The following is a 56572-nucleotide window of genomic DNA, read 5'->3' on the forward strand; positions in this document are numbered from 1 at the left end:
CACCCAGCCCCCACCCATGCTTGCGGGGTCGTCCGTCCGGCGTGGTTGTTTCTCCCGCCCGTCACGTGTGGTGGGTTGTCAGGCGCCGGGGCGGCGAGGACCGGTACGGCGGTTCCGGCGCCTTCGTACGGTGGGAAACCCGGGGGTCCCTCCTGGGACCGAGTGGTTCACTCGTATGGCCGGGTGGCCACGTGGCGGAGCCGGGTGATGCCTGGAACGGCCAGGCGGCCCGGCTCCCCGCCGTCGTGCCCCTCGCGGACGTCGAACCGCAGGACGCCGTCGGCGACCCCTACATAGAGACCGGCCTCGTCCGGGGTCACCGCGACGCCCATTGCGGGGCCTGGCAGCCGCCATTCGCGCCGCAGGGCGAGGGTGTAGGGGTCCAGGGAACGTACGGACGGACCGGCGGCGATGTAGAGGTGGTCACCCGCCGCCACGGCGGACGCGCCGCCGGAAGTCCCGCTGCCTGCGGAGGACGGGCTGGATGGCGTGCCGGGGGAGGACGGACTGGATGGCACGCCGGAGGAGGACGGGCTGGATGGCGTGCCGCTGGACGAAGTCCCTGTGGAGGAGGCGACGAGTGTGGTGGTGTCGAGGATGGTGAGTGACTCGGTGCTCGCGCGTATCAGGGTCCTGTGGTCGTCCTCGTACACGTACAGGGCGTCGGCGGAGACCGCGAGCGTGTGCCCTTCCGCGGGGCCTCTCCCGAAAGGTTCGGGGAGGTCGAGGCAGTAGGCCCACCGCTGGCCGAGGTCGAGCACGTGGACGAACGCGTGGACTCCCGTCGTCCTGCCGGCGACCAGGTCGCGGGTGTGCAGGTGGTCGGGCTGGTGGGTGTAGAGGGTGTAGAGCCGCTGGTGGCCGGGGTCCAGGACGGCGGCGCGCCCGTCGCCGCGCATGGTCTCCTCCGCCCCCTCGGGCACGGGCTGCTTGTCCCTGGTGAGCAGCGGCCACAGCTTGCCCTCCTCGAGGTCGTAGACCCTGACGCGGTAGCTGTCCGGGGCGGTCGCGGGCAGGTACTGCAGGACGTACAGGGCGTCCCCACCAGGGGAGAAGCCGTCGGGCTCGAAGTTGCCGTCCAGCCGCAGGGTCCTTGGCGCCGCCTGCCCGGACGGGTCGGCGACGACCATGGTGGTGGTACGGCGCCCGGGCTTGCCGTAGGGGGAGGCCGGAGGAGGGGCGGTGAGGGCCACCACGTTGCCCGACGAGGACACCACACGAGGAACCAGACCTGGTGGGATCGTCGTACGGAACAGCTCCGCGCCGGTACGAGCGTCCAGGGTCAGCAGCTCGCCCGCCGGGGACACGGTGTGGAGACGCTCCCAGCCGGCCGCCGGCACGGGCCGTGCCGGCGAGAACAGCGTGGCGCCGCTCTGGGCGTCGATGGCCGACACCTGCGCCGAGACGTCGGCGTACAGCAGCAGGCCCTCGGCCCGCGGTGTGCCGGCCGCCACAGGGCGTGCGGCGGCGGAGGGACGGGTGCCGCCCGGGCCGCTCGTGCACGATGTGAGCAGTGCCGCGCCGGCGACACCGCCCGTGAACCTGAAGAAGTCGCGTCGCTCCATGCCCTTCCTACCGCGGGAGCCGCCTGGAGGTTCCACCCACCATTCGCGGAGCCGCCTGGGGGTTCGACCCGGCGTCGCGAGGAACGCTTCCTCCCGCTGGAACCGTCCGGAGGCTCCACTCGGCGTCGCCGAGGATGGCCCGGAGGGCGGAAAGTGCCGAGGAATGGGCCATTTCTTGGCGGATGTCGCTGATTCGGGAGGCTGGAGGGGTTCAGTAAACACTGGAAGCATGCGCAGCGTCCGTATCGGCGTCGACACCGGGGGCACGTTCACCGACGTGGTCGCGGTGGACGAGCAGACCGGTGAGATCACCACGACCAAGACCCCTTCCACGCCCGGCGACCCGGCGGACGGGTTCATGAACGGCGTGCACAAGATCCTGGCCGGTCGTGACCTGTCCGAGGTCGCCGGCATCGTGCACGGCACCACCGTCGCCACCAACCAGCTCCTGGAGGACCGCCCCGTCGATCTGGGCTTCGTCACCACCGAGGGGTTCGAGTTCATCCTGGAGATCGCCCGGCAGAGTGTCCCGGACGGCTACGGCAACTCCTACTTCTGGGTGAAGCCGCCGCGCATCGTGCCCGTGCACCGGGTGAAGACGGTCGGCGGGCGGCTGGACCACCTGGGCGAGGAGGTTCGGCCGTTCGACGAGGAGCAGGCCATAGAGGTGGCACGGTGGTTCCGCGACCAGGGTGTCACGGCCGTCGGGGTGTGCTTCCTGCACTCCTACGCCAACCCGGCGCACGAGCGTCTCATGCGCGGCGTGCTCGAGCGCGAGCATCCCGGCGTGGTCGTGTCCCTGTCGAGTGACGTCCTGCGCGAGTACCGCGAGTACGAGCGCTCGGTGACGACCCTGGTCGACGCGGCCGTCAAGCCCACGATGCGTCGCTACATCGACGCACTGTCCTCGCGCCTCGGCATGCCGTTCTCGGTGATGAAGAGCAACGGCGGGGTGCTGTCGGCGGCCGAGGTGGTCCACCAGCCGATCGCGACGGTGCTGTCCGGCCCGGCCGCCGGCGCGCTGGGCGCCGCGCTCATCGCCGGCGGCGCGGGCCATCCGTCGGTCATCACGCTGGACGGCGGCGGCACCTCGACGGACGTCGCGGTCGTCGTCGACGGCGAGCCGTCCCTGACCACCGAGGGGTCCATCGGCCGCTACCCCTGCAAGATCCCGATGATCGACATCGTGACGGTCGGCGCGGGCGGCGGCTCGATCGCGTGGATCTCGCCGGAGGGCACGCTCAAGGTCGGGCCGAGGTCCGCCGGGGCCGACCCCGGGCCGATCTGCTACGGCAAGGGCGGAACCGAGGTGACGGTCACCGACGCCCATGTCTTCCTCGGCCGCGTGCCGCCGCACCTGCTCGGCGGCGAGATCCCCCTGGACACGGCGGCGGCGCGGTCCGGCATCGAGGCGCTGGCGGACAAGCTGGGGCTGTCCCCGGAGCGCACGGCGGTGGGCATCCTGGAGATCAGCGCCTTCAACCAGTCGAACGCCATCCGGCAGCTCACGGTCAAGCGCGGGCTCGACGTGCGCGACTTCCCGATGGTGGCCTTCGGTGGCTCGGGACCGCTCCTGGTCTGCCGCCTCATCGACATCCTGTCCGTCCCCGCGGTCGTCGTGCCCGCCAACCCGGGCAACGTCTCGGCGTTCGGGCTGCTCACGGTGGACGTGAAGAACGACTACGTGCGCACGCACGTGACCCGCGAGCTGTCGCTGGAGACGGCGGCCGCCATCCTCGGCGACCTGGAGGCGCAGGCGGCCGACGCCCTGGACCGCGAAGGCTTCCCGGCCGGGCGGCACGTCTACGCGCGCAGCGCCGACCTGCGCTACTACGGCCAGGCCTACGAGGTGCGGGTCCCCGCGCCGTCCGGCCCGCTCGACGAGGCGTGGCGTGCGGAGGTCCTCGACCGGTTCCACCAGGCCCACCACCGGCTCTACGGGTACGGCTACCGCGACGATCCCCGTCACGCCGTCGAATGGGTCAACCTGCGGGTGTCCGGCATCGGCCCGATCACCCGCCCGGTCGTCCCCGAACTGCCGCCCGCCGGGGACGGCCCGCCGCCGCCCCCGGACCACCGGCGGGTGTACTTCGACGAGGACCCCGCCTCGCCGCTCCAGGAGGACGGCTGGTGGACGGCGCCAGTCCACCGGCGCGCGGACCTGCGCCGCGGTGACGTCGTCACCGGCCCGGCGGTGATCGAGGAGTACGGTTCCACGCTTCCGTTGCACCCGGGATTCACCGCCGAGGTGGACGCCCACGGAAACCTCGTAGTGAAGGGAGCGGGCCGGTGACAGCGGTCGACCCGGTGCTGGTGGAGATCGTCGAGGGGACGCTCGCGTCGGTGGAGATGGAGGTCGAGACGGCCATCGCCCGCACGGCCCGCTCGCCGATGATCCGCGACGCGCACGACTTCCGCGCGGGGATCCACGACGTGCGGCTGCGCAAGCTGACCGGCCGCTCGTACTCGGCCCTCGTCCAGCCGATCGTGCGCGACTTCCCGGTCGCGGAGATGAACCCCGGGGACGTCTTCTTCCACAACGACGTCTACCTCTCCGAAGGCGGCATCGGCCACCTGCCCGACCTGTGCGTCACCGTCCCGGTGTTCCACGACGGCGAGGTGGTGGCGTTCGTGCAGGCGTTCGGGCACCATGACGACATCGGCGGGGCCGTCCCCGGCTCGATGCCCTCACGCGCGGTCAGCGCCTTCGAGGAAGGGCTGATGGTCCCGCCGATCAAGCTATGGGACCGGGGCGTCCCCAACAGGGCTGCCCTGACCATCATGACCAGGAACTCCCGGATGCCCGACTCGCTGGCCGGGGACCTGGACGCCGAGTGCTCCGCCTGTCTCATGGGCGCCCGCCGCCTCGGCGAGCTGTTCGACAGGTACGGCAGGGCCGCGGTCGAGGCGTGCTTCGACGCGATCATCTCCAAGACCACCGAGACCTTCCGGCGTGAGCTGCTGGCCAAGATCCCGGCGGGCGTGCACGTCTGGGAGGACTACGCCGAGCACGACGGCGTGGACGAGCCAAGGCTGCACGCCCAGCGCATCACGCTCACCGTCGACCATTCCGCCGACACGCCGCTGGTCATCGACTTCACCGGCACCTCGCCGCAGGCCAAGGGGCCCATCAACCACGCCGGCGACTACGCCGACGGGGTGTTCCTGAAGAAGTGGCTGGCGCCCATCCTGCGCAACCTGGCCGACACCCCGGAACGCATGGCCGAGCTGGACGTCAACGAGGGCGTGGTGCCGCTGATCGAGATGCGGTTCCCGGAGAAGGGCACGCTGCTCACCCCGATCTTCCCCGCGCCCACCAACGCCCGCACGTTCGTCATCCTGCGGCTGCTCGGCGTGCTCGCCGGGGTCCTCGCCAAGGCCACCGGAGGGCGGATGCCCGCCGACCAGGAGACCATCCGCTACACCGGCGTGTACGGGGACGACGACGAGGGCCGGCCGTACCTGATGAGAGAGGTCCTCGGCGGCGGCTCCGGCGGGCGCTGGTACGCCGACGGCGAGGACACCATCCACGTCGTCCCCGACTCGCGCAACATCCCCGTCGAGTTCGCCGAGTCGCGCTGGCCGTTCCGGGTGGAGCGCCTCGGCCTGGCCCGCGACTCCGGCGGTCCCGGTCTCTACCGGGGCGGCCTCGGGTACGACAAGCACATCCGGATGCTGCGCGACGCCTCGTTCATGTCCATCGCCGACCGCTCCATCCTGGCCTGCTGGGGAGTGAACGCCGGCCGGGCCGGGCGCCCTTTCCTGGTCACCGTCGGCGACCAGGAGATGGAGGGGCTCGTGGACGACTTCCCGGTGAAGGCGGGGGAGATCGTCCGGGTCAGGACCACCGGAGGCGGCGGCTGGGGCTCGCCCTACGACCGCGACCCCGAGCTGGTGGCCGCGGACGTCCGGGACGGCAAGGTCTCCGCCGAGGGCGCCCGCGACGACTACGGCGTCATCCTGTACGGCCCCGCCGACGAGCCGCGGGTCGCCGGCGCGGCCACCGAGGACCTGCGCGCCGCGCTCCGCGCCGCCCGGCCGGCGACCTTCTTCGACCGGGGCCCGGGCTACCCCCTGCTGTCGGGCGGCCGCCCGCACGCCGACGTGGACGTCATCGACGGCGGCGGCGGGGACGGCGCGGACGATGACCGCGCACGGTGACGGTGGCGGGTGGAGGACGGGGTGACGTGACGGCGGCTGATGGAGGACGGGCTCCTTCACCAGCCGCTCGCACCCGAAGAACAGGTCGGCGTGCTCCGGCCCGAAGGTCGCCGGCCCGAGGTAGGGCGCGGGAACGCATGAAAGAGTCTTTCCGGATCGCCGGAGCCATCCGACGGCCCATCATGACCCGAGGCTGAATCCCCGATCCCCTCGCTCGGGCGACCGCCGTTCCGGGTTCTCACGAGGACGCCGGCGTCGCATTCACTCGCGGTCTCGGATGGACGCCCAAGGCGAACCAGACCACGCAGCGCGGACGCTCCTCGATGAAGCCCCACTGATCGGACAGGGCGCGCAACAGGCGGATCCCCCTGCCGGACTCCGCCAGGTCGCCCCTGGCATGCCGGCAGACGCACGGCGAGGTCTCCGCTCCCTCGTCGACCACCTCGATCTGCACACGCTCCTGGCCGTCGAGGAGGACGACGACGCCGACCGCGGCCGACCGCGTGTGCACCACCGCGTTGGTGAAGGTCTCCGACAGCAGGAGCACGGCGTCGTCACGGCGCGGATGCCCGTCGAGGAGCTTGCCCACCCACCGCCGGGCCTCGCCCACCGCCGCCTCCCGGGCGGGGAAAGCCATCCTCTCCAGCAGGCCCGGATCCGGCATGGAACTCCTCGCGCCGCTCCGCGCCGCTCCGGTCGAGCCGACGTCCCCACCGTCTGCACCGGGCACGTGTCACCCACCTCCACTGCTCGCCTCTGGTGTTCCCGGGAGACGCTAGGAAGCGCGTACGGCTGCGAGCAGCACTCCGACGTGCCGTCGACGGTCGCCGAGCCGCCGGTCACGTGTCATCTCCGTGTCGTACGCGTCAAGACTTCCGCCAGGTGTCGACAGGTGAGCCGCCGCGTTCTCCATCGGTCCGGCGGTGCCGCACGGCGTTCCGCACGTATGCCGACACGCGGATCCGGGCGAAGTGAGGGTCCCGATGGTGAGGCACGCGGTCACGCTGCGAAAATTGCTGGTCATGAGGACCCTCTATCCACCTGTCGAGCCATACGACTCCGGGCGGCTCCACGTCGGCGACGACGACCAGATCTATTGGGAGGTCTGCGGCAACCCCGGCGGCAAGCCGGTGGTCATGGTGCATGGGGGGCCCGGTAGCGGATGCACTCCCGAACACCGTCGCCAGTTCGACCCCGAGGCGTACCGCATCGTGCTGTTCGACCAGCGCAACTGCGGGCGCAGCCTGCCGCATGCGAGCGATCCGGCCGTGTCGCTGGAGCACAACACGACATGGCAGCTCGTCGCCGACATGGAACGCCTGCGCGAGCACCTCGGCATCAAGCGCTGGCAGGTCTTCGGCGGCTCCTGGGGGAGCACGCTGTCGCTCGCGTACTCCCAGACGCACCCCGATCGGGTGACCGAACTGGTGATACGCGGCATCTTCCTGCTCCGGAACTTCGAGCTCCAGTGGTTCTACCAGGAAGGGGCGTCGCTGGTCTTCCCCGACCGGTGGGAGAGCTACGTCGCGCCGATCCCGGAGAACGAGCGCGGCGACCTGATCGCCGCCTTCCATGCCCGCCTCAACGACCCGGACCCGGCGGTACGGCTCCCGGCGGCACACGCGTGGAGCGCCTGGGAGGACTCCACGATCACCCTGCGGCCGGACCCGAAGACCGGCGCCACACACTCCGAGGACGCCGCCGCCGTCGCGTTCGCCCGCATCGAGAACCACTACTTCGTCAACAACGGCTTCTTCGATGACGACCAGCTCCTCCGCGACGTCGACAAGATCAGGCACATCCCCTGCGTCATCGTCCAAGGCCGATACGACATGTGCACCCCGGCCCAGACCGCTTGGGACCTGCACCGTGCCTGGCCCGAAGCCGACTTCCACATCATCGACGACGCCGGCCACGCCTACTCCGAGCCCGGCATCCTCAACCGCCTCATCGAAACCACCGACCGCTTCGCCCACCGCCCCAGCTGATCCGGCCCGCCGGTAAGGCACAGACGGCCAGAGGTGAGTCACTGGGCGCGAGGTCAACTGCTGGTGTCGGCCGCTCCCTGAACGGGTTGCGCTCCCGGGAAAACCCGGAAGGATACGCGGCATGGCGAAAGTCATGGTGACCGAGGGGTTGATCCGCCGTTGTGCGGACGGGCGCTCCTTCGAACGCGGTCGGGCGTACTTTGCTCAGGGGCGGGTGCGCAGACTGGCCGTCGACGGGACGATCGTGACGGCGACGGTGGACGGCCCGGGACCTACCGGGTACGGCTGCGCGTGACGGCCACTGAACTCGACGGGCAGTGCAGCTGCCCCTACGGCGCGGACGGCATGTTCTGCAAGCATTGCGTCGCGGTCGGGCTGGCTTGGCTGGCGCGGGGCGAGCCGATCGCCGAGCCGTCCGCTGTCCCGGAGAAGATCACCGATGAGAGGCTGCGCGGCTTCCTTCAGGCGCGGGACCCGCGGTGGCTGGCCGACGAACTGCTGCGCGCCGCGCAGGCCGATCCCCTGCTGCGGGCGCGGCTGGAGGTCGCGGCGGGTGCCGATGCCCGGCACGCCTTTGATGAGCGCAACCTGCGCACCCGCTTGGACGACGTGATCGAGCTCGACGATTATGTGTCCTACGGCGAGGCATACTCCCACTTCGGCCGAGTCGCCGACGTGTTGGGCGAGGTGGCGGAGCTGATCGGTGCGGGGTTCGCCGACAACGCCATCGAGCTGGCCGAATACGCGATGGAGCTGATCGAGGCCTCGGCAGGCGCTGTCGACGATTCCAACGGCGAGGTCGGCGGTGCGCTCGCCCTGGCGCAACAGATCCATCTGGACGCCTGTACGGCGGGCGGTCCCGACCCGGTCGCGCTCGCGGATCGGTTGGTGGACCGCGCTCTGTCCAGCGACTACGAGGTGTTCCTCGATGCGATGCCCGGTTACGCCGAGGTTCTCGGCGAGGCGGGGATGACCCGCTACCGGCAGCGGGTGGAGGCGGCCTGGCAAGCACTGCCCCCCAAGCAACCCGGCGTTTACGGCGACGGCCGGTTCACCGTCACCTACCTGATGGAGCGCCTGGCCGAATGTCAGGGCGGCACCGACGCGCTGATCGAGATCCTGGCGCATGATGTCACCTCCGGCTACGACGTGCTGCGGATCGCACAGAAGCTGGCCGATGACCACCGGGACGAGGAGGCGCTGGTGTGGATCCAGCGCGGCCTGGACGATTTCGGCGGCGCCGTACACGGAGACCGGCTTCGTAGCCTGGGTGCGGACTGCCTGCTGCGCCTGGGCCGCCGGGAGGAGGCCGCCCGGCACCTGTGGGCCAACTTCGAAGACAGCCCGTCGCTCGCGGACTACCAGGCGTTGCACGCGGCGGCGGGCGAGGACTTTCCCGTGTGGCGGGAGCGGGCGCTGACCCTGTTGCGTGCGCAGCCTGCGGCGGTCGAGCGCCACATGGGCGTCCGCTACGTCCAGAGCGCGGGGCGCTCGGTCCTGGTGGAGGTCCTGCTGTGGGAGGGGGACGTCGACCACGCGTGGCAGGCCGCGCAGCAGGGCGGGTGCCATCAGGATCTGTGGCTCCGGGTGGCCAGGGCACGCGCAGCCACCCACCCGGCCGACGCCCTACCCGTTCTGCGGCGGGCCGCAGAACGGCTGATCGAGCAGAAGAACCGCTCGTCCTACCAGCAGGCAGCCGAACTGCTGGCCGAGTCCGAGGCCCTGTCCATGAGGTGCGGGCAGAGCGAGGGGTTCCAGGCGTACATGGTCGGCCTGCGGGCGGCGAACAAGCCCAAGCGGGCCCTACGGGAGGAACTCGATCGGGCTCGCCTCCCCGGTGGGTAGGGGGGCGGATTCGAGACGTCACTCCGGCGCGATCAGCGTGACTCTCGGAAAGTAGGTGCGGTATCTGGCTGCATCTCGCGTGAGCAGCCGGTAGTGCTTCACGGCCGCGTGCGCCCCGATGTAGAAGTCGGGCAGCGGTGATGTCTTCCCCCCGCCCCTACGCCGGTATATCCCGTAGGCCTTGCCGACAAGGAAACCTGCTTCGTAGGGGAGCGGCTCGCGGCGGTAGTCCTCGGAAGGAAGGGCGTATTCGAGCTCCTCCATTGTCTCGATCCCCGCTGACAGCTCTGCGTAAATGATGGGATTGATCACAATTGGCCCTTCGTCCGCGGCTGCCGCCAGAGCCACGGACGACCACTTCTGCCACCTGGAGTCCTCGCCGATCACGTCGATCAGAACGCAGGAGTCGACAAGGGTCACAGGTGTCCGAATGACTGCCAGATCAGTCTTTTAACCACGTAGGAGCTCCATCAACTCATCTGTGCTCATTGTGAGCCGGGCACTGTTCTGCAGCCGCTTGACCATTCGCTGCCCCCGGGTCAGCCCCTCGTCCGTACGTACGATCCGTACGCTGCTGCCCTCAACGACGAAGTCGACCTCATCGCCTTCGTGAAGGTTCAGCTGCTGTCGGATTTCGGCCGGGATGGTGACCTGCCCCTTCGATGTGATCTTCATGAAAGCCTCCCTACGAAGTATTACCCGTAAGAGGTAGGAACACGTCCACCGTCTTCGAGGAGGTCTGGTCGCGGTCGTGGCGGTGCTTGTTCCGCCACGCGGGGGTGACCGTCGAGGATGTCGGGGATCCACCACCGCGCCTCGCCGACGGACCTCCTAGGCCGGGAACGTGGCCTTCAACCGCCTGATTCGCGAAGTTCCGTGATCGCACGCGCTCGTCGGGCGGCAATGCATGCTCGTAGCCCGCGAGGCAGGAGCAGTGCCGCGATGGTCCCCGTCGACGCGATGAGTGCGACGATCGTGACCACCTCGCCCGGGAGCATCGTTAACTCCACGCGGTCGTGGCCGCGCTGAAGTTCGGCCGCCGCGAAGTGAAGCCGGCCGAGCGAGGCCAGCGTGAGGCCGAGCGAGAGGAGAACCCAGGCGGCGACGAAGCGGTCCGGTTCGCTCGCGATGAGCAAGAGCAGAAGGCAGGACAAGATCAGCAGGGTCAGCGTGAGCTCGGCGGCGGACGTCACCTTGTCACCGGCGGACGCGTTCGCCAGATCCCACAGGGACAGACGCCTGATCGTGTCAGTCCCATCCCCGTAGTGGCGGTGGAAGCGCATCCAGGGCAGCGCACTGGCGATGAGGAGCAGGACGGAGAGGGTCGCTCCCCGTGCCGCGTGCGCGAGCCTGCGGCCGACGTCGGCAGACCACGGGGAGCCGGCGTGCCGTTCGCCTGGCCGCATAGCCATTTGCCGGACGGAATCGTTGCCGTCCGCGGTGTCGACCAGATCAGAGCAGGGCTGCTGGACATGTGAGTCAAATGTCACTTTCGAATCGGGTGAAGACGCTTCGAGGCACCGAGGTGGTTCGCTTTGGCGGGCGTCGTACTTGCCCGGCCCGGGCCCCCGACCGCCTGAGCTTCGTATCGGCTGGGGACGCTAAGCGGCTCCTGAGATCGCCGCCACGACCCGGCCGTGCCATGACGGGGCACAGAGGTGTCGTCCATGCGTCATTCAGGTGTCGTACCTGGCCAGATGCGGAAACGCCGGGAGATCTCGGCCGCAAGTGACTTAGTGTAATCACTCGAGAGCTTTACGTGTTCAAATTGGTTGTGGAAGGGGGGGCGCTCATGCCTGGTCGGCAGACCTTGCTCAAGGTGTTGCTGATGAAGCGTCATCAGGAGACGCATCGGGCGTTCTGCCTGGAGTACGACAAGGTGGCGCGCAGCATCGATCGCAACCTGATCGGCTCGTCGCCGAGTCGCGAGGCCTTCGGACGCTGGCTGAAGGGCCACCTGAAGACCAAACCGCACGCCGACCACTGCCGGGTGCTGGAGCGGATGTTCCCCGGCCACACGGTTGCGGAACTGCTCGCGCCGTATGACCCTGGAGCCAAGGATTCCGGCGTTCAGGAAACGCGCCCCGGCTCCCGGGAGGCGGACACGAACAGGCGAGAGGTATTCCAACTCGGCGCCACCACCATGGCCTTGGGCCTGGCGGAAAGCATCTGGCGCGGGCCTGACCTGTTCGAACAGGTTCTGGACTCGAACAATGTCGGTGAAGCCCGACTTCTTTACCTAGAAAACGAGGCCGACCAGCTCGGACAGAAGGTCCCGCCCGCAGAGCTGTTGCCCGATGCCCTGCTTCACCTTGTGAGCGTCCGGGAACTGCTCACGCACAGGCAGCCCGTAGAGGCCCAACGTCGACTCATCCGGGTCGGAGCCAAGCTCTCCATCGTGATCGGCGAGATCATGTTCTGCGCCAATCACTTCCCTCTGGCCAGGCGCTGGTACGCGGCGGCGGCTCGCGCGGCGGACGAGGCCGGGGACCGCCATCTCGCTGATCTCACTTTGGCCAGTTCGGCCCTCATGCCGACCTATTCCTCGGAACCGAGGGCGGTTCTTGCCATGGTCGGTCCACGGCTTGAGCAAGCACTGGGGGCGACACCTGCCCTCGCGTGGATGTGGGGCTTGGCCGCGCTTGCGCACGCGTCTCTCGGAGACCAGACGGCTTTCGAACGAGCCATCAACAGGTCCCGCTACACGTTGGATCGCTGTTCCGCCGACGCGCTTCGGCCGGGCATTCTGTCGTTCCAGCCCGAAAGGCAAGTGTTCTACGAGGCGCGCGGACGAGCCGACCTCGGTGATCTGGACGGCACAGCGGAGACGGTGGCCCCGGCGTTGTCGTCCTACGAATCGGCAGATTCCAACGATCCCGCTCTTGTGCGCTTCGCTTACGCGTGCGCGCTAGCCAAGGCGGGAGAGGTCGAGGAAGCCTGCCGTTTCGCCACCACCGCCGTCCGTGACACACCCCCGAGGCAGAGCATCACCGTGGTAGTACGCGCCCACGAGTTCGACGCGCTGCTCGCACCGTCGGGTTCAGCAACCGCTGACTGGCGAGAGGCACTTTCCGACCTCCGGGCCCCTGACCCGACAACGCTGCCTGCCAACCCTGTCATCCCCGCGAGCCTGATCTTCGCCACGCCAGGACGCTGCCCGTGAGGGTTCACCGGCTTCCTCGCCGTATGGCGGCACCGGTCGCTTCCGGCTTCAGCGTCGGCTATGACCAGCCGCTCATGCTGGCTGCTGCTGCCCGCGAAACCTTGCTCGGAGTAGACCGCAGCTCGGCTTCCAGTTCGGCAAGGACATGTTGAACGGCCGTCTTCATCCGTGCTTTGCGGCCGTTCAACTCTTCGCCGAAGGCCCGAGCGGTCGGCCCCACCCATACGGCCTGACCGCCGAACCGCGCGCATGCCGGATCGAGAACGGTCTCCAGCACGTGAACGTGCGCGCGCACGGCGGCAAGGGCCGCTTCCAGGTCCTGATACCGGGGATTGGGCACCAGATCGTCGTCGATGGGCAACGCCGGGCTCCTGCTGGGCTGAAAGCGTCGGTCAGATTGTAGATACTAGGTGGCGCAGTGGTTCTCACTGAGATTATGTGGGGCGCGACCGGGTTCCGGCCAGACGTGGAGGCGAAGACGATGCTCGGGCTGTCCAGTCCCGTAAAGCTCTGCCGTAAGGCCGCCGCGCTCGTGCTGCTCGCACCCTTGGTACTAACCGCCTGCACATCCGGCGAAAGCCCCACATCCAGCCAAGCCGGTCAAACACTGAAAACCCATATCCTACAACTGTTGAAGGAGCGAAACGCGGATAATATTGCTATAACCGACCCGGGTGGTAAGAACATTCCGTGCGCCAAAGACAAGGCGAAGCAGACGTTTGCTGCATCGGGAAGAGATCTTCCTGAAAGGAAGCCGGATGCGCTTATCGATTCATTGTTGGGTGCACTAAAGAGGGTTGCGCCGTATCAAATTGTTTCTTCGGGCACTCCGGGGCAGCCTATTCGTGTGGAAAACAAGACGACTCGAACAATTTTGGTCCTTGGCTCGCCGGTAAACGGTAAGTACGTTGTTAGCGGAGAGACTCAATGTCTTGATGTTCGCTAGTTAATGATCGAACATGTGTACGCGATCCCGTGCGTAATCCTTGCGTCCGTCGAAACGGTCTGCCAGGAAACGAGTGACACCGCCGAGAGAACGCTTGTCGTCGCTTAGGCCATTATCTATGAACCAGTTGTCGAGGGCGTTGACGCCCTCTTTTCCTGACTTCAGGATGTCGGCGAAGGGGCGTAGGTGACCGTTGGTGTCTGCGATGGCCACACCTTTCGGGTGTGCGGCCTGGTAGTCCCTGGGGGAGATCTTAGGCTTGAAACCCGCGTCCATTAACGCTTGAGCGATGGCGTGCTGGCGGCCGAGGGTTTCTCGTTCGTCCGCTGTGCGGATCTTGTCGAGCTCTTTGATGTCTTCTGGTTTCAGATAGGTGTCGTAGCCCGACCAGGCCGTACTCACAAATGTCCACGTTTTTGGAATATCCTCAATAAGCCCTCCTAGTCCGGCGAAGCCCATTATCGTGCCGATCATAAAGCTTCGGGTATCGCTGGACGCCTCGGCAGCGTCGTCTATGGCTTTGCCAAGCTTTTCGCGGGTTGCCAACTGGAGACCGCGAACGTTGCCGAGTGCCGCGAAGGTGTCGTCCAGCCGAGTGGAGTCCTTGGTCTTCATCATGTCCGACACACCTCCACGCACCAGGCGGGTGGCGAGGATGTCCATGCCGGTCTGGAAAGGTGCCTGGTTCCTCAGGCTGTCGGCGAATGTCTTGATGAACTTGTAAGTGTCCTCTGGGCTCAACCGGAAAACCGGCTTCAGGCCAGGGATCTGGGAGTCGACGTCTCCGTAGGCGCTGGAGAGCAGGTGGTTGGTGTCGCCGAAGTTCGCCCCCTCCGTGATCTCTGTGGTGTACGCTCCGGCGATCATGGAAAGGTGGATCCTGGTCGGATCGGCCAGTTTGAAGTCGTCTGCTGTCGTGATGACGGTGAAGGCGAAGCGGGCCGCGACGTCGCTGTGTTGGCCGTCCTTTTCGTCGTACGCGCCCGAGGCGGCCGCCAGTACACGTCCGAACGCGTCGGCCGACGAGTCATCCCCTTGTGCCCGGTCGTTGAGGGTTTTGAGGAAGGTCGCCAGGTCGGGTCGCTGATCTTTCGGCTGTATAGACACGAGAGGTATTGACAGCTTGGCCAGGGTGTCCCTGGGCAGCGGGCTGTCGCGGGCGACAAGGCTGATCGCCAGGCGGGCTGCGCCTGGGTCCTTGGCAAGCGCCTTGAGATACGGGGTGAGTATCGAACCTGCGGTCCTGTCGCCAGGGGTGAAGATCTGAGTGGCGACCACTTGAGCGAGCCATTCGGTAGGAAAGCGGCCCGCCGACAACAGCTCTCCGATGGCTTTTTGCTCGTCATAGTTTGCGGCTTTTTTCGTCAAGCCATTGCTGATCGCGGCGAGACCGGCGGCTGCGGCGCCCCCGGCGCTGAGGGCCGTTCCCAAGGCCTGGCTCACCGTGTCGACCGCCGACTGATCGCCCTCCTGCAAGCCACGCCGCAGCCGCTCCGGAAGCTGCAAGGTGCGGTTCAGCCCGAGTCCGGCGAAGAATGCGGCGGTGAACTCGGGATCGTGGGCGTGAGCGGCCAGCCCGTCCACGATCTTCTGGTACTTCTCATCCAGGCCCGGGTCGAAGAAGACATCCGGGTCGATCTTCTTGTACTGGGCCGCCAGATCCGTGCCGAGCCGTTGTGCCTCCGCCGCGGGGAGCACACTCTTCTCCTCGTACGGCACCAGGGCGCTGGCCGCGGCCGGCGACCAGTCGGGGAGCTTGGCGATGTCGTGGGCCATTTTGCTGCGGCGTCGCAGGTCGGGGAGGCGTTCGTCGAGCCAGCGTTCGACCTCGGCTATGGGGTCCAGGGATGTCGCGGAGACGTCGTTGGCGGCGAAGACCCTGCGGATCGCCTCGGTGCGTTCGCCGATGACGCCTCGGGCGTGCTCGACCTCGGTGACGAATCCGTCCATCAGGCCGGGATTGATGCCGGTGAACTCCGGTGAAAGTGGCCCCGTGCCCGGCGGTAGCGTGCCCACGCGTTCCTCGCCCCCTCCGACGCCCCAGTAAGTCGGGTCACCAACGTAACCCAGTCACACGCCCCCGGAAGCGGATCAGCCTGAAGTGATCGATCGGTTTGCCGGCTCGTCGTGGTGGTGGTTGACCTGAAACCCGGAATAGCGGCGGGAAATTGCTCCAGCACGCCTTCCGTGGCCGCAGAGCGGGCGACACATAAACATGTAGTCCCCGATGCCATATTCGAGGCGCTTGGCATCGGCAGGGCTTACCGCAGCTGTCGCCCGATTCTTGTAGGAATCTGACAACTACATACACTCTGTGTCAATTTCATGTAACAACTCACGCTTGCCGCTGGCAGGAGACGGCAACGCGAGTCAACCTCAACTTGTCGGCCAGCCAGGCCGTAGAGTGGAGGAACCCCCCCGTGCGCAAAACGCTCCTCACCGTCCTCTTCGCAAGTTCCCTCGCGCTGGCGGCGACACCGGCCACAGCCGCGTTCGCTGCCGCTCCCGACCCGGTCGGCGACTACATCGTCGTTCTGAAGGCCGGTACGGATCCCTCCTCCCTCGCCGACACACAGGCGCGCTCCCGCGGGGGCGCCGTGGCGAAGATCTTCAGCCATGCCCTGCAGGGCTACTCGGCCAAGATGAGCGCCTCCGCCGCCTCCGCCATCGCGGGAGACTCCCGGGTGCTGTGGGTCCAGCCCGACCGAGCCGTGTCGATCAGCGCCCAGACTGTGCCCACCGGAGTCAACCGGGCCGATGCCGAGCTCAGCCCCACTGCCAAGATCAACGGTGTGGACGAGCGGGTCGGCGTCGATGTAGCGGTGATCGACACCGGTATCCAGCTCACCCACCCCGACCTGAACGTCTACACCGCGGGAGCCAAGAACTGCTCCACCGGCTCGAGTGCCAATGACGGCAATGGTCATGGAACGCACGTGGCGGGCACCATCGGCGCGCTGGACAACGGCGACGGCGTCGTTGGCGTGGCGCCCGGCGCTCGCGTGTGGCCGGTACGGGTCCTGAACAACTCCGGTAGCGGCACCTTGTCGAGCGTGATCTGCGGCATCGACTACGTCACCGCTCATGCCTCCGAGATCGAGGTCGCGAACATGAGCCTCGGTGCCACCGGTGCCGACGACGGCAACTGCGGTAACAGCAACAATGACGCCATGCACCGGGCGATCTGCGCCTCCGTGGCGGCAGGGGTGACCTACGCTGTCGCGGCCGGTAACGAGACCGACAACGCGGCCAACCACGTGCCCGCGGCGTACGACGAGGTCATCACCGTCAGCGCGCTGGCCGACTTCAACGGGCTTCCCGGGGGAGGGGCGGCGCCTACCTGCCGCAGCGACGTCGACGACACCCTGGCGGACTTCTCCAACTACGGCGCCGACGTCGACGTCATCGCCCCGGGCGTGTGCATCCTGTCCACCTGGAAAGGCAGCGCCTACAACACCATCTCGGGCACCTCTATGGCCACCCCGCACGTCGCGGGTGGCGCGGCCCTCTACAAGGCCACCCACCCCACTGCGTCCCCGGCGAGCGTGAAATCTGCGCTCCAGGCGGCGGGGACCACCGACTGGAACTCCGCCGGCGACCCCGACGGCATCAAGGAGAAGCTGCTGAACGTCGCCACCTTCTGATCCCTGGCCGCCCCGGCCGAACGACAGGGCCCGCGCGCGTCGGCGCGCGGGCCTCTTCCTGCCGTCGCACACGCACCGCCTGGCACCTGGCGGTGTGCTTCTCGGGGTCTCCCGCGCACGTCGAGGCTCTTCGGCGGCGGGCGCTCCGGTGCTGCTTGCGAGGCCTGGCGGCGTGTGGTTGCGTGACGCGACACGCAGGCCGACATCGGGAGGTACCGCACGTGCCGCACTACAGCAGACTCTGCAAGATCGTGATCGATGTGCCGGACGCCGACCACGATGCCGAGCTGGGGTTCTGGCAGGCCGCGACCGGGGTGACGCTGAACCGGTACGAGTCCGAGCCCGCCTATCACGGAGCGGACCTGCGAGGCCAGGACATCGGGCTGCTGGTCCAGCGCCTTGAGGACGGGCCGGCCCGGGTGCATCTCGACATTCACACCGACGACCTGGAGGCGGAGGTCGCACGGCTGGAGCGCCTCGGTGCCAAGCGTGTACGGCAGGTCCGTGGTTGGTGGATCATGCGGGATCCAGCCGGCCTGCCGTTCTGTGTGATCCCCGACGCCCCCGGCTCACTCGACGACGGCAACGCCCAGCGCTGGGATTGACCCGTTCGGGGACGGCTCTTCCCGCCGCCCTCCTGGCCTTCGCGGCTGATGTTCTCGCCGGTCAGGGGGTCAGCTGGCCGGTGGGGAAGTCGGGGAGGTTGCGGTCGCTCAGGTCGGCTTTCCGGCCGGCCTCGCGGCCGGTGTGGTAGCCGCCGGCGTCGAGGGTGGTGGAGCGGGCGCGCCTCAGGCCGGGGAAGCGGCGTTCGAACTCGGCCTGCACCAGCGCCGTGCGGTCCAGGAGCACGAGCTCGGCTCCGGTTCCTCTCACCTGGTCTGCCACTTCCGCCACCCGTTCGCGCAGCTTGGTGGAGACCCCGGAGCCGAAGCCGACGTAGAAGGCCCGCCGGAAGTCGGAGGTGGCCCGGGAACGCCGGTCCTTCCCGGCGACCGCTTCCAGTTCGCCTGCGACGAAGCGCCGCACAGCGGGCCTGACCTGGTTCTCCATCTGCAAGGTGATGGACGGCAGCAGGAGGCGCAGGCTGTCGAGCACGGGCTCGGGGCCGATCACGGTCATGGTGACGCGTCCGGCGCCACGGATTCCCCGGCCCTTGGCGCCGGTCCAGTGCTGCGCGCCCTTGCAGCCGAGGGCGTCGCAGATCAGGTGGAGCGCCCAGCAGCGTTCGCGTGCGTGGCCGCCGCGGTTGGAGACCTCGAACTCGATGCCGTCGATGGTCTCCGAGCGGCCGGTGGAGCCTCGCCGCACCGCGCTGGCGTCCAGGCCGTACCGCAGCATCAGGGCGGCCGCGTGCGCCGAGGCGAGCGCGGCCTCCTCTTCGCCGGTGTTGGGGTGCTCCGCCAGGTCCAGCAGCCGCCGGACCCTTTCCATGATCTTGGCGGTGGACGCCGCGTCGGTGCCCTTCAGCGGACGCTCTCCCATCGCTCGCGCGGACGGGCCAGGTGGGGTGGACGTCGCGCCGGAGCGGGTGGCGATGACGGGCGTCGCGGTGGTGCCATGTGCTCACGCCTCCTCCGGCGATGCGACGGGATGACCAACTTAACGCACGTCAGCGGCAGTGGACGGGGAGACGGGGGACAGCGCCGGCCGCCATTGTGCGGGCCTCACCCGGTCGCCGAAGAAGGAACTCTCGACATGCTTTGACGCGATAAATCGGGAAATAGTCACGCGGTGATCGCTGGTTGGTCGTGCTTCCATCCCGGAATCGTCACTGATTGTCCTGTTTTTCCAGGTACTGAGCACTATGTGTGATTGGCGGGGGATGTCGCGGGTAGCCGTTCAGTGGAAACGGTGACCGGAAGACGGTGGTGAAGAAGATGGCATCCATGATGGACCGCATCAAGGACTACCTGCGCAGCCCGAAGGGGCATGAGCACATGGGCAAGGCCAAGACGATGGCCAAGGACCCCCGGCACCAGCGCAAGCTGCGCGAGCTCGTGGACCGGTGGCGTACGCGCAAGACCCATCACTAAGTGTGCCGCCCGCGGACATTCGCGGGGTCGGCCGACGTACGGCGGCGCCGGCATCGCCGTACTGCTTCTCGCCGTCGCGGCGCGCCATGTGCGAGCGCCACGGCAGGCGGGAAGGGGAAGGCCGCCTGGTGAAAGCCATGGGGGCCTGAAGGGGGAAGCCGAGCCGGTCTTGATAAAGGTGAATAGACGGCCGTATCAGACGAGTACCACCGGGCGGACTGGCGAGGCCGCCCGGCGGCGCTGCTCGAAGCCGAGGCAGGGAGCGCCGATCTGATCAGGTGCGGTCCTAGGGGATCGGGACGTGGCATCCGGTGGACACGATCCGGTCGGGACAAAAGGTGGCATGCCCCGGTGCGTGGCCGGCTCGTGCGTGGCCGGCTCGTGGGTGGCCGGTCCTGGGGGATCGGGATGTGGTGGTCGGTGGGGTGATCCGGTCGGGATAATGAGGTGATGTGCCTCGGTGCGTGGTCGGATCGTGGGGGTGGTCGGGCCGGCTCGGGGAGGTACCTGGGTGTCGAGTGGTCGGGGTAACCTGGCAGGCTTGCCTGTGGATACCCGAACGCGATTCTCCCCCGACCCCCCGTGGAGGCTGACCTTGCAGGGACCGCTCAGTGACATCGTGGTCCTCGACCTGTCCCGTGCTCTGGCCGGGCCGCACGGAGCGCAGATGCTCGGTGACCTGGGCGCCACGGTGATCAAGGTTGAGCATCCTGACGGTGGTGACGAGTCGCGCGGCTGGGGGCCGCCCTTCGTCGGACCTTCGGGCGACATTTCGACGTACTTCCTGGCGGCCAATCGTAACAAGCGGTCCATCACCCTCGACCTCAAGGCCGAGGAGGGTGCCGCCCTGCTCACCCGCCTGGTGCGGCAGAGCGATGTCCTGATCGAGAACTTCCGTACGGGCGTGCTCGACCGGCTGGGCTTCTCCGTGGAGCGCCTGCACGAGCTGAACCCCCGCCTGGTGATCCTCTCGATCACCGGCTTCGGCCATGACGGCCCTGAGGGCGGGCGCCCGGGGTACGACCAGATCGCGCAGGGCGAGGCGGGCCTGATGAGCCTCACCGGCCCTTCGCCCGCCGAGCCGTACCGCGTGGGCGCCTCGATCGCCGACCTGCTCGCGGGCATCCACGGCGCGTACGGCGTGCTGGCCGCGCTGTACGAGAGGGAGCGCACCGGCAAGGGGAAGGTCGTGCGCACTTCGCTGCTCGCGTCGGTGGTGGGGGTGCACTCCTACCACGGGACGGCGTGGACGGTCGGCGGCAAGGTCCCGGGCGCCGGCGGGAACCACCACGCCTCGATCGCACCGTATGGGGCCTTCCACTGCGCCGACGGGATGATCCAGATCGCGGTGGCCAACGACGTCCAGTGGCGCAGGCTGGCCCCCCTCCTCGGCATCGACCCGGAGACGCCTAGGTACGCGGTCAACAGGGAGAGGTTCGCCCACCGCGACGAGCTGATCGCCGACATGGAGAAGGCGCTGGCCGCGCACGACCGGGCCCACTGGCTCGCCGCGCTCGCCGAGGCGGGTATCCCGGCCGGCGCGATCCGTTCCATCGACGAGGTCTACGCCTGGGACCAGACCCGGTCGCAGGGGCTCCTCCTCACCGTCGAGCATCCGGTGCTCGGTTCCATCGAGCTCCCGGGGTCGCCGCTGAGGTTCGACGGGGAACCGCCCGCCGAGCATCTCGCCCCGCCCTCGCTCGGCCAGGACAACGAGGCCGTGCTCGAGTGGCTGGCGAAGCGGGAAGCGTGACCGGCCCGGTGAGGAGATCGGTGCCCGAGGTCCGGCGCGGGCGACCGTCCCGCGACCGGATCAGCGCATCGGCGCCCGTGACCCAGCCGTTGGGGAGAGTGGTGTTCGGGCGGCGGGTTTGGGGAGGTGGGCGGTGAGTCCCGGGCGGCCGGACGCGTACACGCTGATCCGGACCGTGCTCGACCCCGGGTCGTGGAAGTCGTGGGACGTACCGACCGTGGATCCCGCGCCGCCGGGCTCGCCGTACGCCGAGGAACTGGCCGCCGCGCGCGCGAGGACGCCTTACGACGAGTCGGTGGTGACCGGCGAGGGGCTGCTGGGCGGTCGCCGGGTGGCGGTCATGGCGTGCGAGTTCTCCTTCCTCGCCGGGTCGATCGGGGTGGCCGCCGCCGAGCGGCTGGTACGCGCCGTCGAGCGGGCGACCGCGGAAGGACTGCCGCTGCTGGCCGCGCCGGCGTCGGGCGGCACCCGTATGCAGGAGGGCGCGCTCGCCTTCGTGCAGATGATCAAGATCAGCGCCGCAGTGTCGGCGCATCGCGCGGCCGGCCTGCCGTACCTCGTGTACCTGCGCCACCCCACCACCGGCGGGGTGTTCGCGTCGTGGGGGTCGCTCGGCCACGTGACCGCCGCCGAGCCGGGAGCGCTGATCGGATTCCTGGGCCCGAGGGTGTTCGAGTCCCTGCACGGCTACGCCTTCCCGCAGGGCGTCCAGGTCGCCGAGAACCTGTTCGACCACGGCCTCGTCGACGCCGTGGTGTCGGCCGAGAACGCCCGCGAGATCGCGATCCGCGCGCTGTCCGTCCTGTGCGCGACCACGGATGCCGGAGCGGGCGAGGACCTCACGCGGGGGCCCGAGCCGGAGGAGCGGGTCACCACCGTCGACGCCTGGGAGGCGATCAGCCGTTCCCGCCGCGACGACCGGCCCGGCGTCCGGGCGCTGCTCAAGCTGGGCGCCACGGACGTGACCCCGCTGAACGGCACGGGCGCGGGGGAGAACGATCCCGGCCTGCTCCTCGCCCTCGCGAGGTTCGGCAGGGCTCCGGCCGTGGTGCTCGGCCAGGACCGTCGCCGGCAGAGCACCGGGCGCCAGCTCGGTCCCGCCGGGCTGAGGGTCGCCCGCCGGGGCATGCACCTCGCCTCCGAGCTGGGCCTGCCGCTGGTCACCGTCATCGACACCGCCGGGGCGGCGCTGTCGAAGGCGGCCGAGGAGGGCGGGCTGTCCGCGGAGATCGCCCGTTCGCTCGCCGACCTGGTGATGCTGGACGCGCCGACCGTGTGCCTGCTGCTCGGGGAGGGGGCGGGCGGCGCCGCTCTGGCCCTGCTGCCCGCCGACCGGGTGCTGGGCGCCCAGCACGGCTGGCTGTCGCCGCTGCCGCCCGAGGGCGCGTCGGCGATCCTGTACCGGACCATCGACTTCGCCCCCGAGATCGCCAAAGCGCAGGGCGTGCGGGCGCAGGACCTGAAGCGGGACGGCATCGTCGACCGGATCATCCCGGAGTTCCCGGACGCCGCCTACGAGCCGAGGGCCTTCTGCGGGCGGGTCGCCGCGACGCTCGAGTACGAGATCCTCGGGCTGCTGAAGCGCCCGCCCGAGGATCGTCTGGCGACCCGCCTCGCCCGCTACCGCCGGCTCGGTGTCTCCGGCTGATCCGGGGTGGAGGTCCCGGCCTGATCCGGGGTGGAGGTCCCGGCCTGATCCGCTGAGGAGGGTCCGGTCTGGCCCGTGGCAGTGGTACCGGTCTGGTCCGTGACAGGGGTTCCCGGCCGGTCCGGGCCGGAGGCGGTGGGCCGGGCCGGTGTGGCGATGGGAGCGTCGGTCCAGAGCGGCGGATGCGCGGATTCGTCGACGCGTGTGGTCTGCTTGCCCTCGGCGTCGTAGCAGACGATCGAGTAACCCTCGGCGTAGACGTCACCCGCGTGTTCGTACGGAGCGGAGTACAGGGTGAAACCCCTGTGCCACGGGTCCGGGATCGCGTCGGCCGACACCCTCCGGCCGTCTTTGAGAGTCAGTTCGATCCTGGCCGTTCCAGCCGGCGCGATGCCGAACCAGTGTCCACGGCCGAAGTGCCAGTCCGACGGGATGGCGTCCTTGAGCGATTCGCCGGTGGCCATGATCTCCGTCCCGACGACGACCTCGTCGTGGTTCAGCCAAGCCAGCGTCCCGTCCTCGTACAGGCGCGCGGTCAGGCCTCCTCGCAGGTCCACGGCGGGCTCCACGGGCTTCGCGCTCGTCAGCTCGTCCGAACGCTTGGAGGGTGTCATCCGCACGAGGATCTTCCCGTCGGCGTCGCTGAACTGGAAGGCGCGCACTTGCGCCCGTGCTGGGTAGGTCACCGCCCACACCGTGGCGGGCGCGCCTTCCGGCCGGTAGATCGTGCCGGGCAGGAGGGTCCCGTCCTTGGCGACGGCCTGGACCTTCGCCACCGGGGCACGAGCCACGCCATAGGAGATCGCCGTGTCGGCGCGAGGCCACTTGCCCGCCGTGCCGCCGACGTACCAGGCGTACTCCCCTGAGTGACGGGGGTCATCGTCCATCGGGCAGCCCGCGACGCTTCCGCCGCGGAGCGCGGACTGGACGGCCCAGCACAGGACGTCGTACTTCGGCGCGTCCGGCGCGACCGGCTGGTCAAGGCCTTTCTGCTGGGGCATCCGGGAGAACCACAGGCGCATGATCCTGCCGTCGTCGGGGTTGACCAGGGCGAGCGTCTCGCCGATCGGCGGGTGCTCCGCCGTCTGGGTCTGGTAGGCGTCCTGGCGTTCCGGCGACGCCCCGGTGGCCGGGGCGGTGCGGGCGCCGGTGGTGGCGCTGTCGGCCCCCCCGTGCGAGAGGACGAGGGGCACGCCGGCGATCACGGCGGCCGTCGCGACCGGGACGGCGGCCAGTGCGGCCCACCTCATGCGCCGGGTCCTTCTCACCCGCTGCTGGACGCCCAGCCACGCGTGGGGGCTGGTCTCGTAGGTCGAGGCACGGTCGCGCAGCGCCTCGCGGAGGTCGTTCTCAATCATCGCTGCTCTCCTGGAGTGAACGGCCGAGGGCCGCGATGGCGCGGCTGGTGTGGCTCTTGACGGAGCCGGTGGTCACGCCCATGGCGTCGGCGATCTCGCGTTCGGACAGGTCGAGCCAGTAACGCAGGACCAGGGCTTCGCGCTGGCGCCGGGGCAGCCGGTCGACCGCGGCGAGCAGGTCCCGGTGGCGTTCGGCGATCAGGAACGCCTGCTCGCCGCTCCTTTCGGGAGGAGGCGGCTCGGGTTTGCGCAGGCGCGTGAGCCTGAGGTGGCGTATCCGGTTGCGGGTCAGGTTGCAGACGATCGACCGGAGGTAGGGCACGGCCGCCGCGTCATCGCGCAGGCGCGCCAGTCTCTGGTGCAGGCGCGCGAAGGCCTCCTGGGCGATGTCCTCCGGATCGTCCGCGCCGAGCAGGCCGGCCAGCCGGACCATCGCCGGGTAGTGCGCGGCGAAGATCTCGGCGAACGACGGGCGCTCGCGGGTGAGGGTCGGGGCTTCGGTCACACCCCAGAGACACTCACGCCCTGCGCCGGTTGACATGGGATCGGCACGCGTTCGACGCGGATGGAGTGGACCTCCTCATGCGGGACGACCACCTCGTAGGCCCCGTGGTCGACCATCCAGTAGCCGAGCGCCTCGGCCTTCAGGCCGCTGTGGCCGGTGTAGGCGATGTGCAGCCCGTCGTCGTCCTCGTCGAGGACGACGCACGGCTCGCCGCCGAACGCGCCGACCGTGCGCAGCAGGACCAGCCACTGGAGGTCTTCGCGCCTGACCTGCCGCCGCCAGTAGCCGCCCACCCGGTCGAAGCCCTCCCGGGGCTCCTCGCTGAACAGGATCACGTCGCCGGGGCCGGGGCCGAGCGCGGCGGCGTACGTCTGGTCGTGCTGGTGGGCGATGAAGCCGAGGCCCACGGGCTCGATGTCGCTCATGCGGCCGGCCGCCAGGTGAGCCCGTCGTAGTCGGCGAAGGACCGCTCGCCGCGGAAGGTCAGGTGGCGGATCTCCGCCCCCGCCGGGATGGGCATCGGCGTGGTGTGGAACTGGGGGACGACGTGCTGGCGGGAGGTGGTGAACCCGTTGCCGGCGAACGGCGGCGAATCGTTCCAATCTCCGCCCATGTGCGGGCCGTAGGGCACGACGTAGGTGTCGGTGTCGCGGACCTGCCACCGGAGGATGTACAGCTCGGGGACCGAGGGTGTGAGCTCGGATCCCTCGAACGTCAGGTCGAGCGCCGAGACCAGTTGCTCGGGGCTGGTCAGCCGCGAGCAGTCTTGGACGCGGTAGACGTAACCCGAGATGATCGTGCGCTGGCCCGCGAGGTAGGGCACCAGCAGCCGAGGCGGGATGACTTTTTGCATCTGCGTACTTGGTGCCGGCTCGCTCACATCCCGCATTTTACCGGAGAGCCGCATCAAGCCCTGGTCATTCAGGCGGGGATAAATGTGGTCCCCATCGGGGATGGCCCGTCGTAGGCAGGGCAGACCTCAGCTCGAACCGCACATTTCCGACTCGCTGGTTGATCGGATGGGTCGGCGTTGTCTTCCAATGGACGCCTTGCTGATCGTGAGCGAGGTGCGCCGTGGGAGGCCGCGAAGTAGGGCGGTGTCCGGATGTGGCCATGCTCGCCGGCTCGGTCATGTCGAGATTCGGCTTTCATGCCTTGGTCAGGCGATACTATTTTCGAGTAATCGATTGACTGCAGAGGGTGGAGGTGTCCAGGGGTGAGGTTGCGGTACAACTTCCGGCTCTACCCCGACGCTCCGCAGCGGGAGATGCTCGCCAAGACGTTCGGGTGTGCCCGGGTGGTGTGGAATGACGCCCTGGCTGCGCGTAAGGCAGCCCGCCAGGCCGGGCTGCCGTTCATCGGGGACGCCGAGATCCAACGTCTGGTGCTCACCGCTGCGAAGAAGACCCCTGGGCGGGCATGGCTGACCGAGGTGTCCTCAGTGGTGCTCCAGCAGTCGGTGCGTGATCTCAATACCGCATACAGGAACTTCTTCGATTCGGTCAGGGGGAGGCGCCGGGGGCCGAGGATGGGGTTGCCCCGATTCAAGTCCCGTCACGAGCACCGGCAGACGGCCAGGTTCAACAGCAATGCCTTCTCTCTCACGGCTCAAGGCCGTTTGTATCTGGCGAAGGTCGGCGAGGTGGAGGTCCGCTGGTCCCGGGCGCTGCCCGCCGCTCCGTCGTCAGTCACGGTGGTCAAGGACGCTGCGGGAAGGTACTTTTGCTCGTTCGTGGTTATGGTGGCGGACGGCGGTGAGGTCCTGCCGGAGGTTGACACCGAGACGGGGATCGATCTGGGGCTCACCCACTACGCGACCTTCAGCACTGGCGACAAGGTGACCAACCCCAAGTGGTTGCGGCGGCGGGAGAAGAAACTCGCCAGGCTGCAACGCTCGCTGTCCGGCAAGGAGGAGGGGTCGAAGAACCGGGACAAGGCCCGGGTGCAACTCGCGCGTCAGCATGCGAAGGTGGCCGATGCGCGCCGAGATTTTCTGCACAAGACGACGACCTCGATCATCCTCGAGAACCAAGGGACGCATATCGAGACGTTGTCGGTGCGGGGGCTGGCGCGGGGCCGTAACGCCAGGTCTGTGAACGACGCGAGTTGGGGTGCGTTCCTCGCTTTGTTGGAGGGTAAGGCCGCCCGGTACGGCAGAATGCTGGTGAAGATCGGTGGCTGGTATCCCTCCTCTCAGCTGTGTCCGTGCTGTGGCTGGAAGGTCGGGAAACTTGCTCTTCAGGTGCGGGAGTGGGATTGCCGGCGGTGTGGTGAGCACCATGATCGGGACGTTGCAGCCGCGATCAACATTCTGCTCGAGGGGCAGCGCATCCTCCGCACTACCCGTATCACCGTGGCCGCTGGGCTGGCTGGACACGGCGAAAACGACTGTGGAGGGCAGGTAAGACCAGGTGAGGCAACTCCAACCCTGGCTCCGCCCGGAATCTACGGTGCACAAGCGGCGTAGCAGAAGCAGTAAGTACCCTACGGCGACGTGGGGGAGTCCTCGGCGTTCACGCCGGGGTGGATGTCAAGATCTGCCGACCTCGGCGGCATGGCGCGATAAATATCTGGGCGCCGATGAGAAAGAGAGGGCAGCGTGGCGCGCACCCGATCGGTCTCGGCCGGGTCGATCTCGACGACCTGGACGGCGCTCCCGGGGCCCAGATCGGTACGTACCACTCCCAAAGGATCGACCAGCATGCTCCGGCCGATCCCGAAGCCGTCCTTGGCCTCCGGGTCGGGCGCCTGCCCGACGGCGAGGGTCCACATGGTGTTCTCGATGGCCCTCGCCCTGACCAGGGTGACCCAGTGCTCTTCCTTCATCGGGCCCGCGCCCCACGCGGCGATCACGACGAACGCCTCGGCGCCCTGGTCCACCAGTGCGCGCGCCAGCTCGGGGAAGCGGATGTCGTAACAGGTGATCAGCCCGACCCGCAGGCCCTCGAGCTCCACGACCACCGGTGTGCCGCCCGGCGCGACGAGGTCGGACTCGCGGGCGCCGAACGAGTCGAACAGGTGGATCTTGCGGTAGGCGGCGCGTAGTCCGCCGCGCCGGTCGAGCGCGACGGCGGTGTTGTACACCCGCCCTCCGGCGGCGCCCTGCCCCGGGTCGCCGGCGGTGTCGTGCGCCCGCTCACCGGCGGTGCCCTGCCCTTCGTCGCCGGCGGTGTCGTGCGCCCGCTCGACGGCCGGGTCGAAGGTGCCGAACACGACGGCGACCTCGTTGGCCCGGGCGGCGTCGGCCACGGCGGTGACGAAGGGGCCGTCGAGCGGCTCGGCGGCCTCGGCGACGCCCTTGCCGAACCGGGTGAGGGTCGCCTCCGGGAACACCGCGAGCGTGGCGCCGCGCGAGGCGGCCCGGCCCAGGGCGTCGCGCACACGCTCCAGGTTGGTCTTGGGGTCGACGGACACCGGTATCTGGCAGAGGGCGATGCGGGTCACCGCACCAGCCTAAGGGCCCGAGGCCCCTGCTGCCGAGGCTCCCGGGCGGCGGTTCGGCACCGGTTCCCACCATGTGAGACACCGCCACACCCACTCCAGCGGGCCGTACCTGAAGCGGGCTGACCACCAGCGGGCGACGGCGGCGAGCGCGGCGATCGTGGCGGCGGCGAGGATGAGGACGCCCGACCGGGTGGCGTCCTGGACGAGGAGCGGCAGCGCCGCGAGGGTGACCAGGGTGCCGGAGACGTACGCGGTGAGGGCGATGCGCCCGAGCGGTTCGAGGACGGCCATCAGCCCCGGCAGGCGAGGCAGCGCGAGCAGCAGGCCCGTGCAGTACGCCGTGCCGGCCGCCAGCCCTGCGAGCGGGTACACGGTCACCGTGTACGGAAAGCGGAACGTCTCGGGGTGCGCCCACAGGTACACCCACGCCCCGGTCAGCGCCAGGGCGAGCGGCGCGCTCACCAGGAACGCCGCTGTCAGCGCGCGGCGCCCGGGGGCGTACTCGATCACGGCCATGCCGAGCAGGAACAGCCCGGGGATGAGCCACACGCCTCCGGCGTGGAAGAGCACGGCCCACAGTGTGGCGGCGATCCCCGCCGCCAGCACCGCCCACCGGCGCAGGTAGGAGGCGGGCAGCAGCACCAGGGCCCCGGTGAGGGCGTAGGGCAGGAGCACCTCGCCGGGGCTGAGCATCCGGTGCAGCAGCCCGAAACAGGCGAGCACCGCGAGCCTGCGGAGCAGGACCAGGCGCGGGCGGGCCGTCCTCCGGGCCGCGGACCGCAGGAACAGCACGAAGCTCATGCCGAAGAGGAAGGAGAAGATCGGGAAGAAGCGGCTCTGCAGGAGGTTCTCGACGATCCAGTCGGTGGGCGTCGTGGTCTTCCGCCCGGCCGCCCCGGACGTGTGCTGCCAGGTGTTGACCAGCGTGATCCCGCAGACCGCGAAGCCGCGCAGCGCGTCCAGTTCCCGGATGCGCGTCGGAGCCGGCCGGCGGTACTCCTCCGGATTCAGGACAAACCTGGCGGTCACTCCACGAGGCTATCTCCGGCTCGATGGCAGAAGGCGGTCTTCGGGGACGTATTTCCGATTGGCGCCGGTTCGTACGGCCGGACGCGGGGCGCTCCCAAGGGCACCGGTTGATACATGCGGTCCGGCGCTCCGATGGGCACACGTTCGTACGGCCGGACGCGGGCGCTCCCTAGGGCACCGGTTCGAACGGCCGGGCGCGCGGCCGGGCACCCCGATGGGCGGGTACGGCGGGCAGATAGGCTGACCGCCGTGAACGAGCCTCTGGTCGCCCGCATGCGCGAATTCGGCACGACGATCTTCGCTGAGATGACCGGCCTGGCCGTACGGACCGGGTCGATCAACCTCGGGCAGGGCTTCCCCGACACCGACGGGCCCGCCGCCATGCTCGAACGGGCGGTGGAGGCGATCAGGGGAGGCCTGAACCAGTACCCCCCGGGCCCCGGGCTGCCCGAGCTGCGGCAGGCCGTCGCCGAGCACCGCAAGCAGCACTACGGGCTCGTCTACGACCCCGACGGCGAGGTGCTGGTCACCGTGGGCGCGACCGAGGCGCTGGCGGCCTCCGTCCTCGCGCTGTGCGAGCCCGGCGACGAGGTGATCGTCTTCGAGCCCTACTACGACTCCTACGCCGCCGCCATCGCGCTCGCCGGAGCCGTTCGCCGGCCGGTGACATTGCGCCCGGTGGGGGAGAGGTTCACCTTCGACCCCGCGGAGCTTCGCGCGGCCGTGGGCCCGCGCACCAGGGCGATCATGGTCAACTCGCCGCACAACCCCACCGGCACCGTCTTCACCCGCGACGAGCTGTCGCTGATCGCGGCGGTGTGCCAGGAGCACGACCTCATCGCGATCAGCGACGAGGTGTACGAGCATCTGACCTTCGACGGCGTGGAGCACATCCCGCTCGCCACCCTGCCGGGCATGCGCGAGCGCACCGTGATGATCTCCTCGGCCGGCAAGACCTTCTCCGTCACCGGCTGGAAGACGGGGTGGGTGTGCGCGCCCGCGGACCTGGTCTCGGCCGTCCAGTCCGTCAAGCAGTTCCTGACGTTCACCGCCGGCGGGCCGTGGCAGGTCGCGGCCGCGTACGCGCTGCGCGAGGAGCTGGGCTGGGTCGCCGCGCTGCGCGACTCGCTCGCGGCCAAGCGCGACCGGCTCATGGCGGGGCTGTCGGCCGCCGGCTTCGGGGTGTACCGCCCGGCCGGGACGTACTTCGTGCAGACCGACATCCGGCCGCTCGGCTTCACCGACGGGGCCGAGCTCGCCAGGCGGCTGCCGGAGCTGGCCGGCGTGGTCGCCGTCCCGACCCAGGTGTTCTACGACCGCACGGAGCTGGGCAGGCACTTCCTCCGGTTCGCCTTCTGCAAGAAGGACGAGATCATCGACGAGGCGGTCGCGCGGCTGGCGCGGCTCGGCGAGAGAACAGCCTGACAACCCGCTGTAAATGGTCATACACTCACCGTGTCCACCATCGCGCTCACACCGGATGCGTACCGTGGAGGTATGGCCATGACGCTTCGCCTCAGCGAAGAGCAGACCGAGGCCGTGCGCCGGCACGCCGAGAAGGAAGGACGCAGCGTCCAGCAGGTCGTGCAGGCGGCCGTCGAGGAGTACCTCGCCCGGCACGACGCCGACGAGGAGATCCGGCGCCTGGGCGCCGCCGCGGCGCATCGCTGGCGCTCGGTCCTCGACCGGCTCGGCGAATGACCCGCCTCGCCGGCGGACGCGTGCGGTGCCGCCTCGGCCGGGAGCCGGGCGGATGACCCGCTACCTCACCGTGGAGCAGGTGATGGACCTGGCCGAGTCGACGCTCGGGGCTCCTCCGGCGCTTCGCGACGTCGGGCTCCTGGACTCGGCCCTGCACCGGCCGCAGGCGTCCATGTTCGGCCACGAAGCCTACGGCCACGTGCTGATCAAGGCCGCGGCGCTGCTGCACTCCCTCACCATCCACCGTCCCTTCACCCGCGGTGACAAGCAGGTCGCCTGGGTCTGCACGGTGGTGTTCCTGGCCTACAACGGCATCGAGATCGACACCGACGACGACTCGGTGGTCGATCTCGTCAGCGCGGTGGCCTCGGGCGAGTTCGCCGAGGTGGACGAGATCGCCCAGGTGCTCTGGGGCTTCGTGGCCCCGGCCTAGCCGGTCCGCGTGCCCGGCGCCTGCGTCGCTGTCAGTCGTCAGTCGTCAGTCGTCAGTCGGTCAGTCGTTCGCCGGAGCCGAGCCGACCGGCCGGGACGGGGCGTGCAGGCGGCGGCCCACCTTGGCCAGCGCGGGCGCCAGCAGGGGCGTGGCCATCCACACCAGCGGCACGTACCCCGGAGCCCACCAGGCGATCACCGCCGACAGCGCCCAGTACGCTCCCATGCCCCAGTAGACGACGCTGTGGACCGCCAGTCGCACGGTGTTCGCGTGCGCGGCGTACAGGCGCTGCCGCAGCACCAGGGTCATCAGCGTGGCCAGGCACAGCATCAAGATGGCCTCGGTGCCCGCGAACATGCTGATCGCGAGGGGTTCGCTCGACGCCTCACCGAAGATCCCCGTGGGATAGGGGAGGAACGCCGCGAACAGCAACAGCGGCAGGTGAACCGCGACGGCCGGCCGCGAGACCCGGGTGATCTGGTCGAACACCATGTGGTGGGCCCGCCAGGCCGCCCACAACATCACGAAGGCGATGACGAAGGCGATGAAGGCCCCCGCCTGCTCGGAGATGAATGCGCCGAGCCTTTTCAGGTCGGCTTCCTCGGGCCGCTTGATGTCGATGACCAGAAGGGTGATCGCGATGGCGAAGACCGCGTCGGTGAACATGCCGATACGTTCATGGCTGAGCCCGGGGGCGGGCGTTGGCGATGCGTCGAGTGGTTCCGCGATGAACACGATTGATCTCCATTTAGGGGTGGAGGATCATCATTCCAGCTCGACGGCCGTCCGCCACAACTTCACCTCGGGCGCGACCGCGGCTTCCGGCCAACCCTGAGCCGTGGCGTCAGTCTCTGCGGCGTGCGCCGGCCTTGCTGACGGCGTATGCCAAGTTGACCGCGGCGACGAGGGCGAAGACCAGCAGAAGCGGAGCGGTGCGGGACGTGGTGCTGGCCACGATCGCCGTCAGCGGGACCGACAGCGCGAGGGATCCCAGGCCGAGGGCCATCTGCGCCCAATCGGGGCCCGGGCGCCGGTTGACGGGCTGGGCGGCGAGCCGGGCGTCGATCACCGCGTTGACGCGGTCGACGAGGGACTCGGCGAGTTCCAGCTCGTACTGGGGACCGAGCTCGCGGCGGGCGGCCATGGCGGCGGCGACTTCGTCGCGCTCTAATCTCTGGGGCTCCACGCCCCGATTCTGCCTTGTATGCGGGTCCTGTGGTGATATTCGTGCCGACCAGGTGCAGGGTGTGATCCGGGCCAGGACGTACGCGCGCCGGGCCGCCGTGCCCGTACGCCGGCCCGGCGGCCGTCGAAACCGCATCCTGGACCTCCGATTCGGCGGATACAGCCGAAGGAACCGCTGTTCATGGGCAAATATGGCCAATGAGCAAGGAGCGCCACTCTGGATAGCTTCAGGCTGTGGGTGAACGCGTACTGATCGCTCTCGGCGGCAACGCGATGACCGCGCCGGACGGAAGCGCCTCGCCGGCCGACCAGCGCCTGGCCGTCGAGCAGGCCATGGCGCACGTCTCCGCGCTGATCTCCCAGGGCCACCAGGTGGTCCTGACACACGGCAACGGCCCCCAGGTGGGCAACCTGCTGCTGAAGAACCAGCTCGCGGCCGAAGTCGTCCCTCCCGTGCCGCTCGACTGGTGCGGCGCGCAGACCCAGGCGACCATCGGGGTCCTGATACTCAACGCCCTCGGCCATCCGGCGGCCGTCGTGGTGACCCGCACCCTGGTGGACCTCGCCGACCCCGCCTTCGCGGCCCCGGTCAAGCCGATCGGCAGGTACTTCACCGAGGCCGAGGCGCGCAGGTTCGAGCAGCTCGGCCAGACCTGGCGCGCGTTCCCCGGCAAGGGGTTCCGCCGCGTCGTGGCCTCGCCCGCGCCCCTGGAGATCCTCGACGCGCCGGCCGCGCTCGCCCTGATGGACGCCGGGTACACGGTCGTCGTCGCCGGAGGCGGGGGAGTGCCCGTCGCCCGCCAGGCCGACGGCTCGCTGCGTGGCGTCGAGGCCGTGATCGACAAGGACGCGGCCGCCGCGGTGCTCGCCGCCGCCGTACGGGCGAGCGTGCTGATCGTCGCGACCGACGTGCCGGCGGCGGTCGAGGGATACGGCACCGGGCGGGCCCGCCCGATCGGCAGGACCACCGTGGCGGAACTGCGCGCGCTGCAGGCGGCCGGGCACTTCGCGAGTGGAAGCATGGGCCCCAAGGTGGAGGCGGCGCTGCGGTTCGCCGAAGGGGGCGGCCGGGCAGTGATCACCTCGCTGGAGCACATCGGCGACGCGCTGGCCGGCGCCACCGGCACCGTCGTCGGCTGGTGACCGCGAATCGACTTAGCGATTGAACGACTTAGCGGATTGAACGACCGAAGGGTAGGAGATATGCCGGATCCGATCGAGGTGCGCAAGGTCGCCATCGAGAGCGTCACCGACGCCTCCGGGCTCGCGAAGCTCATCGACGACGGGGTGATCGAGGCCGACCGGGTTCTCGCCGTGATCGGCAAGACCGAGGGCAACGGCGGCGTCAACGACTACACCCGCATCCTCGCCGACCGCGCCTTCCGGGAGGTGCTGATCGCCAAGGGCACGCGCACGCCGGAGGAGGTCGCGCAGGTGCCGCTGGTGTGGTCGGGCGGCACCGACGGGGTGCTGAGCCCGCACGCCACGATCTTCGCGTCCCTGGACCCGTCACAGGCCGAGGCGTCCGGCGAGCCGCGCGTCTCGGTCGGGGTCGCGATGAGCGACGTCATCCTCCCCGAGGACATCGGCCGTCCCGCCATGGTCGAGAAGGTCGCCGCCGGCGTGCGCGAGGCCATGAAGATCGCGGGCATCGAGGACCCGGCCGACGTCCACTACGTGCAGACCAAGACCCCGCTGCTCACCCTCGCCACGATCACCGAGGCCAAGTCGCGCGGCCAGGACGTCGTGATCGAGGACACCGGCCCCTCCATGGACATCTCCAACTCCACGACCGCGCTCGGCATCGCCGTCGCGCTCGGCGAGATCGAGATGCCCACGGCGGACCAGATCCACAAGGACCTCTCCCTCTACTCCAGCGTCGCCTCCTGCTCCTCGGGCGTCGAGCTGGACCGCGCGCAGATCGTCGTGGTCGGCAACGTGCGCGGCATCGGCGGGCGCTACCGCATCGGCCACAGCGTGATGAAGGACGCGCTGGACGCCGACGGCATCTGGGAGGCGATCCGCTCCAGCGGCATCGAGCTGCCCGACCGCCCGCACTCCAGCGACCTCGGCGACAGGCTCGTCAACGTGTTCATGAAGTGCGAGGCCGACCCCAGCGGCCGGGTGCGCGGGCGCAGGAACATCATGCTGGACGACTCCGACGTGCACTGGCACCGGCAGATCAAGGCCACGGTCGGCGGGGTGGCGGCCAGCGTCACCGGCGACCCGGCCGTCTTCGTGTCGGTCGCCGCCGTCCACCAGGGCCCCTCGGGCGGCGGCCCCGTCGCCGCCATAGCCGACCTCGGCTGACCTCGGCTGACCACGCCGGGCATGCCGGCATGCCCGGCGTGCCGGCGGGCTGGGCGGCCGTGGCGGCGGGTAGGCTCGCGGGTCGTGCCGAGCATTCCGCAGCCCCTGGTCCCCGACGACGACGGCAGCGCCGACGCCTCCGTGGCGGCGGCGCTCTCCGCCTTCGCCGCCGGTACGGCCGACGCCGCCGTCGTGGCCTCGGCCCTGAGCACGGCGCGCCTGCTCGTGCCGGTCGTGGCCCTGCTGACCGAGTCCGAGGTCGGCGAGCACGGGCTCCAGCAGGAGAAGGAAAGCGAGATGGCGTTGCCGGTGCTGGTCGGCGCCGACGGCAGGAAGGCGGTCCCCGCCTTCACCGGCACCGAGTCGCTCAAGCTCTGGCGCGCCGACGCGCGGCCCATCCAGGCCCTGACGCCGCAGGTCTGCCGGGCGGCGCTCGGCGAGGGCGCCGCCGCCGTGATGGTCGACGTGGCCGGCCCGGTGGCGTTCGCCATCGAGGGCGGCATGCTGCACGCGCTGGCCTCGATCGGCCGGGTCACCGGGGACGACGACACCCTCCAGCCCCTGCTGAACGCCCTGTCGGAGCACGCCGAGGTGACGGTCGCCCGCGTCCCCGCCCAGCGACGCGGCTTCCTCCGCCACCTCCGCCGCCGCACCAGGTAGCCGCGCTTCCGTCGCCCTGGCCGGTGGGGTAGACAACCGTTGCATCGTTGATCAGTGAATCTCGGCTTTCCTTAGACCCCGCCCAGCGGGGCAGACGGCTGCGAAACGTCTACCCTGCACCGGGCAACCGCCTCGGTCAGACAGGGACCTTCGCCCCGCAACGGGCGAATCACTGTGACTCACTGATGTCTCGGTGAACGGCACTAGGGTCGGCGGGTGAGTTCAAGCTTCATCGTCGCCGGGGCCGCGCTCGCGGGCCTGATCGCCGGGGCCTATGTCCGCGTCCTGGCGGGCGGTTTCCGCCCCGGCCAAGACGCCTCGCGCGCCTTCCCTTCCTCTCCCCTGGGTGAGCCAGGCACGGGTGCGGAGCCGGTCAAGGGTGCGGGGCCAGTGGTGGGTGCGGACCCGGCCGCGGATGCGGAGTCCCCGGCGGATGCGGAATCGGCGGCGGGGCCCCGCGCGGCGTATCGGGCCGAGGCGCGGGAGGCGTTCCGCCGGACGGTGCGCGCCGTCCCGCTGCCCGCGTGGCCGCCGCTGATCGAAGGGGCCACCGCCGCCGCCTGCGCACTAGTCGCGTGGAAGCTCGCGGGGACGGCGTGGCTCGCGGCCTGGATCTACGCGGCGGTGGCGGGGTGCGCGCTCGCGGTGATCGACTGGCGGATCCAGCGGCTGCCGGACGCCATCACCCTGCCTTCCTACCCGATCCTCGCAGCCCTGCTGGTCCCCACGGGGAGGCTCGTGGACGCCCTGCTCGGCGGGCTGGCGCTGGCCGGAGCGTACGCCCTCCTCTGGTTCGCGCGGCCCGAGGCGCTCGGGCTCGGCGACGTCAAGCTCGCCGGGCTCACCGGGATGCTGGCCGGTGCCCTGGGGCTCGACGCCTGGCTCGTCGGCGCGGTCGCCGGGCAGTTCCTCGGGGCCTTGTACGCCATCGTCCTGCTGGCCGGCCGCAGAGGCACGCTGAAGAGCCAGTTCCCGCTGGGCCCGTTCATCCTGTTCGGCGCCCTGGCGGCCCTGCTGACCTGGACCCCGTCCTGATCGGCCGTGGTGGGGTGAGGGCACTGGGCGGTACATGGAAGACTTGTCATCATGTTGCGCTGGTTGACCGCAGGTGAGTCCCACGGCCCCGAACTCGTCGCGATCCTCGAGGGCATGCCCGCAGGCGTGGCGGTCACGACCGCCGACGTGGAGCACGCTCTGGCGAGGCGCCGGCTCGGTTACGGCCGCGGCGCGCGCATGAAGTTCGAGCAGGACGAGGTGAACATCGTCGGCGGCGTGCGCCATGGCCGCACTCTCGGCAGCCCCGTGGCGATCCGCGTCGGCAACACCGAGTGGCCCAAGTGGGAGACCGTGATGGCGGCCGACCCGGTCGACCCCGACCTGCTCGCCGCGCAGGCCCGCAACGCGCCGCTGTCGCGCCCGCGTCCCGGGCACGCCGACCTGTCGGGCATGCAGAAGTACGGCTTCGACGACGCCCGTCCGATCCTCGACCGGGCCAGTGCCCGCGAGACGGCCGCCCGGGTCGCCCTCGGCCAGGTCGCCCGCAACTTCCTCAAGCAGGCGCTCGGTGCCGACATCGTCAGCCACGTCGTCGCCATCGGCACGGTCGAGGCGCCGGACGGCGTCATTCCCGGCCCCGGCGACCTGGCCGCCGTCGACGACCACCCGGCGCGCTGCCTGGACGCCGAGGCGGGCGCCGCGATGATCGAGGAGATCGACACGGCGAAGAGGGAAGGCGACACGCTCGGCGGCGTCGTCGAGGTGGTCGTGTACGGGCTGCCGCCGGGGCTCGGCAGCTACGTCCACTGGGACCGGCGCCTGGACGCGCGTCTCGCGGCGGCGCTCATGGGCATCCAGGCGATCAAGGGGGTGGCGGTCGGGGACGGCTTCGAGACCGCGCGCCGCCGCGGCTCCCAGGCCCACGACGAGATCGAGAACACCGCGGAGGGCGTGCGCCGTGTCACCAACCGCGCCGGTGGCGTGGAGGGCGGGATGACCAACGGCGAGCCGCTGCGGGTGCGCGCCGCGATGAAGCCGATCTCCACGGTGCCTCGCGCGCTGTCCACGGTCGACGTGCTCACCGGCGAGCCGGCCAAGGCCATCAACCAGCGATCCGATGTGTGCGCGGTTCCCGCCGCCGGTATCGTCGCTGAGGCGATGGTCGCGCTGGTGCTCGCCGACGCGGCCGTCGAGAAGTTCGGCGGCGACTCCGTGGAGGAGGTCGCCCGCAACCTTTCCGGCTACCTCTCGTCGATGGTGATCAAGTGACGTCTCCCAGAGTTGTGCTGATCGGCCCGCCCGGGTCGGGCAAGTCCACCATCGGCCGCCTGCTGGCCGAGCGCCTCGGCACGGGCTTCCGCGACACCGACGCCGACGTGGAGGCCGTGGCGGGCAAGCCGGTCTCGGACGTCTTCGTCGAGGACGGCGAGGAGCGGTTCCGCGAGCTGGAGGCCGAGGCCGTGCGCTGTGCCCTCGCCGAGCACGACGGCGTGCTGTCGCTCGGCGGCGGGGCCATCATGCGGGAGGCGACCCAGCTGCTCCTCGCGGAGCATCCGGTGGTCTACCTCCAGGTCGGCCTGTCCGACGCCGTGCAGCGCGTGGGCCTGGCCCAGGCGCGGCCGCTGCTGGTGCTCAACCCGCGCAGCCAGCTCAAGCGGCTCATGGAGGAGCGCCGCCCGATCTACGAGCGGCTCGCCACGCTCATCGTCGCCACCGACGGCCGCGAGCCGGAGGAGATCGCCGACGAGATCGTGAAGGGGCTGCCGGCATGACGAGCACGCGCATCACCGTCAAGGGCGAGCGTCCCTACGACGTGGTCGTCGGGACGGGCGTGCTCGCCGAGCTTCCCGCCCTGCTCGGTGAGGGCGTCAGCACGGTCGCGGTCGTCCACCCGGCCGGCCTGCCGGAGATCTCCCGCCCCGTCTGCGGGGCGCTGTCGGCCGCCGGGTACTCGGTGGTAGCGCTTCCCGTTCCCGACGGCGAGCAGGCCAAGTCGGTCGAGGTGGCCGCCGAGCTATGGTCGGCGTTCGGCCGGTACGGGGTGACCCGTTCGGACGCCGTCGTCGGCGTCGGCGGGGGAGCGACCACCGACCTGGCCGGATTCGTCGCGGCCACCTGGCTGCGCGGCGTCAAGGTCGTGCAGGTGCCGACCACGCTCCTCGGCATGGTCGACGCCGCGGTCGGCGGCAAGACCGGCATCAACACCCCCGAGGGCAAGAACCTCGTCGGCTCGTTCCACCCGCCGGCCGGCGTCCTGTGCGACCTCGCCACCCTGGTGTCGGTGCCGCGGGATGACTACGTCGCCGGCCTCGCCGAGGTGATCAAGGGCGGCTTCATCGCCGATCCGACGATCCTGATGCTCGTCGAGGACGACCCCGAGGGCGCTCGGATGCCCGAGGGCCGGCACACCCGCGCGCTGATCGGGCGCAAGATCCAGGTCAAGGCCGACGTCGTGGGCGCCGACCTGCGCGAGTCGGGCGTGCGCGAGATCCTGAACTACGGCCACACGCTGGCCCACGCCATCGAGCGCGTCGAGGAATACCACCTGCGGCACGGCGAGGCCGTGTCCATCGGCATGGTGTACGCCGCTGAGCTGTCGCGGCTGGCCGGTCACGCGGGGGCGGGCCTGGTGGAGCGCACGCGGTCGATCCTGACCTCGGTGGGCCTGCCGACCGCCTACCGCCACGAGGCGTGGCCCGAGCTGCGCGACCACATGCGGGTCGACAAGAAGAACCGCGGCGCCACCCGGCGCTTCGTGATCCTGGACGACGTCGCCAAGGTCACCCGCCTGGAGGATCCTCCGGAGGAACTGCTCGAAGCCGCCTACCGCGAGATCGCACGATGACCCGTGCACAATCGGGCGCCACGCGCGTCCCATCAAAGACGGCACGCGGGGGCACCAAGCGGACGGCACACGGGGGCATTGAGCAGGCGGCACGCTCGGGTGGCGAGCAGATTGCACACGCGGGCATCGAGCGGACGGCAAGGGTGAGATGAGAACGGTCTACGTGTTCAACGGTCCCAACCTCTCGCGGCTGGGCAGGCGCGAGCCCGACATCTACGGCGCGGAGACCTTCGACGACCTCGCCGCGCTGTGCCGGCGCACCGGCAAGGAGCTCGGGCTGGAGGTGGACGTCCGGCAGACCGATGACGAGTCTGAGCTGGTGTCCTGGCTCCACGAGGCCGCCGACGGCTCGATTCCCGTGGTGCTGAACCCCGCCGCCTTCACCCACTACTCCTACGCGCTGCGCGACGCGATCGCCCAGCGCACGGCGCCGCTGATCGAGGTGCACATCTCCAACCCGGCCGCCCGCGAGGAGTTCCGCCACACCTCGGTGGTCGCCGCCGTGGCCTCCGGCACCATCGCGGGCTTCGGCCTGCGGTCCTACGAGCTGGCGCTGCGCGCGATCGCCGAGGAGACGCGGTGAGGGCGTACACCTCTTACGTCGCCATCGGCGACAGCTTCACCGAAGGGCTCAACGACCCCGGCCGCGACGGCCACTTCCGCGGCTGGGCCGACCGGGTGGCCGAGCGGCTCGCCGCCCTCGAGCCCGATTTCCGGTACGCCAACCTCGCGGTGCGCGGCAAGTTGCTCGACCAGATCGTGGAGCACCAGGTGCCGGCCGCGATCGAGCTGAAGCCCGATCTGATCAGCTTCTGCGCCGGTGGCAACGACCTGCTGCGGCCCGGCAGCGACCCCGACCGCATGGCCAAGACCTTCGCACGCGCCGTGCGCGATCTGCGGGGCACCGGTGCCGACGTCGTGCTGTTCACGGGCGTGGACCCGCGCGACACGCCGCTGATGCGCAGGTTCCGCGGCAGGTTCGCGGTGTTCTACATGCACATCCGGTCCATCGCCGACCTGTACGGCTGCCACGTGGTCGACCAGTGGTCGATGCAGTCGATCCGCGACTGGCGGGCCTGGAGCGACGACCGCCTGCACATGAACGCCGAAGGGCACAGCCTGGTCGCCGCGAAGGTGTGCGAGGTCCTCGGCGTGTCGTCGGAGGAGGACTGGCGCCGCGCCTGGCCGCCGCGCGAGCGGGCCGCCCGCGCGGCCAAGCTCCGCGAGGACCGGCTGTGGCTGCGCGAGCACTTCATCCCCTGGGTGGGCCGCCGCCTGCGCGGCACCTCCTCGGGCGACGCCGTCGACCCCAAACGCCCCTACCTGGAGCCGTACGCCTAGAGGCTCGCGAGCCCCGTCTCGCCCGCCGTACGGTGGCGCCGGCATCGCCGTATCTCCTTCTCGCCGTCGCGGCGCCGGACACGGACTTCCCTATCGGGGGTAAGGGAGGGCGGACCTTGCCAGGGCGAGGCCGGCAGCGGCCTGCGGGGCCCTATGCGGGGTGGCGGTGGGGCGGCGCGGGCTTCAAGGGGCCTGCGGGGAAGCGATCGCCGAGCAAGCGCTGCTCTGCTGCACCGGGGGCCAGGGCGATCCGCGTGATCCCCAGCACCGTGTGATCCCCGTAACCGTGCGACCCTGTGACGCCCGTGACCGGGTGACCGCGTACGCCTATGCCGGGGTGGTGGTGAGGCGGCGGAGGGCGGCGCGGACTTTGGTGGGGTCGGTGGTGGTCCAGAACGGTGGGAGCGAGTCGCGCAGGAAGCCCGCGTAGCGGGCGGTCGCGAGCCGCGGGTCGAGCACGGCCACGACGCCCTTGTCGTCCTGGCCGCGCAGCAGCCTTCCGGTGCCCTGGGCCAGCAGCAGCGCGGCGTGGGTGGCGGCGACGGCCATGAACCCGTTGCCGCCCCGCGCGGCGACGTGCCGCTGCCGCGCTGAGGCCAGCGGGTCGTCGGGCCGGGGGAACGGGATGCGGTCGATGATCACCAGGCTCAGCGACGGGCCCGGCACGTCGACGCCCTGCCACAGCGAGAGCGTGCCGAACAGGCAGGTGGCCGGATCCTCGGCGAACTGCTTGACCAGCAGCGAGGTGGAGTCGTCGCCCTGGCACAGCAAGGGCATCCCGATGCGTTCGCGCAGCGCCTCGGTGGCGGCCTTCGCGGCGCGCATGGAGGAGAACAGGCCGAGCGTCCGCCCGCCCGCGGCCTCGATCAGCTCGGCGATCTCGTCGAGGTACTCCTTGGGAAGCCCATCGCGGCCCGGCTGGGGGAGGTGCTTGGCGATGTAGAGGATGCCGCTGCGGGCGTGGTCGAAGGGGGATCCGACGTCCAGGCCCGTCCAGGCCTTGCGCTTCTGCCCGGAACCGTCCCCAGTTCCGCTATGGGACTCCTGGTCGCGCTGGTCTCCGGCCTTAGCCGCCCCGGTCCCGCTATGGGAGTCCCGGTCGCGTTGGTTTCCGGTTTTCGCGGTTCCGGTTCCGCCACGGGCCTCCTGGTCTCGTGGGTCTCCGGTTTTCGGGGTGTCGGGTGCGTTCGTGGGCTCTGCGGGTCGCTGGGCCGAGGTTGGGTCGTCGCCGCTCGGGCGGGCGGGGCCGAGGCCCCATTGGCGGGCCATGCCGTCGAAGGTGCCGCCGAGGGCGAGGGTGGCGCTGGTCAGGATGACGGTGCGGTCGGCGAACAGCTTGTCGCGGAGCATTCCGCCGACGCTCAGCGGCGCGACCTTCAGCAGGGCGGGACGGCGGTCGGTGGCCCCCTCCAGCCAGACGACCTCGGCCCGGTCGACCTCCGAGTCGCCGCCGAACGCCTCGAGGATGCGCACGGCCGTGTCGTGGACCTCGTCCAGCGCGGTGAACGCCGCCTTGCGCTGCCCGGCGCCCTCCGGGTCGTCCTTCTTGCTGCCGCCCCACATGTCGCCGCCGCGCGAGCCCATCGCGGTGAGGCAGGCGAACGCGGCGTCCCGCAGGACCGACAGCGTCACCCCGAGGACCTGGGGGAGCTGGTCGAGACGTCCCGGAGGCGCGGCGGACAGCAGCGCCTTCAGGTCTTCGCCGGCCTCCTGGAGGCGGTCGGCGACGCCCTGCTCGATGACCCGCCCGACGCGGCGCACGGCCGTCGAGACGGTGATCTCCGACAGCTCGTCGGTGACCACGCTCGTGACGCGGTCGACGAGCTCGTGGGCCTCGTCCACCACGACGACGTCATGCTCGGGCAGGACCGCGAACTCTTCCATGGCGTCGATGGCGAGCAGCGCGTGGTTGGTGACGACGACGTCGACCTGGCCCGCCCGTTCCCTGGCCTGCTCGGCGAAGCATTCGGGGCCGCTCGGGCACCGCTGGGCGCCGAGGCACTCTTTGGCGCTGACGGAGAACTGCCGCCACGCCTGCTCGTTCACGCCCGGGACCAGCTCGTCCCGGTCGCCGGTCTCGGTCTCCTCGGCCCACTCCTGGATGCGCTGGACCATGCGCCCGGTGGCGCTGACCTCGCGGGCGTCGAAGAGCTGGTCCTGCTCCTCGTCGGGCCAGGCCGCCGTCAGTTTGTAGCGGCAGAGATAGTTTCGCCTTCCCTTAAGGATGGCGAACTGTGGCTCATGGGGAAGATGGTCGGCCAGGGACCCGGACAGCCGGGGAAGATCGCGGTCCACGAGCTGGCGCTGGAGGGCGATGGTGGCGGTGGAGACCACGACGGCGCTGTCGGACTCGATGGCGTGACGCAGGGCCGGCACGAGGTAGGCCAGCGACTTGCCGGTGCCGGTGCCCGCCTGGACGGCGACGTGTTCGTCGTTCTCGATGGCGTTCCGCACGGCCTTGGCCATGGTCACCTGGCCGGGTCTCTCGGCGCCGCCCACTCCGGCGACGGCCGCGCGGAGGAGCTCCTCGACGGGCGGCAGGTCCTCCTCCTCGGCGGAGAGGTCCTCCTCGTCGAAGGCCTCCTCGCCGGGAGTGTCGCTGGTGTCCGGAACGTCGTCCATGACGTCTTCGGGGACGCCGTCGATGGCGCTGAGGGAGTCGTCGAGCACGACATGCAACGCTACCGGCCTTCCGGGGGTCGCCGTGCCCCGAGTGGTGAGGCAACTCCCGGCGCGTTCCGGGTCCATCTCGGCATTCCGGAACCCGTTCGGCGGGCGGCGTGGCAGACTGGCGTGGCCGGGTCTGAGAGGTCAAGGACGATCTGCCGTTCGCATGCCCTTTCGTGGGGAGCGTGTGCGAGGAGTGGCCTGCGGGGTCTGCCATGACGGCGACATGTACGGTTCGGTAGGGTTTTCTGAGGTCGAGTGGACGAATAAAGGCTGGTTAAAGCACTATGAGTGCCATGTCGGAAGTTGTCCCACTGCCATCGTTCGGTGAGGTGTTCTTCGACGCCCGGGGCCAGGAGCGAGTTCTCCGGGTCACCTGGCATGAGGGCACGCTCGTCCTCAGCCTGTGGCGAGGCGAGATGTGCACCGCCAGTTTCCGTATGCCGATGGACGACGTGGGCCGCTTGCTGGACACGCTGGACGAGGGGTACGCGGAGGCGGGCGGCGAGTACGCCGACGGGGAAGAGGACTACGGCGACGAGGCCGAGGAACCTGAGTACCCCGAGTATCCGGGCACGGGCCAGTACGCCCGCCCGGCCGGCGTACCCGAGGAGGCCGGCTACCCCGACGAGCAGCCCTACCCTGACGAGCAGCCCTACCTCGACGAGCACGGCACCGCCGGCCCTTACCCGCGTGAGGACACGGTCGGGCTCCCTGTGGCGGCCCATGGCCCCAATGACGTGCTGGTGGCCCGGGGAGCGGCGCCGGTCCCGGACAAGCTCGTGGCGTCGCGCTCCCGCCGCGGCGACTCGCGCCGAGGCGACCGGCCCGCGCGGACCGTCCCCGAGGGCGACTATGCGCCACAGGCGGCGCGGCAGGGCGACCACCCGGCCCAGGTCCCTGCTCAGGGCGACTATCCGGCCCCGGCCCATCCTCAGAGCGACTATCCCGGCCCCCAAGGCGACTATCCGGGTCCTCAAGGCGACTATCCGGGTCCTCAAGGCGACTACCCGGGTCCTCAAGGCGACTACCCAGGGGGGCCCGGCTACCCGGCACTGGGCGACCCTGCACCGCATTTCGTCGCCCCCGACTACGCGGCGCACCCGGAGTATCCCGCGGGGCCGCACCACACCGCGGGAGCGGACTACCAGGCGGGGCCCGGCTACCAGCCGCAACCGGGCTACCCGGCGCCCGGCCAGGCGCCCCTCGGCGGCCATCCGTCCCGGATGCCGGACTATCCCTCGCAGCCCGAGCCGCCGCTCGGCGTCGTCCCGCCGCAGGCACCCTTCCCCGGTTCCCTGCCGGGCACCGGCCCGCAGCCGGTCCCGCAGGCCGCCGCGGGCGAATACGGCGCGAACCCCGACTACACGCCCCCCAGCGGTTTCTCCTACACCGGCGACTACCCGCCGCCCGCCGGCCATGACCCTCGAGGTGACTACGGCGCACCCGCCGGGCGCGGTGACTACGGCGCTCAGAACGACTACGGCACCGCGAACGACTACGGCACGCAGAACGACTACGGGGCCGCGAACGACTACACCCCCGGCGCCGCCTTCGGGCCCCAGGGCGAGTTCGGGCCCGGGGCGGACTACGGCCGGCCGGCCGACTACGGCACGCCTCCCCTCGACTACTCGGCTTCGCCCGGCTACGGCTCCTCGCCGGAGTATCCGCCCCTCCCGGAGTACGGCGGGGCCCGGTACGGCGGCGCCGACGCCGACGCGGTGCCGAGGGAGAACCTCATCGTCAACGACTCCCTGCCGTTCGGCCAGCCCGACGCGGGGTACCGGCCGTCGGGGGACCCCTCGGGGTACGACCTGCCGCAGGTGCCTCCCCAGTCCGCCGTGGACCCCTCCGACCCGCTCGGCCTGGGTTCCATGGCGCAGCGGCCGCCGGACTCCACCGATCCGAACCTGCCGCGCCCGTACGTCCACGACCCGATGTACACGACGGGCGAGCGCGTCCGTCCCGACGGGCGGCCCGGCACCGACGGGAACGGCCGCCCCTACCCGCAGGAGCCCGGCCGGGACTGGTGAGGCACGGCGGACCTGCGGCCGCGTGCCTCCGCCGGTCCGAGGGCCCGCCACGGTGCCGGTGGTCCGGCCGCCGCCCGCCGCCCGCAGCGATGCCGGTGGTCCGTCCACCGCGGTGCCGGTGGTCCGCCCGCCGCGATGCCAGGGGTCCGGTCGCCGTCCACCGCGCAGGGCCGTTCCCGCGGTGAACGGCCGGGAGAAGGCGCAGCCGTGCCTTCGCGCGCCGCATATCCTTGTGATCAATGAACGTTACGACTGCGCTCCAGCTCGTGCTGCTCCCCGCGGGCGCGGTGGCGATCGCGGCGATCGCCCGATGGCGAGGCTGGTCCACTCCGCTGCTGCTGGTGCTCGCGGGGCTCATCGTCGGAATGATCGCCGCCCCGATCCAGGGCGTGCCCTCCTACCGCCTGGACCCCGAGATCGTCCTTCTCATCTTCCTGCCACCGCTGCTGTACTCCGCGGCGCTCGACAGTTCCTACCTGCGCCTGCGTGACGTCCGCCGGCCGGTCGGCCTGCTGTCGGTGGGGCTCGTGCTGTTCAGCACCGCCGTGGTGGGCCTGCTGACCCATGCGATGATCCCCAGCCTGCCGCTGGCGGCGGCCTTCGCGCTCGGCGCCATCGTCGCCCCGCCGGACGCGGTGGCGGCCGTCGCCGTGGCCCGCAGGCTCGGCCTCCCGCGCAAGGTCATCACCATCCTGGTGGGCGAGAGCCTGTTCAACGACGCCACCGCGCTGACGGCCTACCGGGTCGCGGTGGCCGCCGCCGTCGGGCAGGGCGTCAGCATGCTCGACGCCTTCTGGCACTTCGCCTACGCCGCGGGCGGCGGGCTGGTGATCGGCCTCGCGCTGGCCTACGTCATCGGCCGGCTGTTCGAGCGCCTGGAGGACCCGCTGATCACGAACGCGATCTCGCTGCTGATCCCGTTCGTGGCCTACCTCACGGCCGAGGCCGTGGAGGTCTCCGGGGTGCTGTCGGTCGTGGTGGTCGGCGTCTTCCTGGGGCACCGCGCCTATCGCACCAGCTACGGCGCGCGGCTGGTCTCGTACTCGATGTGGAAGGTCATCGACTTCTTCCTGGAGATCGTGGTCTTCCTGCTCATCGGGCTCCAGCTCCCGCTCATCCTGCAGGGGCTGAGGGGCCAGAACCCCTGGCATGTCGCGGGCTACTCGGTCGCGGTGTTCGCGGCGGTGGTGGTGGCCCGCGTCGTCTGGGTGATCCCGGGCGTCTACCTGCCGCGCCTGCTGTTCCGCAGGATCCGCGAGCGGGAGCCTAAGCCCACCCGTGCCCACACCGCCGTGATCGGCTGGGCGGGCATGCGCGGCGTGGTGTCGCTGGCCGCGGCCTTCGCGCTGCCCCCGGACTTCCCGGCGCGCGACCTGCTGCTGTTCCTCACCTTCGTGGTGGTCACCGGAACCCTGCTGGTGCAGGGCCTCTCGTTCCCCCTGCTGATCAGGAGGCTGGGCGTCTCCAGCGATCAGGAGGTCTACAAGGACAACCTGTCGGAGGCGGCGGCGCAGCAGGCGGCGGCCGGCGCGGCGCTCGCCCGGCTGGAGGAGCTCACCGGCGACGGCGTCATCGAGACCCATGCCGAGGTCGTCGACGGGCTGCGCGTCCAGGCCGAGCGCCGCGCGATGGGCGCGTGGGAGCGTCTCGGCGGGGGCGTCGGCCCCGAGGGCGAGGAGACGCCGAGCGCGCTGTACCGCAGGCTCCGCCGCGCCATGCTGGAGGCCGAGCGTTCGGTGCTGGTGCGCATGCGCGACGAGCGCCGCATCGACGACGAGGTGCTGCGCCGGGTCACCAGGGAGCTGGACTACGAGGAGGCGACCCTGGCGCGCGAGTAGCGCGCCTCGCTCATCGGGCGGCCGGCGTCAGGCTCACGACCTCGTGGATGTAGCACCACAGCCACGCCTCGCCGTCCTGGAACGACCGCATCACCGGATGGCCGGTCTCCTCGAAGTGCCGGGTGGCGTGCCGCCCGGGCGAGGAGTCGCAGCATCCGATGTGACCGCACTGGACGCACTTGCGGAGATGGACGTAGCGGCGGCCTTCGGCAAGGCACTCCTCGCAGCCGTCCGGCGTGCGCGCGGCCGGCTCCGCCTCGATCCCCATGTCTTCACAACCCACCATCAGTCCCCCCACGTCAGTAGATGTTAGTGCAGGCCCGGCCACCGCACGGCGGCGTCGCCATCGTCTCTCCCCCGCGGCGAAGCCAGAGGCGCCTGTCTAGTGGTGCCACATGCCGATGCGGACGGCGACCCCGGGCGAGGCGTGCATGAGCGGGTCGTGATCGGGGGCGGGGAGCCCGGCCGCCTGGAGGAGATCCTGCCTGACGCGCACCAGCCGGGCGTGGTGCAGGCGCCAGGGAGGGTGTTCGACCTCGGCGTGGGCCGGCCTGCCGGCGATGAGGGTGAACAGCCGGTAGCGGTCGGTCAGGAAGCTCGCCCGCTCGTCGCGCTCGGTCTCCGAGAGCGGCGGTCCCAGCTCGACCTCCGCGTCGCCGCGCGCGCCGGCGGGCCCCGGCCAGCGGCGGCGGCAGCGGTACAGGTGGCGGTCGCCGTCCACGCGCACGGACATGGCGGACCAGTAGTAAGGAAGCCGGTAGCCGGCCCGGCCGCCGAGGACGGCGGGAAGGCGCTCGGCGTCCAGCGACAGGAACCACAGCCCGCTGCGCCCGAGGGCGTCTCGCACGTAGGTGCGCACGTTGGTCTCGGGGAACCGCGAGAGCCACGGCAGGGGCGGCACCCCGGGCGGTCGCACGCCCTCCATGAGGAAGGGGACGAGCCCGACGTAGGCCGAGCCGTCGAACGTCTCCACCGTCAGCCCCTCCGGCAGCAGCGCCTGCACCACGCCGGCCGGGTAGCGCCAGTGGATGAACGTCAGGGCGGACCACCGCTGGTGCATCACCGGACGGGAGACCCTGGGGGACCACGCTGTCGGCATGGTCCACTTCTACCCGGACGGGCGTCCTCACGCGCGGGGCGTTCGTGGGCGGTGCCTGATGCCATCCCTACCACGTTTGCCCTAAAGTGCTTGTTCATGCCGATGTAGCGGCATAAATGAGCAGTGAGGGGAAGCATGAGCCAGGGGACTTCCGGCGGCGCGGTGGCCGCGGGTGGCGGGGAGGCGGATCTGCGGATCGGGGTGGCGGGGTTCGGGCTGCGCCGCTCGGTGGCGCTGGAGGCCCACCGTCCCGGCCGGGGGAGCCGCGTGGTCGCCGTCTGCGACCCCCGGGAGGAGGCGCTGGCGGACGCGCGCCGGCTGATCGGCCCGCAGGTGCGCGCGACGGGCGACTTCGCCGGGCTGCTGGACGCCGACGTCGACGCGGTCATCATCGTCACGCCGGACCACACCCACGCCGAGCTGGCGGTGCGATCGCTGAAGGCCGGGAAGCCCACCTTCGTCGAGAAGCCGCTCGCGATCACGCTCGAGGACTGCGACCTGATCCTGCGCACCGCCCGTGAGGAGCGCACCCGGCTCTACGTCGGCCACAACATGCGGCACATGCCGGTGGTGCGCACCATGCGGCGGCTGATCACCGAGGGGGCGATCGGGGAGGTCAAGGCGGTCTGGTGCCGTCACTTCGTCGGTGACGGCGGCGACTACTACTTCAAGGACTGGCACGCCGACCGGCGCAACACCGGCGGGCTGCTGCTGCAGAAGGGCGCGCACGACATCGACGTGATCCACTGGCTGGCCGGCTCGCGCACCACGCGGGTCACCGGCATGGGCGGCCTGGTCGTCTATGGGGGGATCACCGACCGGACCCCGGAGCTGCCGGACGACTGGTACGACCCCGCGCGCAACTGGCCGCCGCTCGCCCAGAAGGGCCTCAACCCGGTGGTGGACGTGGAGGACCTGTCGATGATGCACATGCGGCTGGAGAACGGTGTCTACGCCAGCTACGAGCAGTGCCACTTCACCCCGGACTACTGGCGCAACTACACCGTCATCGGCACCGAGGGACGCCTGGAGAACTTCGGCGACACCGGGGCGGGAAGCGTGGTGCGGGTGTGGAACGCCGGCAGGAGAGCCTACGACCCCGAGGGTGACCTGACGGTGCCGGTGGTGGCGCGGGAGGGCGGCCACGGCGGCGCCGACCAGGAGCTGGTGGGGGAGTTCATCCGGTTCGCCCGCGCCGGAGGCGTGACCGACACCTCCCCGGTGGCGGCGCGGGACGTCGTCGCCGCCGGGCTGCTCGCCACCGAGTCGCTGCGCAACGGTTCCGTGCCCCTGGACGTGCCGCCGGTCGACCCGGACCTTGCCGGCTATTTCGCGGCGGGCCAGTGCTGACACGGGAATCGGTCACGCTGCAAGGAAGTTGGATAGGGTCGATTTCATGCGATTTCTCCCCCTTGCCGCAGCGACCGCGATCGGTTTCACCATGCTCACCACGGGGTGCAGCACCGTAGACAAGGCCCAGGCCTGCATCGAGGCCAACAAGGTCATCGGCGAGACGGGCGCCAAGATCACCACTCTGGCGAACGACCCGAAGGCGATGGAGCAGGCCCTGAACGACGGGGCCGCGAAGCTGCAGGACGTGGCCGACAAGGCGGGCAACACCACCCTGAACCAAGCGCTCGGCGACCTCGCCGACAGCTTCAAGAAGTTCGACGTCAACAGCGCGGAGGAGGCGGCGGCCACCGCGCAGAAGGTCGCGACGGACACGGCCAAGGCCGTCAGGACGGTCGCCGAGGAATGCACCTGATAACACCGAAAACCCGACATCTCTAGGGGAAATAGGCATGAACTAGCCTCATTCTCATGAGTGTCGAGGGAAGGGAGCCGGACCCCCGGTTCACGCTCGCCAACGAGCGGACGTTTCTCACCTGGCTCAGCACGTCGCTCGCGCTGAGCGCCGGAGGCGTGGCCATGGCCGCCCTGCCGAGGGACGTGTTCGTGCCCTGGGTCCGCACGACGCTCGCGGTCTTCCTGGTGCTGCTGTCCGCCCTCGCGGCGGCGCTGGCCTACCCCCGGTGGCGGCAGGTGCAGCGGGCGCTGCGTCTGCGGGCGCCGCTCCCGCCGCTCGCCCTGGCCCCGCTGTTCGGATACGGGGTCGCGGCGGTGGCCGTCCTGGCGCTGGTCCTCATCCTCGTCGCCGGCTGACCGTGACCCGGCCGGACGAGGCGGACCAGGCCGGCGAGGCGGGTGGTCCCGGCCTGCACAGCGAGCGGACCCTGCTGGCGTGGATCCGCACCGCGACCACGCTCTCGGCCGGCGGGCTCGGCGCGGCGGGCATCGCCGGCCGGCATACCGGGGACGGCGTGGCCGCGATCCCGTTCGTGCTCGCCGCGCTCTGCGGGGCCGTCCTGCTGGCCAGGACCGGGCTGCGGCACCGGCGTGTCGAGCGGGCGCTCCACGGAGGGCTGCCGCTCGACGCCGGCGCGGACGCCCTGCTCGCCTGGCTCGGCGTGCTGGCGGTCGCGGCCGGCGCGATCGTGTTCGTGCTCACCCCTGGGTGAGCTCAGCCGCCGGCGCCCTGGGAGATGGTCTCGGCGATCTCCTCGGCCCGCTCGGTCTCCTCGGCGGCGAACCGCTCGGTGTCCAGCCGGTCGGCGATGTCCTCGTCCTGCTTCATCAGCACGTCCAGGTTCTGCCCGGCCATCTCCAGCACGCCCATGTCGGCGTAGGCCTTCTGCAGGCGCTCGCTCCACAGCCCGATGTCCTTCACGCACGGGACGATGCGGCTGAACAGCAGCGAGCGGAAGAGCTTGAGGTACTCCGACTCGTCGACGGCCTTCATGGCCTCCTGCACCTCTTGCGGCGTGAGGCCGAGGTTCTCCCACTGCTCGACTCCGCGAAGCCGGTCGCGCATGAGGTAGCAGCCCTCGATGACGAAGTCCTCGCGCTCGCGCAGCTCGGCCTCCGACAGCTCCTTGTAGTAGTCGCGCAGGGCCATCCGGCCGAAGGCGACGTGCCGGGCCTCGTCCTGCATGACGTAGGCGAGGATCTGCTTGGGCAGCGGCTTGGTCGTGATGTCGCGCATCACGCCGAACGCGGCCAGCGCCAGCCCCTCGATCAGCACCTGCATGCCGAGATAGGGCATGTCCCAGCGCGAGTCGCTGAGCGTGTCGTCGAGCAGCGACTTGAGGTACTTGTTGATCGGGTAGGCGATGCCGACCTTCTCCTGCAGGAACCGGGCGTAGGTCTCGGCGTGCCGGGCCTCGTCCATCGTCTGCGTGGCGGCGTAGAACTTCGAGTCCAGGTCGGGCACCGACTCCACGATGCGGGCCGAGCAGATCATGGCCCCCTGCTCGCCGTGCAGGAACTGCGAGAACTGCCAGGCCGCGCCGTGCCGCCTGACCTCCTTGCGCGTCTCCTCGTCCATCTTGTGCCACAGCGGAGTGTCATAGATGGCGATGGACTGGTCGGGGATGCCCAGAACGTCGTAGGGGTCGACCTCGAGTCCCCAGTCGATGCGCTTGACCGAGTCCCACTGCTTGTCCTTGCCCTTCTGGTACAGGGCGAGCATGCGGTCACGGCCCTCGTCGTACTCCCAGGTGAACCGGGAGGAGCCGGCCATGTCCACATCCCAGGTGGAAAGCTCGGCGGGGATCGTGTAGAGCTCGTGCGTCGACACAGAGGCCTCCAGGGGGACGTACACCGTACGTACAAGGGAGAGTGACACGTACGCTGTACGTACGTCAATGCACAAGGAGAGAATGATCCCATGCCGCCCCTCACCCGAGCCAAGATCGTCGCCGCCGCCATCGACCTGATCGAGCGAGAGGGCGCCGACGCGATCTCGATGCGGCGCATCGCGGCCGATCTCGGCGTGGGGGTCATGTCGCTGTACAACCACGTGCCCAACAAGGCCACGCTCCTCGACGCGGTGGCGGAGACCGTGCTGTCGCAGATCTCCTTCACCGACGACCCCGAGGCCGAGTGGACCGAGCGGGTGCGCATCCAGGCGCGGGCGTTCCGGCAGATCGCCCACCACTACCCGCGCTCGACCATGGTGGTGGTGAGCCGCCAGCTCAAGTCGCCGGCCGGGCTGTTCCCGGTGGAGCGGGCCCTCGCCACGCTGCGCGAGGCCGGTTTCGGCGGCGAGGACGCCGTCCAGATCCTGCGCACGTTCATCGCCTACATCATCGGCTCGCTGCTGCGCGAGGTGGGGGTCACGCCGACGTTCGCCCCGGTGCACCGCTCCGACGTGCACCTGCCCGACGTGGACGCCACGCTTTTCCCCGAGGTCGGCACCCTCGCGCCGCTGCTCGGCGTGTGCGACCACGAGGAGGCGTTCGAGTACGGGCTCGACCTGCTGATCCGGGCGATCGACGTCCAGTTGCGGGACTCGCGGTCGTCGAAGGGGGAAAGCGCCCGGGGGTGATCCCCCCGGGCGCGGGAGCGCGACCTTCCCCTGGGCGCTCCCGTGGGCTCAGTACCAGTTGTGCGACCTGAAGTGACCCCAGGCGCCGCAGGGCGAGCCGTAGCGGCCCTTGATGTACTTCAGCCCCCACCGGATCTGGGTGGCGGGGTTGACCCGCCAGTCGTGCCCGACTCCGACCATCTTGTCCCCCGGCAGTGCCTGCGGGATGCCGTAGGCCCCTGACGAGGGGTTCTGCGCCCGGTGGTTCCAGTTGCTCTCCCTGGTCCACAGGCTGTCCAGGCAGCGGAACTGCGTCACCGGCCACGATCGCTGGGTGACCAGGCGATACGCGATCGCCTTGTTCCTGCCCTTGGGCGTCTTCGGCGCCCAGGCACGCATCTTGGGGCGTGCCGAAGTCCTCCATGTCCGATGGTGCACCAGGTGGACGGCCTTCCTCGCCGTCACGCTTCCGGCGCCGGCCCTCGTCCCCGCGCCGGCACGGGCCTTGGCGGTGACCTTGGTGGTGACCTTGGCGACGGGCTTGCCGGTGACCTTGGCCTTGCCAGTGGCCTTGGTGGTGACCTTGGCGACGGGCTTGCCGGTGATCTCCGCCGTGCCATTGGCCTTGGCCTTGCCTGCGATCACGGCCTTGCCTGCGGTCACGGCCTTGCCTGCGGTCCCGGCGCCGGCTCTGGCCTTCGCCTTGGCCGTTGCCTTGGTCGTTGCCCTGGTCCCGGACTTCGCCTTGGCTGTGACGGCCTTCTCCGCGGGCTCCGTCCTGGTCGCCTCGATGAGATCGGCGGCCATTCCCGCCAGCCCCGCCCGGGTCCAGATCGGTCCCCTCGGCCTGGCGACGGCGTCCGAGGCGGCCGGTGTGGTGCCGGCCGGGGCGGCGGTGGCGGGGATGTCGGTGGCCGGGACCGGCTGGGCCGGTCCGGTCCGAGGCCGGGCCGGCTTCGCCGTCCCGGTGATGGTGTCGGGTGCTGCCTCCGACTCCGCGATGGCCTGTGCCGCTCCGGCCGTCCCGTTCAGGACGGTGGCGGCGATGACGGCCGCGACTGCGCCACGAAAAGCGCGGTTACTGTCCAATTCGGTCCTGTTCATCGGGTCGCGTGCGGAAGGCGGCCGCAAGTGGCGGCCGCCGCCGTCTCCCGCCCGTGGCTCGGGCGGCGGACGTCCGCGTGGCCGTTCCGGAATCGGTTGAGGACACTGTGTCCCCCGGAAGGCGCCGCGACGGGTTCTACGGCGGTTTCTAGTAGCCGATCCGCCCTCGACCCACGATTCGCGACACGCCCCGGACAGTTGTTTGCGATCAGGGCGGGACATCTCTGCCGTCTCGCGGGGGCTCGTTGCCCTGCCTCGCGTCCGTCGTGATCATCGTGTGGTCCAGAAATGCCGCACGGTTGAGGTTTCGCGCCACAGCGCCCGTGAATACGGGACCACCGCGACATCCCGCCCGGCGCGCCGCGGCGGCCGTCACCTGCCGGTTCTGAGCGGTTTCGCGGCGATAGAGGGTGGTACGGGTGCAGCGCCCGGCCCGCGCAAGATGCGACCGGGGCCCAGGAGCGGGACGGTCAGCGGCGCGGCCCGCAACTGCCCCGGACGATCAGTTCGGTGGGCAGCGTGACCGTGCGCGAGCGGCGCCCCTCGCGCAGGACCAGCTCGGCCGCGCGGTAGCCCATGTCCTGGGCCGGCTGGGAGATCACCGTGAGCGGGGGATGGCAGAGCTCCGCCCACGGCACGTCGTCGAACATGATCAGCGACACGTCGCGCGGCACGCGGAAGTCGAGCTCCCGCGCCGCCAGGACGGCCGCCTCGCCGAGCACGTTCCCCCCGGCCAGCACGGCGGTGAGGTCGGAGCGGTGCTGCAGCAGCCCGGCGGCGGCCGCGTACGCCGAGTCGCGGGTGGCGTGCGCGTGCACGATCAGCTCCTCGTCGACCGGCACGCCGAGCGCGGCCAGCGCCTCGCGGAAGGCGCGCACGCGCTGCGCCTGCCCGTGCCGGGCGAGGAAGGCGATGCGCCGGTGCCCGAGACCCGCGAGGTACTCCACGGCGGTGCGGACTCCCGTGCGGTCGTCGGTGACCACCGCGGGGACGTTCTCGCGGCCGGGCACGGGTCGCTCGGCGAAGACCACGCCGAGCCCGGCGCGGAAGGCCGGCCCCCACATCTCGCCGTCGCCGGACGGCACCGCGATCACCCGCTCCACGCTCTCCTCGATGAGCGTGCCGATCAGCTCGGCCTCCCGCTCGGGATCGTCGCCGGTGGTGCCGATCATCACCGGCTCGCCCGCCGACTGGGCGCAGGCGAGCACCCCGTCGGCCAGCCGGCCGTAGAAGATGTCGGTGATGTCGGGAACGAGCAGCCCGATGCCGCCGGTGCGCTGCCGGCGCAGGTTCCGTCCGAGGGCGCTCGGGCGGTAGTCCAGCCGCGCGGCGGCGGCCAGGACCTTCTCCCTCGTCGCCGGGCTCGCCGACCCGGTGCCCGACAGCACGCGCGAGACGGTGGCGACTCCGACCTCCGCCGCCTCGGCCACGTCCTTGATGGTCGCACGGCGCTGCCCGTCACTCCTCATGGAAACGATTCCATCATAGATTCCATGGAGAAGCCAAGGCAGAGGGGTGTTCCGAAGAGTGTGAGAAGCCTATATTCCAGAAGGGCTTGACAGTGATGTCCGGTTCCGGTGAGATTCATGAAAACGTATCCACCTCCGGCGGCACCCGGACGCACGAAGGACTGTCATGGCATCAATCGTTCTGCGCAACGTCGACAAGATCTACGCCGGCGGTGTGAAAGCTGTGAACGGCCTCAATCTGGAGATCCACGACGGCGAGTTCATGGTCCTCGTCGGTCCGTCGGGATGTGGAAAGTCCACGGCGCTCCGCATGATCGCGGGGCTTGAGGACATCAGTGGCGGCGAGATCGCCATCGGTGACCGGGTGGTCAACCACCTCCCGCCGAAGGACCGCGACATCGCGATGGTCTTCCAGAACTACGCGCTCTACCCGCACATGACCGTCGAGGAGAACCTCGCCTTCGGCCTCAAGCTGCGCAAGATGCCCAAGGCCGAGATCGCCAAGCGGGTGCAGGAAGCCGCCAAGATGCTGGGCCTCGACCAGTACCTCAAGCGCAAGCCGGCCGCCCTGTCCGGTGGCCAGCGCCAGCGTGTCGCCATGGGCCGCGCCATCGTCCGCGAGCCGCAGGCCTTCCTCATGGACGAGCCGCTGTCGAACCTCGACGCCAAGCTCCGCGTCTCGATGCGGGCCTCGCTCAACCAGATGCACGAGCGTCTCGGTGTCACCACGGTCTACGTCACCCACGACCAGGTCGAGGCCATGACCCTCGGCGACCGGGTCTGCGTGCTGCGCGACGGCATCCTCCAGCAGGTCGACACCCCGCAGAACCTCTTCGACAGCCCGGTCAACCTGTTCGTCGCCGGCTTCATGGGCTCCCCGTCCATGAACTTCGTCAACGCCGAGCTCGTGCGTGACGACTCCGGCGCCGCTGTGGTCTTCGCGGGCTACAAGCTCGCGGTGCCCGACTCGACCTTCGCCGAGAAGCCGGGGCTCGACCAGTACCTCGGCAAGAAGCTGATCCTCGGCATCCGTCCCTCCGACTTCGAGGACGCCGCCTCCGCGACCGGCCACTCCGGCGGCTGGGCCCACATCCCGACCCGCGTGGAGGTCACCGAGGAGCTGGGCAGCGAGATCAACGTCCTGTTCCTCATCGACGCCCCGCCGGTCGAGCACAAGGACACCGTGGCCGCGCAGGACACCGGCGACGACGAAGAGGCCGTGCTGCCGCTGATCGGCGACAAGTCGCTGTGGACCGCCCGCGTCAACGCCCGCAGCCACGCCCGTCCCGGCGAGAGCATCGAACTCGTCGTCGACACGCACAACTTCCACTTCTTCGACACCGACAGCGGCCTGGCCGTCGGCCACCCGGCGAACGTCGGACGCTGAACCCGGCGCCTCAAGGGCCGCTGACCGAGGCCACTCGGCCGGCGGCCGGCCCGAGA

The 56572-nt window shown here is 70.2% G+C and carries 55 protein-coding genes; 33 read left to right on the forward strand and 22 right to left on the reverse strand.

Going from position 1 to position 56572, the window contains the following annotated elements:
• Positions 1-167: 167 nt before the first annotated feature.
• Positions 168-1565 carry a hypothetical protein gene (locus tag MYF83_RS28890; protein WP_248963887.1) on the reverse strand — a complete coding sequence of 466 codons (1398 nt, stop codon included), beginning with the start codon at positions 1563-1565 and terminating at the stop codon, positions 168-170.
• A 229-nt stretch (positions 1566-1794) separates the two neighbouring features.
• Between MYF83_RS28890 and MYF83_RS28895 the strand changes: the two genes are divergently transcribed.
• Both MYF83_RS28895 and MYF83_RS28900 read left to right on the forward strand, forming a co-directional pair.
• Positions 1795-3858: a hydantoinase/oxoprolinase family protein gene (locus MYF83_RS28895; RefSeq protein WP_248963888.1), complete on the forward strand. Its 2064-nt coding sequence runs from the start codon at positions 1795-1797 to the stop codon at positions 3856-3858.
• Positions 3855-5726 carry a hydantoinase B/oxoprolinase family protein gene (locus MYF83_RS28900; protein WP_248963889.1) on the forward strand — a complete coding sequence of 624 codons (1872 nt, stop codon included), beginning with the start codon at positions 3855-3857 and terminating at the stop codon, positions 5724-5726. Before MYF83_RS28895 ends, MYF83_RS28900 begins: the two co-directional genes overlap by 4 nt.
• 238 nt (positions 5727-5964) lie before the next feature.
• Here MYF83_RS28900 and MYF83_RS28905 read toward each other — a convergent pair whose 3' ends face one another.
• Positions 5965-6390 (reverse strand): ATP-binding protein, encoded by a 426-nt coding sequence (locus MYF83_RS28905; protein WP_248963890.1) that lies wholly within the window; start codon positions 6388-6390, stop codon positions 5965-5967.
• 358 nt (positions 6391-6748) lie between these two features.
• Here MYF83_RS28905 and pip point away from each other — a divergent pair, with 358 nt between their 5' ends.
• The 3 genes from pip to MYF83_RS28920 all read left to right on the forward strand — a co-directional run bounded on the left by pip (position 6749) and on the right by MYF83_RS28920 (position 9559).
• Complete coding sequence (pip, locus tag MYF83_RS28910) at positions 6749-7714, forward strand: prolyl aminopeptidase (protein ID WP_248963985.1); 966 nt, start codon at positions 6749-6751, stop codon at positions 7712-7714.
• A 121-nt stretch (positions 7715-7835) separates the two neighbouring features.
• Positions 7836-8009 carry an SWIM zinc finger family protein gene (locus MYF83_RS28915; protein ID WP_248963891.1) on the forward strand — a complete coding sequence of 58 codons (174 nt, stop codon included), beginning with the start codon at positions 7836-7838 and terminating at the stop codon, positions 8007-8009.
• Positions 8006-9559 carry an SWIM zinc finger family protein gene (locus MYF83_RS28920; RefSeq protein WP_248963892.1) on the forward strand — a complete coding sequence of 518 codons (1554 nt, stop codon included), beginning with the start codon at positions 8006-8008 and terminating at the stop codon, positions 9557-9559. The genes MYF83_RS28915 and MYF83_RS28920 overlap by 4 nt, the downstream gene beginning before the upstream one ends.
• 18 nt (positions 9560-9577) lie before the next feature.
• On the opposite strand, the gene MYF83_RS28925 is transcribed toward MYF83_RS28920, so the two are convergent.
• From MYF83_RS28925 to MYF83_RS28935, 3 genes are all read right to left on the reverse strand, one after another.
• Positions 9578-9979 (reverse strand): type II toxin-antitoxin system VapC family toxin, encoded by a 402-nt coding sequence (locus tag MYF83_RS28925; RefSeq protein WP_248963893.1) that lies wholly within the window; start codon positions 9977-9979, stop codon positions 9578-9580.
• A 30-nt stretch (positions 9980-10009) separates the two neighbouring features.
• Entirely contained in the window at positions 10010-10234 is a 225-nt protein-coding gene (locus tag MYF83_RS28930) for an AbrB/MazE/SpoVT family DNA-binding domain-containing protein (RefSeq protein ID WP_248963894.1), read from the reverse strand.
• Positions 10235-10410: 176 nt separating this feature from the next.
• On the reverse strand, positions 10411-10842 hold the full coding sequence (locus tag MYF83_RS28935; protein ID WP_248963895.1) for a hypothetical protein: 432 nt from the start codon (positions 10840-10842) through the stop codon (positions 10411-10413).
• A gap of 476 nt (positions 10843-11318) precedes the next feature.
• On the opposite strand from MYF83_RS28935, the gene MYF83_RS28940 reads away from it, so the two are divergent.
• Positions 11319-12722 (forward strand): NsdA family TPR-like regulatory protein, encoded by a 1404-nt coding sequence (locus MYF83_RS28940; protein WP_248963896.1) that lies wholly within the window; start codon positions 11319-11321, stop codon positions 12720-12722.
• 58 nt (positions 12723-12780) lie between these two features.
• Here MYF83_RS28940 and MYF83_RS28945 read toward each other — a convergent pair whose 3' ends face one another.
• Positions 12781-13083, reverse strand: a complete 303-nt coding sequence (locus MYF83_RS28945) for a hypothetical protein (RefSeq protein WP_248963897.1) — start codon at positions 13081-13083, stop codon at positions 12781-12783.
• A 120-nt stretch (positions 13084-13203) separates the two neighbouring features.
• Between MYF83_RS28945 and MYF83_RS28950 the strand changes: the two genes are divergently transcribed.
• Positions 13204-13668, forward strand: coding sequence for a hypothetical protein (locus tag MYF83_RS28950; RefSeq protein WP_248963898.1), 465 nt, complete (start codon positions 13204-13206; stop codon positions 13666-13668).
• Here the strand turns inward: MYF83_RS28950 and MYF83_RS28955 are convergent, their stop codons facing one another.
• Entirely contained in the window at positions 13669-15684 is a 2016-nt protein-coding gene (locus MYF83_RS28955) for a hypothetical protein (RefSeq protein WP_248963899.1), read from the reverse strand.
• A gap of 404 nt (positions 15685-16088) precedes the next feature.
• Here MYF83_RS28955 and MYF83_RS28960 point away from each other — a divergent pair, with 404 nt between their 5' ends.
• Together MYF83_RS28960 and MYF83_RS28965 are read left to right on the forward strand one after the other, a co-directional pair.
• Positions 16089-17312 (forward strand): S8 family peptidase, encoded by a 1224-nt coding sequence (locus MYF83_RS28960; protein WP_248963900.1) that lies wholly within the window; start codon positions 16089-16091, stop codon positions 17310-17312.
• Between the two features lie 221 nt (positions 17313-17533).
• Positions 17534-17917 (forward strand): VOC family protein, encoded by a 384-nt coding sequence (locus tag MYF83_RS28965; RefSeq protein ID WP_248963901.1) that lies wholly within the window; start codon positions 17534-17536, stop codon positions 17915-17917.
• Positions 17918-17978: 61 nt separating this feature from the next.
• Here MYF83_RS28965 and MYF83_RS28970 read toward each other — a convergent pair whose 3' ends face one another.
• Complete coding sequence (locus tag MYF83_RS28970; protein ID WP_248963902.1) at positions 17979-18794, reverse strand: DUF2786 domain-containing protein; 816 nt, start codon at positions 18792-18794, stop codon at positions 17979-17981.
• Positions 18795-19189: 395 nt separating this feature from the next.
• Here MYF83_RS28970 and MYF83_RS28975 point away from each other — a divergent pair, with 395 nt between their 5' ends.
• The 3 genes from MYF83_RS28975 to MYF83_RS28985 all read left to right on the forward strand — a co-directional run bounded on the left by MYF83_RS28975 (position 19190) and on the right by MYF83_RS28985 (position 22746).
• Positions 19190-19345, forward strand: coding sequence for a hypothetical protein (locus tag MYF83_RS28975; protein WP_248963903.1), 156 nt, complete (start codon positions 19190-19192; stop codon positions 19343-19345).
• Positions 19346-19940: 595 nt separating this feature from the next.
• The gene (locus MYF83_RS28980) at positions 19941-21098 is read left to right on the forward strand and encodes a CaiB/BaiF CoA transferase family protein (RefSeq protein ID WP_248963904.1); all 1158 of its coding nucleotides are present in this window, start codon (positions 19941-19943) and stop codon (positions 21096-21098) included.
• Between the two features lie 133 nt (positions 21099-21231).
• Positions 21232-22746, forward strand: coding sequence for a carboxyl transferase domain-containing protein (locus MYF83_RS28985; protein WP_248963905.1), 1515 nt, complete (start codon positions 21232-21234; stop codon positions 22744-22746).
• On the opposite strand, the gene MYF83_RS28990 is transcribed toward MYF83_RS28985, so the two are convergent.
• From MYF83_RS28990 to MYF83_RS29005, 4 genes are read right to left on the reverse strand one after another with little or no spacing between them, the layout of a single operon-like run.
• Positions 22719-24104 (reverse strand): hypothetical protein, encoded by a 1386-nt coding sequence (locus tag MYF83_RS28990; RefSeq protein ID WP_248963906.1) that lies wholly within the window; start codon positions 24102-24104, stop codon positions 22719-22721. The two genes, MYF83_RS28985 and MYF83_RS28990, sit on opposite strands and share 28 nt — an antisense overlap.
• Positions 24097-24609, reverse strand: coding sequence for a sigma-70 family RNA polymerase sigma factor (locus MYF83_RS28995; protein ID WP_248963907.1), 513 nt, complete (start codon positions 24607-24609; stop codon positions 24097-24099). Before MYF83_RS28995 ends, MYF83_RS28990 begins: the two co-directional genes overlap by 8 nt.
• Positions 24606-25034: a UCP033725 family protein gene (locus tag MYF83_RS29000; protein ID WP_248963908.1), complete on the reverse strand. Its 429-nt coding sequence runs from the start codon at positions 25032-25034 to the stop codon at positions 24606-24608. The genes MYF83_RS28995 and MYF83_RS29000 overlap by 4 nt, the downstream gene beginning before the upstream one ends.
• Positions 25031-25462, reverse strand: a complete 432-nt coding sequence (locus MYF83_RS29005) for a hypothetical protein (protein WP_248963909.1) — start codon at positions 25460-25462, stop codon at positions 25031-25033. Before MYF83_RS29005 ends, MYF83_RS29000 begins: the two co-directional genes overlap by 4 nt.
• Before the next feature lie 363 nt (positions 25463-25825).
• On the opposite strand from MYF83_RS29005, the gene MYF83_RS29010 reads away from it, so the two are divergent.
• Entirely contained in the window at positions 25826-27076 is a 1251-nt protein-coding gene (locus MYF83_RS29010; protein ID WP_248963910.1) for an RNA-guided endonuclease InsQ/TnpB family protein, read from the forward strand.
• 17 nt (positions 27077-27093) lie between these two features.
• Here the strand turns inward: MYF83_RS29010 and MYF83_RS29015 are convergent, their stop codons facing one another.
• Positions 27094-28053, reverse strand: coding sequence for a carbon-nitrogen hydrolase family protein (locus tag MYF83_RS29015; RefSeq protein WP_248963911.1), 960 nt, complete (start codon positions 28051-28053; stop codon positions 27094-27096).
• A gap of 9 nt (positions 28054-28062) precedes the next feature.
• Positions 28063-29082: a DUF418 domain-containing protein gene (locus MYF83_RS29020; protein ID WP_248963912.1), complete on the reverse strand. Its 1020-nt coding sequence runs from the start codon at positions 29080-29082 to the stop codon at positions 28063-28065.
• 249 nt (positions 29083-29331) lie between these two features.
• Between MYF83_RS29020 and MYF83_RS29025 the strand changes: the two genes are divergently transcribed.
• The 3 genes from MYF83_RS29025 to MYF83_RS29035 all read left to right on the forward strand — a co-directional run bounded on the left by MYF83_RS29025 (position 29332) and on the right by MYF83_RS29035 (position 31216).
• Positions 29332-30507 carry a pyridoxal phosphate-dependent aminotransferase gene (locus MYF83_RS29025; protein ID WP_248963913.1) on the forward strand — a complete coding sequence of 392 codons (1176 nt, stop codon included), beginning with the start codon at positions 29332-29334 and terminating at the stop codon, positions 30505-30507.
• A 78-nt stretch (positions 30508-30585) separates the two neighbouring features.
• Positions 30586-30783, forward strand: coding sequence for a ribbon-helix-helix protein, CopG family (locus MYF83_RS29030; protein ID WP_248963914.1), 198 nt, complete (start codon positions 30586-30588; stop codon positions 30781-30783).
• Between the two features lie 52 nt (positions 30784-30835).
• Entirely contained in the window at positions 30836-31216 is a 381-nt protein-coding gene (locus MYF83_RS29035) for a type II toxin-antitoxin system death-on-curing family toxin (RefSeq protein ID WP_248963915.1), read from the forward strand.
• 60 nt (positions 31217-31276) lie between these two features.
• On the opposite strand, the gene MYF83_RS29040 is transcribed toward MYF83_RS29035, so the two are convergent.
• Entirely contained in the window at positions 31277-31951 is a 675-nt protein-coding gene (locus MYF83_RS29040; protein WP_248963916.1) for a TMEM175 family protein, read from the reverse strand.
• Between the two features lie 109 nt (positions 31952-32060).
• Positions 32061-32402: a hypothetical protein gene (locus tag MYF83_RS29045; protein WP_248963917.1), complete on the reverse strand. Its 342-nt coding sequence runs from the start codon at positions 32400-32402 to the stop codon at positions 32061-32063.
• 233 nt (positions 32403-32635) lie between these two features.
• On the opposite strand from MYF83_RS29045, the gene MYF83_RS29050 reads away from it, so the two are divergent.
• The 9 genes from MYF83_RS29050 (at position 32636) to MYF83_RS29090 (ending at position 40553) form a co-directional block, all read left to right on the forward strand.
• A complete protein-coding gene (locus MYF83_RS29050) occupies positions 32636-33544 on the forward strand; it encodes an amino acid kinase family protein (RefSeq protein ID WP_248963918.1) in 909 nt (302 codons plus the stop codon).
• 60 nt (positions 33545-33604) lie between these two features.
• Positions 33605-34711, forward strand: coding sequence for a barbiturase (gene bar / locus MYF83_RS29055; protein ID WP_248963919.1), 1107 nt, complete (start codon positions 33605-33607; stop codon positions 34709-34711).
• Positions 34712-34795: 84 nt separating this feature from the next.
• Positions 34796-35371, forward strand: a complete 576-nt coding sequence (locus MYF83_RS29060) for an SseB family protein (RefSeq protein WP_248963920.1) — start codon at positions 34796-34798, stop codon at positions 35369-35371.
• Positions 35372-35587: 216 nt separating this feature from the next.
• Positions 35588-36406 (forward strand): prepilin peptidase, encoded by an 819-nt coding sequence (locus MYF83_RS43940; protein WP_248963921.1) that lies wholly within the window; start codon positions 35588-35590, stop codon positions 36404-36406.
• A gap of 51 nt (positions 36407-36457) precedes the next feature.
• Positions 36458-37636, forward strand: coding sequence for a chorismate synthase (gene aroC / locus MYF83_RS29070; RefSeq protein ID WP_248963922.1), 1179 nt, complete (start codon positions 36458-36460; stop codon positions 37634-37636).
• Complete coding sequence (locus MYF83_RS29075) at positions 37633-38139, forward strand: shikimate kinase (protein ID WP_248963923.1); 507 nt, start codon at positions 37633-37635, stop codon at positions 38137-38139. The genes aroC and MYF83_RS29075 overlap by 4 nt, the downstream gene beginning before the upstream one ends.
• Positions 38136-39212 carry a 3-dehydroquinate synthase gene (gene aroB, locus MYF83_RS29080; protein WP_248963924.1) on the forward strand — a complete coding sequence of 359 codons (1077 nt, stop codon included), beginning with the start codon at positions 38136-38138 and terminating at the stop codon, positions 39210-39212. The genes MYF83_RS29075 and aroB overlap by 4 nt, the downstream gene beginning before the upstream one ends.
• Before the next feature lie 148 nt (positions 39213-39360).
• On the forward strand, positions 39361-39795 hold the full coding sequence (gene aroQ / locus MYF83_RS29085) for a type II 3-dehydroquinate dehydratase (RefSeq protein ID WP_248963925.1): 435 nt from the start codon (positions 39361-39363) through the stop codon (positions 39793-39795).
• Positions 39792-40553 carry an SGNH/GDSL hydrolase family protein gene (locus MYF83_RS29090; protein WP_248963926.1) on the forward strand — a complete coding sequence of 254 codons (762 nt, stop codon included), beginning with the start codon at positions 39792-39794 and terminating at the stop codon, positions 40551-40553. The genes aroQ and MYF83_RS29090 overlap by 4 nt, the downstream gene beginning before the upstream one ends.
• A gap of 327 nt (positions 40554-40880) precedes the next feature.
• On the opposite strand, the gene MYF83_RS29095 is transcribed toward MYF83_RS29090, so the two are convergent.
• Entirely contained in the window at positions 40881-43175 is a 2295-nt protein-coding gene (locus MYF83_RS29095; RefSeq protein WP_279340213.1) for an ATP-dependent DNA helicase, read from the reverse strand.
• A 341-nt stretch (positions 43176-43516) separates the two neighbouring features.
• Between MYF83_RS29095 and MYF83_RS29100 the strand changes: the two genes are divergently transcribed.
• Together MYF83_RS29100 and MYF83_RS29105 are read left to right on the forward strand one after the other, a co-directional pair.
• Positions 43517-45253, forward strand: coding sequence for a chromosomal replication initiator protein DnaA (locus MYF83_RS29100; protein WP_248963928.1), 1737 nt, complete (start codon positions 43517-43519; stop codon positions 45251-45253).
• Positions 45254-45492: 239 nt separating this feature from the next.
• Positions 45493-47091 carry a Na+/H+ antiporter gene (locus MYF83_RS29105; protein ID WP_248963929.1) on the forward strand — a complete coding sequence of 533 codons (1599 nt, stop codon included), beginning with the start codon at positions 45493-45495 and terminating at the stop codon, positions 47089-47091.
• A gap of 10 nt (positions 47092-47101) precedes the next feature.
• Here MYF83_RS29105 and MYF83_RS29110 read toward each other — a convergent pair whose 3' ends face one another.
• Positions 47102-47359 carry a UBP-type zinc finger domain-containing protein gene (locus tag MYF83_RS29110; RefSeq protein ID WP_248963930.1) on the reverse strand — a complete coding sequence of 86 codons (258 nt, stop codon included), beginning with the start codon at positions 47357-47359 and terminating at the stop codon, positions 47102-47104.
• A gap of 114 nt (positions 47360-47473) precedes the next feature.
• On the reverse strand, positions 47474-48190 hold the full coding sequence (locus MYF83_RS29115) for a YqjF family protein (protein WP_248963931.1): 717 nt from the start codon (positions 48188-48190) through the stop codon (positions 47474-47476).
• Between the two features lie 135 nt (positions 48191-48325).
• On the opposite strand from MYF83_RS29115, the gene MYF83_RS29120 reads away from it, so the two are divergent.
• From MYF83_RS29120 to MYF83_RS29135, 4 genes are read left to right on the forward strand one after another with little or no spacing between them, the layout of a single operon-like run.
• A complete protein-coding gene (locus MYF83_RS29120; protein WP_248963932.1) occupies positions 48326-49540 on the forward strand; it encodes a Gfo/Idh/MocA family protein in 1215 nt (404 codons plus the stop codon).
• A gap of 46 nt (positions 49541-49586) precedes the next feature.
• Positions 49587-49955, forward strand: a complete 369-nt coding sequence (locus MYF83_RS29125; RefSeq protein WP_248963933.1) for a DUF8711 family protein — start codon at positions 49587-49589, stop codon at positions 49953-49955.
• A 56-nt stretch (positions 49956-50011) separates the two neighbouring features.
• Positions 50012-50353: a YidH family protein gene (locus MYF83_RS29130; RefSeq protein ID WP_248963934.1), complete on the forward strand. Its 342-nt coding sequence runs from the start codon at positions 50012-50014 to the stop codon at positions 50351-50353.
• Between the two features lie 2 nt (positions 50354-50355).
• A complete protein-coding gene (locus MYF83_RS29135) occupies positions 50356-50709 on the forward strand; it encodes a DUF202 domain-containing protein (protein ID WP_248963935.1) in 354 nt (117 codons plus the stop codon).
• A 2-nt stretch (positions 50710-50711) separates the two neighbouring features.
• On the opposite strand, the gene MYF83_RS29140 is transcribed toward MYF83_RS29135, so the two are convergent.
• On the reverse strand, positions 50712-51827 hold the full coding sequence (locus MYF83_RS29140; protein ID WP_248963936.1) for a ferritin-like domain-containing protein: 1116 nt from the start codon (positions 51825-51827) through the stop codon (positions 50712-50714).
• A 90-nt stretch (positions 51828-51917) separates the two neighbouring features.
• Here MYF83_RS29140 and MYF83_RS29145 point away from each other — a divergent pair, with 90 nt between their 5' ends.
• Entirely contained in the window at positions 51918-52577 is a 660-nt protein-coding gene (locus MYF83_RS29145) for a TetR/AcrR family transcriptional regulator C-terminal domain-containing protein (RefSeq protein WP_248963937.1), read from the forward strand.
• A 48-nt stretch (positions 52578-52625) separates the two neighbouring features.
• Here MYF83_RS29145 and MYF83_RS44490 read toward each other — a convergent pair whose 3' ends face one another.
• The gene (locus tag MYF83_RS44490; protein ID WP_372500268.1) at positions 52626-53645 is read right to left on the reverse strand and encodes an aggregation-promoting factor C-terminal-like domain-containing protein; all 1020 of its coding nucleotides are present in this window, start codon (positions 53643-53645) and stop codon (positions 52626-52628) included.
• Positions 53646-54130: 485 nt separating this feature from the next.
• Positions 54131-55129 carry a LacI family DNA-binding transcriptional regulator gene (locus tag MYF83_RS29155; protein WP_248963938.1) on the reverse strand — a complete coding sequence of 333 codons (999 nt, stop codon included), beginning with the start codon at positions 55127-55129 and terminating at the stop codon, positions 54131-54133.
• Positions 55130-55295: 166 nt separating this feature from the next.
• Between MYF83_RS29155 and MYF83_RS29160 the strand changes: the two genes are divergently transcribed.
• Positions 55296-56516, forward strand: a complete 1221-nt coding sequence (locus tag MYF83_RS29160; RefSeq protein WP_248963939.1) for an ABC transporter ATP-binding protein — start codon at positions 55296-55298, stop codon at positions 56514-56516.
• The last annotated feature ends 56 nt before the right edge of the window (positions 56517-56572 follow it).

Source organism: Sphaerisporangium perillae (assembly GCF_023276435.1).
GTDB lineage: Bacteria > Actinomycetota > Actinomycetes > Streptosporangiales > Streptosporangiaceae > Sphaerisporangium > Sphaerisporangium perillae.

Excerpts from the sequence above, each read along its gene's own strand:
- MYF83_RS28890 (WP_248963887.1), bottom strand. The coding sequence starts at position 1,565 with ATGGAGCGACGCGACTTCTTCAGGTTCACGGGCGGTGTCGCCGGCGCG.
- MYF83_RS28895 (WP_248963888.1), top strand. The coding sequence starts at position 1,795 with ATGCGCAGCGTCCGTATCGGCGTCGACACCGGGGGCACGTTCACCGAC.
- MYF83_RS28905 (WP_248963890.1), bottom strand. The coding sequence starts at position 6,390 with ATGCCGGATCCGGGCCTGCTGGAGAGGATGGCTTTCCCCGCCCGGGAG.
- pip (WP_248963985.1), top strand. The coding sequence starts at position 6,749 with ATGAGGACCCTCTATCCACCTGTCGAGCCATACGACTCCGGGCGGCTC.
- MYF83_RS28915 (WP_248963891.1), top strand. The coding sequence starts at position 7,836 with ATGGCGAAAGTCATGGTGACCGAGGGGTTGATCCGCCGTTGTGCGGAC.
- MYF83_RS28930 (WP_248963894.1), bottom strand. The coding sequence starts at position 10,234 with ATGAAGATCACATCGAAGGGGCAGGTCACCATCCCGGCCGAAATCCGA.
- MYF83_RS28935 (WP_248963895.1), bottom strand. The coding sequence starts at position 10,842 with ATGCGCTTCCACCGCCACTACGGGGATGGGACTGACACGATCAGGCGT.
- MYF83_RS28950 (WP_248963898.1), top strand. The coding sequence starts at position 13,204 with ATGCTCGGGCTGTCCAGTCCCGTAAAGCTCTGCCGTAAGGCCGCCGCG.
- MYF83_RS28970 (WP_248963902.1), bottom strand. The coding sequence starts at position 18,794 with ATGGGAGAGCGTCCGCTGAAGGGCACCGACGCGGCGTCCACCGCCAAG.
- MYF83_RS28975 (WP_248963903.1), top strand. The coding sequence starts at position 19,190 with ATGGCATCCATGATGGACCGCATCAAGGACTACCTGCGCAGCCCGAAG.
- MYF83_RS28990 (WP_248963906.1), bottom strand. The coding sequence starts at position 24,104 with ATGATTGAGAACGACCTCCGCGAGGCGCTGCGCGACCGTGCCTCGACC.
- MYF83_RS29000 (WP_248963908.1), bottom strand. The coding sequence starts at position 25,034 with ATGAGCGACATCGAGCCCGTGGGCCTCGGCTTCATCGCCCACCAGCAC.
- MYF83_RS29005 (WP_248963909.1), bottom strand. The coding sequence starts at position 25,462 with ATGCAAAAAGTCATCCCGCCTCGGCTGCTGGTGCCCTACCTCGCGGGC.
- MYF83_RS29030 (WP_248963914.1), top strand. The coding sequence starts at position 30,586 with ATGACGCTTCGCCTCAGCGAAGAGCAGACCGAGGCCGTGCGCCGGCAC.
- MYF83_RS29035 (WP_248963915.1), top strand. The coding sequence starts at position 30,836 with ATGACCCGCTACCTCACCGTGGAGCAGGTGATGGACCTGGCCGAGTCG.
- bar (WP_248963919.1), top strand. The coding sequence starts at position 33,605 with ATGCCGGATCCGATCGAGGTGCGCAAGGTCGCCATCGAGAGCGTCACC.
- aroC (WP_248963922.1), top strand. The coding sequence starts at position 36,458 with ATGTTGCGCTGGTTGACCGCAGGTGAGTCCCACGGCCCCGAACTCGTC.
- aroB (WP_248963924.1), top strand. The coding sequence starts at position 38,136 with ATGACGAGCACGCGCATCACCGTCAAGGGCGAGCGTCCCTACGACGTG.
- aroQ (WP_248963925.1), top strand. The coding sequence starts at position 39,361 with ATGAGAACGGTCTACGTGTTCAACGGTCCCAACCTCTCGCGGCTGGGC.
- MYF83_RS29095 (WP_279340213.1), bottom strand. The coding sequence starts at position 43,175 with ATGGACGACGTTCCGGACACCAGCGACACTCCCGGCGAGGAGGCCTTC.
- MYF83_RS29100 (WP_248963928.1), top strand. The coding sequence starts at position 43,517 with ATGTCGGAAGTTGTCCCACTGCCATCGTTCGGTGAGGTGTTCTTCGAC.
- MYF83_RS29105 (WP_248963929.1), top strand. The coding sequence starts at position 45,493 with ATGAACGTTACGACTGCGCTCCAGCTCGTGCTGCTCCCCGCGGGCGCG.
- MYF83_RS29110 (WP_248963930.1), bottom strand. The coding sequence starts at position 47,359 with ATGGGGATCGAGGCGGAGCCGGCCGCGCGCACGCCGGACGGCTGCGAG.
- MYF83_RS29115 (WP_248963931.1), bottom strand. The coding sequence starts at position 48,190 with ATGCCGACAGCGTGGTCCCCCAGGGTCTCCCGTCCGGTGATGCACCAG.
- MYF83_RS29120 (WP_248963932.1), top strand. The coding sequence starts at position 48,326 with ATGAGCCAGGGGACTTCCGGCGGCGCGGTGGCCGCGGGTGGCGGGGAG.
- MYF83_RS29125 (WP_248963933.1), top strand. The coding sequence starts at position 49,587 with ATGCGATTTCTCCCCCTTGCCGCAGCGACCGCGATCGGTTTCACCATG.
- MYF83_RS29130 (WP_248963934.1), top strand. The coding sequence starts at position 50,012 with ATGAGTGTCGAGGGAAGGGAGCCGGACCCCCGGTTCACGCTCGCCAAC.
- MYF83_RS29145 (WP_248963937.1), top strand. The coding sequence starts at position 51,918 with ATGCCGCCCCTCACCCGAGCCAAGATCGTCGCCGCCGCCATCGACCTG.
- MYF83_RS29155 (WP_248963938.1), bottom strand. The coding sequence starts at position 55,129 with ATGAGGAGTGACGGGCAGCGCCGTGCGACCATCAAGGACGTGGCCGAG.
- MYF83_RS29160 (WP_248963939.1), top strand. The coding sequence starts at position 55,296 with ATGGCATCAATCGTTCTGCGCAACGTCGACAAGATCTACGCCGGCGGT.